Here is a 57,671-nt window from a genome sequence, read left to right as displayed (position 1 = left end):
GAGGAAAACGCGCATCGTTTTTTCAAGTTACAGGAAATTATAAAATTCGGGCTGTAGAAATCTATGGTGCTGATTTTCCACACTGACTAAGGCAATGGAGGAGGGACTTTTTAACCCTCTTTCCACACTATTTTCCGATTACTCAAAAAAAATAAAGCTGCTACAAAAGTAACGGCTTTATTTTTATCTCCAAATTTTATGCGCTAATTTACAAATGGAGGAGGTAGAGGGATTCGAACCCCCGCGCGGTTTGACCCGCCTGTCGGTTTTCAAGACCGATCCCTTCAGCCAGACTTGGGTATACCTCCGCAATCGACAAGATATAATATACCATGCTCCATAATAGCTTGTCAAACGGAAATATACATTATTTAGCATGAAGTTTTGGTTACGTTTTAATCGACTTTTAGCACGATTTTACCAATGTTTTTATTTTCCTCCATATGTCGATGTGCTTTTTGAATGTCCTCGAATGGGAAAGTATGATCGACAATAGCTTTTAATTTATTTTGTTTAAATAAAGGTATTGCTTTTCGACTAAATTCCTCTGTTAAGGCTTTTTTATAGGAATCACTTCTTGGTGTTAGTAACGTACCCTTTAGATGGATTCTCTTCGCCAGGAGTGACATTAGGTCTACCTTCTCTACCTCTGATCCTCCCAGCACACCAATTAGTACCCAGCGACCATCGATTGCAATGCTTTTCAGGTTTTGCTCCCAATAGGAGGCACCAACAAAATCAAGTATGACATGTGCCCCATGATTGTTGGTTGCTTTTAAGACTTCCTCAGCAAAGCGTTGTTCTTTATAGTTTATGCCAATATCCGCGCCAAGCGAACGACAAAAATCCAATTTTTCCTGTGAGCCTGCTGTCGTAATAATTTTTGCATTGGTTAATTGTTTTGTTAATTGGATAGCTGCGGTACCAACCCCACTGCCGCCCGCATGGATGAGAACGGTATCCTGATTCGTTATATTACCCAACCAAAATAACGTCTGATAGGCAGTTAGAAATACCTCTGGAATAGCAGCAGCTTCTGCATAAGACAAATTTTCAGGAATCTTTATCGCCCGATCTGCAGGCATCACCGCATACTCAGCGTACCCCCCGCCATTTACCAGACCCATCACTCGGGTACCAACCTCTATATCCGTTCCTTCTGCAGCTTTCTCAACTTCCCCGGCAACTTCTATGCCCAGAATCGGATTATTCATATATCCGGATTTGCCTTCTCGTGTCATAATATCGGTACGATTTATTGCAGAGGCTTTTACCTTTATTAACAATTCGCCGCTTTCTAATGCCGGTTTAGGAAATTCTTGAAATTGTAATTGTTCCGCGCCACCAGGTTGATTGACCACAACTGCTTTCATCACATTTGCTCCTTATCAGCTATTTAGAATGAAATTAATATTTTACATGCTACTGCAAAAAATAGATACAAGCAACTAATTGATATTAATTTCGATTAATAATGGACTATCCTTACCCAAGAGATTAAAATAGAAAGTAATTTGCATGCTCTGAGGTGACTTATATGAGTACTCTAAACGAACGTTTGGCGACACAATCTGCAACCAAAAGCTTTTTTCAATACTTTATCCCGACACTTCTCGGCATGATGCTGATGTCGATAAATGTTGTCGTTGATGGCATTTTTGTAGGGAATGGGGTAGGGTCTGTTGCACTCGCGAGTGTGAATGTGGCGGTACCCGTTTTTTCCATTATTATTTCCATTGCCCTGCTTATTGGAGTAGGAGGCGGAACATTATATTCCATGGCAATGGGAGAGGGAAACCAAAAACAAGCTCAAGGGCTATTTACTATTTCGTTTATCTTTCTAACACTTGTTACAGTAATTATCGCCCTGATCAGTTATGTAAATATGGATGCACTTGCCAATCTATTTGGAGCAAATGAAGAAACACTTCCATATACAGTTGATTACATGAGAATATTACTAATTTTTTCGGTGATTCTTGCCTGGGAAAACTTTTTCAGTATTTTTGTACGAAATGATGGTGATCCACAGCTTGCGATGATTGGCTTGGTTGTTTCGGCACTACTCAATATTGTGCTTGATTACTGGATGATCTTTATCCTCAATTGGGAAGTAACAGGAGCAGCGTTAGCAACAGTAATCGCAACTTTTGCGGGTCTTGTCGTCTATTTGTTTCATTTCTTTAAAAAAGATTCCGGTTTAAAATTTATCAGGACAAAATGGAACATGCAGCATATAAAACAAATTAGCGCCATTGGTATGCCTAGCTTTTTGTCTGAAGCAGGGACAGGTGTTTTTGTAATGGGCTATAATATTGCAATCGCCTATTACGCTGGTACAACAGGACTTGCTGCTTTTTCCGTTATTAACTATTTGCACACGTTTATGTTTTTGGCATTTATCGGTATCGGCCAATCGATTCAACCAATGATCAGCTTTTATTATGGAGCCAAACAATTTAACTCGATTAAGGAAACCGTGAAAGTTGCTGAAATAACCGGACTTGCACTTGGCGTATTATTTTTGGGCATTGGTTATATTGGTGCTGACTTCCTTGTATCGATTTTTGGTGTGGCGTCCTCGGAAATCGCTGAACTTGCCGCCAAAGGAATCAAATTATTTTTCCTTGGTTATTTGTTTATGGGGACAAATTTCATTTACATGACTTATTATCAATCAATCGGCTATGTCCGTCCTTCTGTAGGTATCACGTTATTCCGTGGCTTTATTCTGTTAATAGGAATGCTGTTTATCTTGCCGCTCTTATTTGGAACGACGGGAATTTGGCTTGCATTGCCAGTAGCGGAAGGAATGGTTGCAATAACATTAATGGTTTTTGCTCGGAATAGCGTCATGCGTAGAGGATTGAGCTCGCGGGGATTTTAAGATAAAATCCCAGGTCCTATTAAAACCTGGGATTTTAGTTTGGTTACCTAATAACTTTCTTTCCAGCCATATACGGCTGCAATACTTCTGGAAGAGCAACAGAGCCGTCTTCCTGCTGGTAATTTTCCAAAATAGCTGCGACAGTACGACCAATTGCCAGGCCAGATCCGTTTAGCGTATGAACAAATTCCGGCTTTCCTTTTTCTTCACGGCGGAAGCGAATTCCTGCACGTCTTGCCTGGAAATCTTCAAAATTGGAGCAAGAAGAAATCTCCCGGTACGTTTCCTGTGTTGGAATCCATACTTCGATATCATATTTTTTCGCAGCGGTAAAACCTAAATCTCCCGTACACATGCTCATAACTCGATATGGAAGTTTTAACAGCTGCAGTACTTTTTCCGCGTGGCCTGTTAACATTTCTAATGTATCATACGAATCTTCCGGTTTTACAAAGTGAACAAGCTCTACTTTATTAAATTGGTGCTGACGAATCAAGCCACGGGTGTCTCGTCCGGCAGATCCTGCTTCAGAACGGAAACTTGTACTAAATGCGACATATTTTTTCGGCAGATCTTTTACCTTTAAAATATCATCCCGGTGATAATTGGTTACTGCCACCTCAGCAGTTGGATTCAGGAAATAATCCCATTCTTCAAGCTTAAACGCATCTTCTTCAAATTTCGGTAATTGTCCTGTACCGGTCAAGCTTGTGCGGTTGACAATATATGGTGGCAGCATTTCCTCATAACCATGTTCATCGGCGTGCAGATCCATCATGAAATTGAGCAAGGCACGCTCCAATCGGGCACCCACACCTTTATAAAAAACAAATCTGCTGCCAGTAACTTTTGCTGCAGCTTCAAAATCAAGGATTTCCAAATCTGTAGCGATATCCCAATGTGCCTTTGCTGCAAAACCAAACTCGGGAATTACGCCCCATTTACGCACTTCTACATTATCATCCTCATCTTCCCCAACCGGAACGCTTTCATGCGGAATATTCGGAATGGAGAGCATAATCTGGGAAAGTTTCGCTTCAATTTCCTTTAGTTCCGTATCGAATGCTTTAATTTGTTCGCCAACTTCGCGCATTTCTTTAATAACAGCGTCAGCATCCTTTTTCTCCTTTTTCAGGGCAGCTATTTGCTGGGACGTTTCGTTCCGTTTCGCCTTTAATTTTTCTGTCTCAGAAATTAATTCCCGACGTCTCGTATCAAGCTCTCCGAATTTCGCAAGCTCCGATAAATCCTCACCGCGATGGGTTAATTTCCCCTTTACCTCATCAAAATTATTACGTAAATACTTCATATCAAGCATTGTTCAATTCCTCCTTATTTTCCTTACAAATCAAAAAACTCCCATCCCTGAATGTAGGGACGAGAGTCTATTCCCGCGTTGCCACCCTTGTTGAAGAAAAAATCTTCCGGCTCCAATACATTAACGGTTATTAACCGGGCTTACCTACACATTTCAGTAAACCAGCTCAAGGATGGATTCACAGTATTCCTGTATCGATTTACACCAGCCATCGACTCTCTTTAGCATTACACACTGTTACTATTTCCTGTCATTACTTTTACAACGATCCTATGTTACCTAAATCATAGCTAATATAGCTTTAAGAAGCAAGTGTTTTTATAGATTGTTCCACCATTTCAACAAAATATTCCATAAATCGGTTATCATCGGTTAATTCCGGATGAAAAGCAGTACAAATATAATGCCCTTGTTTAGCTGCAACTATTTTATCATCATATGTTGCCAAAATCTCCACATCGGACCCAGCCTCTAAAATATATGGTGCCCGGATAAATACGGCATTAAAATCGTTAGCAACGTGGACAATCGGAAGGTCTGTCTCAAAGCTTGCAACCTGACGTCCAAACGCATTTCTGGCTACTTTCATATTCATTAACCCCAGGTGTGCTTCCTGACCATCGATTTCTTTTGCCATCAAGATTAAGCCTGCACAGGTACCAAAAATCGGTTTTCCCGTTTCACCGAACTGCTGAATTGCCGAGAAAAAACCATAGCTATCAATAAGTCTGCGCATTGTCGTACTTTCCCCGCCGGGCAAAATGAGCCCATCGATTTCTGCAAGCTGCTCTTTCCGCTTTATTTCCATAGCTTTTGCACCTGCAGCTTCAATCGAGCGAATATGTTCACGTACGGCACCCTGCAATGCAAGTACACCAATCGTTATCATTGTCATTCCTTCTTTCTATTCACTGCGATCCTGCATGCGGTCCGCTGCTGAAAGAGTACTCATTTCAATTCCTTTCATTGCCGTACCGAGACCTTTGGAAAGCTCTGCGATCAATTGATAGTCTTTGTAATGGGTCGTTGCTTCCACAATCGCTTTTGCAAACTTTTCCGGATTGTCCGATTTGAAAATACCAGATCCGACAAATACGCCGTCTGCTCCGAGCTCCATCATCAACGCAGCGTCACTTGGAGTGGCAATTCCACCAGCCGCAAAGTTAACAACCGGCAGGCGACCTTCTTCCCGGATTTGTAATAAGAGTTCGTACGGTGCACCGATTTCTTTTGCATATGTCATTACCTCATCTGCTGACATTGCCGTAAGCTTACGGATTTCAGACTGAACCTGACGCATATGGCGAACAGCTTCAACGATATTTCCTGTTCCAGGTTCTCCTTTCGTCCGCAGCATGGACGCCCCTTCACCAATCCGGCGGGCAGCCTCACCCAAATTGCGGCAGCCGCAAACAAATGGCACCGTATAATCCGATTTTTTCAGGTGGAAAACCTCATCTGCTGGCGTCAGAACTTCACTTTCATCAATGTAATCAACACCCATTGCTTCTAAGACACGTGCTTCAACAATATGGCCAATTCGAGTTTTTGCCATAACCGGAATGGTTACTGCGTTTAAAACTTCTTCCGTAATGGTTGGATCTGCCATACGAGCGACACCGCCTGCAGCACGAATGTCCGATGGAACACGTTCTAATGCCATAACCGCAACTGCCCCTGCTTGTTCAGCTATTTTTGCTTGCTCGGCATTGACAACATCCATGATAACGCCGCCTTTTTGCATTTCTGCCATTCCACGTTTTACACGATCAGTACCAGTGTTTCCCATAAAAATTCCCCCTCTTGTAAACTTTCTATCTCATTTTAATACCTAAAACCAGCCTTTTACCGTATCAACAATCGTGGAGAACAGATTACTGAAAAACGCACCGATGGATCCGAGTAACAGCATGAACCAATTGTCTTTTTCCACAGCCTCGGTCGTAACAATATCAACTGTATCATTAGCATTGGCGTCAAAAATATAGCCATAGTCGTTTTTGCCTTTGAAAACTACTTCGGCCGTACCTATTTTTTCACCCTTTTTAACCGGAGCCTTCAATTCCCCATTTTTATTCAGTTTATCTTTATTGATATGATAGTTTATTGTGTATTTTTTCTCTTCCCCATTTTTAAGAGGGACTTTTACTGCTTTATTTGTTGCAATTTCAACTGTATCCGCTTTTCCTTTTGCGACTGGAAGAGTCTTGTTATCTTTTAATTGATACCCTTTGGCAAATAACTCTTTCGTTTGGAAATTTTGAAAACCATAATCAAATAATTTAGCAGTTTGCTTAAAACGTGCTTCGTCACTTTTTGTTTTCATAACTACGGAAATGAGACGCTGGCCATCCCGTTCTGCTGTTCCGGTAAAACAATAACCAGCAAGGTCGGTGTAGCCGGTTTTTAGTCCATCTACACCTTCGTAATAAAATTGTGTAAGTGAACTTGCATCCTTTTTATCATGTGACAGCATCCAGTTCCAATTTCGAATTGTCTGATCCTCAAACGTCGCTTCTGGAATACTGGAAATTTCCAAAGCTTTCGGATAATCATTAATTAAATTATACGCCAGTAATGCAGCTGATCTTGCGGACAATAAATTATTGGCATCCGGCTCCGTACCTTTCGGGTGATTTTTTCCTAAATCTTCGTTTGCTAATCCAGATGCATTAACAAACTTGTAATCAGGCAGACCCATTTCTTCCGCCTTTTTATTCATTAGTTTAACAAACTCACCTTCAGATCCTGCAATTAATTCAGCCAGTGCAATGGTTGTACCATTATCAGAATTGATCGCCATTGCTTCATAGAGCTGCTTTACCGTGTAATCCTTATTTTGTGTTAAACCTACACCTGAAAAAGTAGAATCCGCAGATATACTGTATGGATAGTCACTAATCTGTGTTGTTGTGTCCCAGCTGATTTGACCCTTTTCGATAGCTTCCCATACAAGGTATTCGGTCATCATTTTGGTCATACTAGCTGGAGGGAGTGCTACGTCAGGATTTTTCGAATAAATTATTTTTCCTGTTTCTGCATCAACCAAAATCGCTGATTCAGCGTCAATATCTACTGTTCCTGCTGCTTGTACAGAAAATGGCTGTACTAGTAACGATGTCATTACTACGAGCAATGCAAGTAATAGCGACATATTTCTCTGTAATTTGTATTTCACTTTCTCTACCTCCGCCTGAAAATAGTATGCATCTTTAGTATTTTACCATAAGAAAAGGTAAAAAAATAGACAGGGAATAGTCCCTATCTAGTAAAATTTTGTATAGGAAAACACTACTATTTTAAATTAAATTAGACAAACTCGGTGCCGGTTAACGAACAGGCCTATTTTATACAGAATAATTAGGTGCTTCCTTCGTTATTTGCACGTCATGCGGATGGCTTTCACGTAATCCTGCATTGGTAATACGAACAAATCTGGCATCCTCCCGTAAAGCCTTAATGGTTGGGGTCCCGCAATATCCCATACCTGCACGCAGCCCGCCAAGTAATTGATGAACCGTGTCAGCAAGTGGGCCTTTATACGCTACTCTTCCTTCAATACCCTCTGGAACAAGTTTTTTTGTATCTTCTGTTTCCTGGAAATATCGATCCTTTGATCCAGCCTTCATTGCACCAACAGAACCCATCCCACGGTATACTTTGTAGCGGCGCCCTTGGAAAATTTCCGTTTCGCCTGGGCTTTCGGAAACACCGGCAAACATACTGCCAAGCATGACGGCATGTGCACCAGCAGCAAGTGCCTTGACAACATCACCAGAATACTTAATACCACCGTCGGCAATTACCGCTACACCATATTGCGCTGCAGCCATTGCACAATCATTCACTGCCGTTATTTGCGGTACACCAACACCAGCAACGACCCTGGTTGTACAAATTGACCCTGGGCCGATTCCAACCTTCACAATTGTAGCACCAGCCTCAATCAAGGCTTTTGTTGCTTCAGCTGTCGCAACATTGCCAGCAATAATGTCCAAATCAGGGTAAGCTTTTCTTACGGCATGTAACTGATCCAATACACCTTTTGAATGACCATGAGCGGTATCAATAACAATTACATCAACACCGGCATCAACCAATTTTTCAATCCGTTTCATGCCATCCGCAGTTACACCCACAGCTGCACCTACCAGCAATCTTCCGTGTACATCTTTCGCAGCATTTGGGAACTCAATCGCTTTTTCAATATCTTTTATTGTAATAAGACCTTTAAGTATACCTTCATTATCAATTAAAGGAAGTTTTTCTATTTTATGGTGCTGGAGAATGTTTTCTGCCTCATTAATCGTTGTACCAACAGGGGCCGTAACAAGATTTTCACTTGTCATCACATCTTTAATCAATGTCGAATAATCCTGGATAAAGCGTAAGTCACGATTCGTTAAAATGCCGACCAGTTTTTGTTCATCAATACTATTCACAATCGGTACGCCGGAAATCCGGAATTTGCCCATCAGGTGTTCTGCATCGTAAACCTGATGCTCCGGTGTTAAAAAGAAAGGATTAGTAATTACACCACTTTCCGAACGTTTTACCCGATCAACTTCTTCCGCCTGATCTTCAATCGACATATTTTTATGAATAACGCCCAAACCGCCTTGGCGGGCCATCGCGATTGCCATCGTTGCTTCCGTTACCGTGTCCATTCCTGCACTAATAAGTGGTGCATTGAGCTTTAAATTAGCTGACAATTCCGTTTTTAATTCGACTTCCTTGGGCAAAACCTCTGACTTGTCAGGAACCAATAGCACATCATCAAATGTTAACCCTTCCTTGGAAAACTTATCCGTTCGCATGAATTTTCCTCCTTTAGATTTGGCTGTCTGTGTATATTTTTGATCACTAGGTTACACTATTATTGTTATATACAATACGTTATCCAAAACGCTTTTTCAATAAAAGATTTGCTGCCAAAGAGAAGAAAATAGATTCAAAATTTTTTAATACTTAAGAGGGAAGCCTTTATGTGGGAACAAGATACAGCATTATTTTACACATACTTACAATCACAGGAGACTGCGCGTCATTATTTGAAGCAATGCTATAAAAAATTGCCTGGTGTTGACGCGAAAGCAAAGAGCTATGAAAATTGCAATGCGTTCATGTATTATCTTGACCATGGAAGGCAGTTTTTTTCAGCGGGTCAACGTTCCCCCATATTTATGCAGCCGATTTTATTATTCTACGGATTGACCCATTTATTAAAAGCATGTCTCTTGACGAAACGGCCGGATTACCCGGAATCAACATCCATCCTTGCTCACGGTGTATCAACAAGGAAGAGAAAAAAGAAGCAATACACATTTATTAACGATGAGGTCAAAATACAGCACAATGGATTGTTTTCGTATGCAGCAAAGCATTTGTACAGGATGGATCATATCCCCTTTGAAAAAATAAATATGGATGAGCTGTTTACACTTATTCCGGAAATGAGTGATTTATTTTTGTTTTCCGGCCATAGAAAATTGCTTTCAGTCGGGAAAGCAGACACAAACAAACTCACCTTTCCTTTAAGCTTATTAGACACTTATTTCTTGACGGAAAAGGCATTTTTGAAACGAATATCGGCACATTTGCCACCGATTAAAGAGACAAATGTAAATGCCGATCAGCTGCAACTGGAATTAACAGAACCAATCAGCTTTTCCGTAGGGCCATTTTTCTATCATCGGGATGGTGAGATTTACTTCCCAATGAATCGAGATAGCTTCCTGACTATTCCGGAAGTACTGATCCATTATTTGTTGCTCTACAATTTAAGTATGATAAGCCGATATGAAACAGAATGGTGGGGAGAACTTCTGGCAACGAAAACTGAAATAGATTATCCTTTCATTCAGCAGTTTCTAACGATAACAAATAAAAAAATACCTTTCCTATTGGGGATGGAACTGATGCAAGGATGAATTCAAGATCAAATAATTTAATCCCGGCGCACCCCTTAAGTACCGGAACTCAAAAACAATGTTATGGAAGAATTTCATCAATAAACAATGCCGTATCGTCTTTTAGTGATATAACGTTACCAGTTTCATCCATCCTGACAATTGGCCTTGTTGGATAGTTGTCTTCCATAAAAACAATTTCTCCTGTTTGCTGGTTCGAAAGTCTGACCCTGGTTCCAGGTGAATAATTCGTGAGGCAACGAATAAAGGTTTGTACCACATGATGATCAAGCTGGGAAAAACGCTCATGCCGCAGCTCTTCAATTGCCCTGAACGGTGATTGCTTTTTCCTGTAAGATCGTTCACACGTGATCGCGTGATAAGTATCACAAATCGCGATGATTCTCGCATAGATATGAATTTTTTGTTTAGAAAGCTCAAGTGGATAGCCACTTCCATCAAATCGCTCATGATGCTGCAAAACAGCCAATTTCACTTCCTGCTTGATGAAAGGAATGTGCTCAATCATTCGATAGGAATAAATTGGGTGTTTCTTGATTTCAGCCTGTTCAGATTCGGTTAGTATGCTTTCCTTGCCAACAATTTTCGGATCAATTTTAGCCATCCCGCAATCACACAAAAACCCTGCCAGGCCAATTTGCAGCCATTTCCCTTCTGGATAACCCATTTTCTTGGCTAAATACGCTGCAAGCATACCAACTGCTACACCATGGTGATAAAAATAGTCAGGTTTTGGAACAAAGCGGTTTAACGTAAGCACCTCCGGGCCAATTTCTACAGTCCTTTCAAATAATGGAATCAGCAGTTTTCTTACGGATGGCATATCAATGGGGACATGATTTTGCCAGCTTGTAAATAATTTCTGATATTGTTCGACAACGGCTAAATAATGTGCTGTAAATCGTTCCGGAACTTTATTTGTTTTCTCGACTTCTGGTATTGCTTGCTCTACCTTTTCTTTTTGTATCTGTTTCGGTGTAAAAAGCTCTCCATCCTGAAGCTTAGCCGCTACATCAACGGACTCCACCAGGAATTTCTCCAGTACTGTAATATGGTACGCTGTTAAAACAGTGTTTTTCGGAATAATTGGTCGATTTGTTTTGCCAATGACATCGCTAATTAGCACACAGCCAGGCATAAGTTGTGATGGATTCACCTGCATCTGGTTCCCTCCTTAGCCATCCTTTAAAATAAAGGTGACTAAAGAAGCATTGATGCAGCTCTAGTCACCCTGTGAATGTTCTTTATCTAGTTGTTACTCGTTATCATTGTTTTCCACATTTTCATCAGGTGTATCGCCGTTCTCCTGTTCACTTTCTTCTTCTTCATCCGGTTCAATCTTAGCAACCGTTGCGACCTCTTCATTATCCTGCAGACGAATCAGCCGGACTCCTTGTGTATTTCTACCTGTTTCCGAGATACCTTCAACTGGAATACGAATTAACACACCGGCAACCGTGATCAGCATGATATCTTCCTCGCCAGTAACGGCCTTCACCGCTACGACATGTCCTGTTTTTTCAGTAATATTACACGTAAAAATACCTTTTCCACCACGATTTGTCACGCGATATTCGACTTCAGGTGTTTGCTTTCCATACCCTTTATTTGTCACGTTTAAAATGTTCATGCCTGCTTCAAGGATTTCCATCGAGATAACCTCATCATCACCTCGTAATGAAATACCTTTAACCCCCGCAGCGGTTCTTCCCATGGAACGAATCTGATCTTCCGGGAAGCGAATTAGATAGCCGTTTCGGGTACCAATCATAATGTGCTTCGTTCCGTCGGTTAATCTTACGGAAATTAATTCATCTTCGTCACGCAAATTTAAGGCAATTAAACCACCTTTACGGATATTGGCAAATTGGGAAAGCTTCGTGCGCTTGGATATGCCATATTTTGTCGTAAAGAAGAAATACCAGTCGTCAGCAAATTCATTTACCGTAATGACCGCATTAACCCATTCATCTTTTTCCACCTGCAGCAGGTTAATAAGCGGAATTCCCTTTGCGGTACGGCTGAATTCCGGAATTTCATAGCCCTTTGTTTTGTAGACCTTCCCTTTATTTGTAAAGAACATTACGGTATCATGGGTGGAAGTTGACACTAAATGCTCGACAAAATCATCCTCATTCGTTCCCATCCCCTGAATTCCTCGGCCACCACGTTTCTGTGTGCGATACGTAGAGGATGGCAGCCGTTTAATATAGCCTTTATGTGTCAATGTAATCACAATATTTTCTTCCGGAATTAAATCTTCATCCTCAATAAAATCGGTGCCGCCGAGCATAATTTCGGTACGGCGATCATCCCCGTAACGTTCTTTTATTTCGGTAAGCTCTTCCCGGATAATCTCCAAAACTTTTTCTTCGTCGGCTAAAATTGCCTTTAATTCGTCGATTAATTTTAAAAGCTCGTTATACTCATTTTCAATTTTTTCACGTTCCAGGCCTGTTAAACGCTGCAGACGCATATCCAAAATTGCCTGTGCTTGCTTTTCGGATAGCTTAAAGCGTTCCATCAACCCATCACGGGCAATATCAGCTGTTTTCGAATTACGAATTAGCGAAATCACTTCATCAAGATGATCCAGGGCGATACGCAGACCTTCCAAAATATGTGCACGTGCCTCTGCCTTACGTAATTCAAATGCAGTTCGGCGTTTAATAATTACTTTTTGATAGTCCAAATAGTGCTGCAAAGCTTGTTTAACCGATAAAACCTTTGGATGACCATCGACTAAAGCGAGCATATTAATTCCGAATGTAGTTTGCAGCGCGGTATACTTGTACAAATTATTCAATACGACATTTGCATTAACGTCACGGCGCAGTTCCATCACAACCCGCAAACCGTTTCGATCGGACTCATCGCGTAAATCAGTAATGCCGTCAATCCGTTTATCCCGGACAAGTTCAGCAATTTTTTCAACCAATTTCGCTTTATTTACCTGGTATGGTAATTCTGTTGCAATAATCGTTGATTTCCCATTTGCATGCTCTTCAATATGGACTTTGGCTCGAATGGTTATCGAACCTTTACCTGTTTCGTATGCTTTGCGGATCCCGCTGCGGCCAAGAATCTGACCGGCAGTTGGGAAGTCGGGGCCATGAATATAATTTTCCATTAACTCATCAATGGAGATTTCCGGATCCTTACTAACCGCCAGAACAGCATCAATTGTTTCACCCAAATTGTGCGGGGGAATATTCGTTGCCATTCCAACTGCAATTCCTGATGCCCCATTGACGAGCAAGTTCGGAAAGCGAGATGGTAAAACCGCAGGCTCGCGTTCAGAACCGTCATAGTTATCCTGGTAATCAATCGTGTCTTTGTTTATATCACGTAATAATTCCATGGATATTTTCGACATACGGGCTTCCGTATAACGCATTGCCGCCGCAGAATCGCCATCGACTGAACCAAAGTTTCCATGCCCGTCAACGAGCATATAACGATAACTGAAATCCTGCGCCATTCTTACCATTGATTCATATACAGGGGAATCCCCGTGTGGATGATACTTACCAATAACTTCCCCAACAATACGGGCGGATTTTTTATATGCTTTATCAGCATGCATACCTAAATCGTTCATCGCATATAATATTCTGCGATGAACGGGTTTCAAACCGTCACGTACATCTGGGAGAGCACGTGACACAATAACACTCATAGCATAGTCAAGAAACGATGTGCGCATTTCCTGGCTGATATTCACTTCTTGAACATTCGGACGTTGTTGATCCGCCATTAAAATACCTCCTTTTAGAAAAACACCTTCGCATTTTTCCAAAAATGCAGGGAGAAGAAGTCAGACTGAAATAAAACAGCTAAATAGCCAATTTATTTATCTATACTTCTCTCCAGCTATTATATAAATTCTGTAATCAAACATTCTGCTAAGAAGTTAGATTGGGAATTTAAAAATTTTCCAAATCTGACCTCCGGATTCCGACCTCTGACCTCCGCTATCATACATCAAGATTTTTAACATATTGGGCGTTTTCCTCGATAAAATTACGCCTTGGTTCGACATTATCACCCATCAAAATATCAAAAACCTGGTCAGCATCAATCGCATCTGCAAGCTCCACCTGCAATAATGTACGATTCTCCGGATCCATTGTCGTTTCCCAAAGCTGTGTCGCGTTCATTTCACCAAGACCTTTATAACGCTGTAATCCTGGTTTAGGTGTTTTCGGGATCTCTGCCAGAATACGATCCAATTCTTTATCATCGTACGCATAATGTGCCGTCTTGCCTTGCTGTATTTTATAAAGTGGCGGCTGGGCAATATAAATATAGCCATTTTCAATTAATGGAAGCATATACCGGTAGAAAAACGTTAATAATAATGTTCTAATATGGGCACCATCAACATCAGCATCAGTCATAATGACAACTTTATGGTAACGGGCTTTTGTAATATCAAAGTCCTCGGCAATACCAGTTCCCAGTGCTGTAATCATCGCCCGAACTTCATTATTTGATAAAATTCTATCGAGCCTTGCCTTTTCGACGTTTAAAATTTTCCCGCGTAATGGAAGAATTGCCTGAAAGTGCCGATCACGGCCTTGTTTAGCAGACCCGCCAGCTGAATCCCCCTCAACAATATATAACTCACTAATTTCTGCATTTCGCGATGAACAGTCGGCAAGCTTACCAGGCAAATTGGAAACCTCCAGAGCACTCTTTCTTCTTGTCAACTCCCGCGCCTTTTTCGCTGCCATTCGTGCACGGGACGCCATTAACCCTTTTTCTACGACAATCTTTGCAATAGTTGGGTTTTCAAATAAAAAGGCGGAGAAGGATTCACTAAATGCCGCATCTGTTACTGTGCGAACTTCACTATTTCCAAGCTTTGTTTTCGTTTGTCCTTCGAATTGCGGATCCGGATGCTTGATCGAGACAATTGCTGTCAATCCTTCCCGAACATCATCACCTGTTAAATTCGGGTCATTTTCCTTAAACAAATTATTTTTCCGGGCATAGTCATTAATCACTCTTGTCAGCCCTGTTTTAAAGCCTGATTCATGTGTCCCGCCTTCATACGTATGGATATTATTGGCAAAAGAATAAATACTACTGGCAAATCCATCGTTATATTGAATCGCTACTTCCACAGTAATTTGCTGTTCCTCTGTTTCCGCATAGAAGGGCTCATGTAAAACTTCTTTTGTCCGGTTAATATATTCCACATAAGACTGAATACCGCCCTCATAATGATAAGTAACGGGCTCTTCATCCGTACGCTTATCTTCAAGCGAGATCCTTATTCCTTTATTTAAAAAGGCTAATTCACGTACACGTTGCTGTAATACTTCAAATTCAAATGCCGTTGTTTCTGTAAAAATATCCGGATCAGGCTTGAAATGAGTAATCGTTCCAGTAATGTCAGTTTCACCGATCACTTTAATTTCATCTTGTGGTACACCTTTTTCAAATGCGAGGAAATGAATCTTTCCCTCACGGTGAACATATACTTCTAAATTGCTCGACAAAGCATTAACAACAGAGGCACCGACACCATGGAGGCCACCAGAAACTTTATATCCGCCGCCGCCGAATTTACCACCTGCGTGAAGTACCGTCATGATAACTTCAAGTGCCGGTTTGCCTGTTTTCTTCTGAATACCAACCGGGATTCCCCGTCCATTATCTTTAACTGTAATACTATTATCCTTTTCAATAATGACCTGGATATGATCGCAATAACCTGCTAATGCTTCATCAATACTATTATCGACAATTTCCCATACAAGATGATGCAAGCCCTTTCCACTTGTCGATCCAATATACATTCCAGGTCGCTTTCGAACTGCTTCCAAGCCTTCAAGGACTTGGATTTGATCAGCATTATAGGCTTGTTCATTTGTTACCTTGTCTTCTATTGACATTTTTTCACCCACATTTCTTCATTCAGGAGGTTTTTCCTCGCATAAATATTGTTAACATCGCGGCAGCCGAATTTTTCCCTTCAGCTAGTTCCGTTCCTTTCATCGTTACTCAAGCTCCTCTGCATAATCATCAAGTTTGCTTATCGTTGAAATCATGCTTGCGCGTTTCTTTAGTGTTGATACAGACAAGGAACTAAAATAAATATAGTCACTGGTCACCACAACTGATTTTGTATCAGCTATATCCCCTACAACCTTTTCTTCTTTTTTTGCATGATGCATCATCTCCTCCATTACAGAAGAAGAGGTAATTACATTTCGATCAATAATGGTAATAACATCCTTCGATTGAATTACCGTATCATTGCCAATATGAATAAAAATCCTTAACACCACCTCTATGTAACTACAACCCCATCTTTAACACGGAAAAACTCAGCCTTTTTCAATGTTTCATGGTTAATTCCTTCGACATTGGTGGTGGATACAAAGGTTTGGACTTTTCCTTGAATCGTGTTTAACAAATGAGATTGCCGATAATCATCTAATTCACTAAGCACATCATCAAGTAAGAGGATGGGATATTCATCGACTTCATTGCGGATTAATTCAATTTCTGCCAATTTTATGGATAATGCGGTTGTTCGCTGCTGTCCCTGTGATCCGAATGTTTGCACATCTTTGTTATTTACCAGAAAAATCAGGTCGTCACGATGCGGACCAATTAACGTTGTCCCACGTTCGATTTCTTTTTCCTGTAATTGCTGAAATTTATCCAAGTATACAGTCTCTATTTTCTCCTTATTTGTCGCTTCTGATACTTCAATTGTTGGAGAATACCTGATCTCAAGGCTTTCCAGTCCACGGCTTATGCCATGATGAATCGGATTAGCCCAATTTCGCAACATGTCGAGGAAAACAAATCGTCTTTCCAGTAATGTTGCAGCATGTTCAATTAATTGTTCTGTTAGTACTGCTAACATGGTACGATCTTGCGTATTGCCTGGCTGCATTTGTTTTAATAAATGATTTCGTTGTTTTAATATTTTTTGGTACTGTCCTAAATGATAAACATATCGAGGCTGGATTTGACCAAGCTCCATATCAATAAAGCGTCTGCGAATTTGTGGGGCACCCTTTACCAAAGTCAAATCCTCAGGGGCAAACATGACAACATTCAATGCTCCGATATAATCACTTAAACGCTGTTGTTCAATACGATTCAGCTTTGCTTTTTTCCCCTTGGCTGAAACAACTATTTCAAGTGGAAAGGTTTGATTTCGTTTTGTTATCCTGCCTTCTATTTTAGCATACTCTTGCTCCCACTGGATAAGTTCTTTCTCTCTTGGTGTTCGATGTGACCTCGTGAATGCTAAAACATAGATCGCTTCCATAAGATTTGTCTTTCCTTGTGCATTTTCACCAACAATTAAATTAATTTTATCATCAAACGCGATGTCCAGCTGATCATAATTCCGATAATTTTTTAATGTTAGTTGCTGAATATGCATAAAAAATTCCTCTTTTTTCCATAAAATATATTATTTCTTCAAATAGGCAAGAAAGTATAAAAATCCAGGTTCTATTCCGCTCATGTCAGGGTAGGCCACGTCCGGCTCCAGCGCCCAGTGGCTAGTATGCAACACCCGCCTCCATACGACAAGTCAACATCGGTTCGGGTAAGAAGGAAGGCCGACTAAGAACGGGCTTTGCGCCCAACTCACGTCTACCCCTATGAAGGGGCATGTTTCCTTTATCTCCTACGTAGGAATGTTCGGTTAAGACCGCTGCTTTGCGCAGCAACACCGAACCACCCTGCTTGGTAGGGCGCAGCATATACGCCACTAACCGGGCGCTTACGCCTTTGTTGTCACGATATAAGAGCCACTATTTTCAACTTCAACCACATCGTTTTCATAGAGCTTGCGGCCGCGGCGGTTTTCCTTTTCACCATTTACCAAAACCCCTTGTTCCTGTAAAAATCCTTTAATCATACCGCCTGATTCAAAGATATTTGCCAGTTTTAAAAATTGGCCTAATGTAATGTAGTCCGTATGGATCTCAATTTTTTTATGCATATTCTCACCACTTTTTATTCGAGATGCAAGTACATCATTAATTTTGCCTTCTCTCTATTTTACTAAAGTTTTGACGTTAAGGAAAGGTAAGACCCTGTAATTCATTTTTATAAGTGGGCTTGTACAGGACGTGGGGGCTTTAGCAAAAGAGCCCCCTATTACTAACTCTAGAGTTTGCGACTTATCATTTGCCAATATTTTCCTTTTTTAACAGTTTGCGGCTCCTATCCGGAAGAGGATAAGAGCCGCAAACTGGGAAGTTTTAATAAGTTCTGACTGGAACGATAAGCTGCAAAATCGATTGATCATCGGTTGGGCGAATAATAAACGGCCGCATTGCCCCGGTAAACTCTATTTTTACATCATCATAATCAATGGTCTTTAACGCATCCAGCATATATTTAGCACTGAATGATATTCTCAGTTCCTCTCCTTCCAGCGATTGTACCGTGACTTCCTCGGCAACCCGCCCTATTTCCGGAGAATTACTAGTAATTTCTAAAACCTGATTACTCTTCGTCGTTAATTTTACAACATTATTCCGTTCATCTTTTGCAAGAAGTGAAGCACGGTCAATTGTATGCAAAAGATCCTTTGTATTTACGTATAAGACTGTTTTGCTTTGTTCCGGGATTAAACGGGATGTTTCCGGGTAATTACCGTCCAACAGTCGTGACAGAAAGTATAAATGCTTCGTTCGGAACAGAATTTGATTATTGGTCACATTAATTTCTACCGGTTCTTCTGTATCGGCTAAAATTTTATTGAGTTCGGTTAGGCTTTTACCCGGAACAACCACATTGGAAAATTCAATTTCCGCGTTATTTACAGGGACTTCTCTAGATGCCAGACGATGGCTGTCAGTTGCGGTAAAGCTTAAGGTATTATTTTCAAGCTTTATGTTAACACCAGTTAAAATAGGACGTGTTTCCATTGTTGATACCGCAAATACAGTTTGTCTAATTAAACTTTTAAGTATATCTGTTGGTATACTCAGACTGTTTTCCGTTTGCAATTTTGGCAGGTGTGGAAATTCCTCTGCGTCCTGGCCATTAAGATTAAATTCTGCTTTACCAGAACGAATCGTTACTTTTAAATTGGGATCAGCTTCAATTTCTACCGTTTTTTCCGGCAGCTTGCGAACAATATCGGGAAAATAGCGTGCTTGTATGACAATACTTCCTTCTTCTATGTTTTCCACATGAACGATACCAGCTTCTTCAGCGGGAATATAGGATTCAATCGAAATATCGGAATCACTTCCTGTTAACGTTATTCCATGGTGTCGTACATCAATTTTCATTCCTGTTAATATAGGAATCGCTGTTCTGGACGAGATTGCTTTCATTACATCTTGCACACTCGCAATTAATTGCTCGCGTTGAATGATAAATTTCATGAATCAAATCCTCCTAATAGGATGTAATTTATGTAGGACATTCAAAAAAGTCGGGTAAAAATGATGTATCAATCTCACTTCGTTGCTTGTTTCATCTGCCGCGAATTCCAGCGTAATGATGAAGCAGCAGACCTATGCTATTTTTACCCTTCTTTAAGAACACCCTTATATAATTATTTTTTATAAAAAAAGTAATAGTAATAATAATAGTGTCTGTGATTATGTGGATAACCAAGGTTAACAGCCGTAATTGCTAGTTATACACATGTGGATAAACTGTTGGCAATTCTGTGCTGCTATACACACTATTCACATGTTTGTAAAAGGACCTGCAGCTTAACCATTAAAATTTTCATTGATGGGTAAGAAAGTATAAGAAACAGGTACTATTCCGCTCATGTCAGGGTAGGCCGCGTCCGGCTCCAGCGCTAAAGCTGTAGTGGACAACACCGCCTCCGTACGATAAGTCAACATCGGTTCGGGTAAGAAGGATGGCCGACTAAGTACGGGCTTTGCGCCCAACTCACGTCTACCCCTATGAAGGGGCATGTTTCCTTTATCTCCTACGTAGGAATGTTCGGTTAAAACCGCCGCTCCCGGCGGCAACACCGAACCACCCTGCTTGGCAGGGCGAGAGTCCTCTAGTCGCTAAACGGGCGCCTTGCGCTTTTGTTCATGGATAATTAAAATGACTTTAGCTGCTCTTTTATTTGTTCAATTTCCCGATCAAGCAATGTATCGTTTTCCAGCAGTTTTGCTATTTTTTCGTGGGCATGGATAACGGTTGTATGATCGCGTCCCCCAAATTCTTCGCCAATTTTCGGTAAGGAAAAATCGGTCAATTCCCTGGAAAGGTACATGGCAATTTGCCGTGGAAAGGCGATCTGCTTTGTTCGCTTTTTGGCAGCGAAATCCTCCAATTTGATATTATATTTTTCCCCCACAACCTGTTGAATTTTATCGATCGTGATAATTTTCGGTTTACTGCTTGGAATGATATCCTTTAAAGCATCGGCTGCAAGTGATGCGTCAATATCCTGGTTAACCAGTGATGAATAGGCGACAACACGAATTAATGCCCCTTCAAGCTCACGGATATTCGTATCAATTTGATTGGCAATGTAGTTCATGACTTCGTTTGGAATATCAAGGCCTTCCGCTTTTGCCTTTTTATTCAAAATTGCAATTCTCGTCTCTAAATCCGGCGGTGTAATGTCTGTGATCAGTCCCCACTCAAAGCGTGAACGTAAACGATCTTCGAGTGTTGGAATTTCTTTAGGTGGACGGTCACTTGAAATAATAATTTGTTTGCTCTCCTCGTGTAATGCATTAAAAGTATGGAAAAATTCCTCTTGTGTAGATTCCTTTCCAGCGATAAATTGAATATCATCAATCAGCAGCACATCTACGTTCCGGTATTTATTACGAAAATTATTTGATTTGTTATCCATAATGGCAGTAATAAATTCATTCGTAAATTTTTCAGAAGTTATATAAACGACATTGGCGTTTTGGTTATGTTCACGTACATAGTGACCGATTGCGTGCATTAAATGGGTTTTACCGAGTCCGACACCGCCATAGATAAATAGTGGATTATATGCATTTGCTGGTTGTTCTGCAACTGCCAGTGATGCTGCATGGGCAAACCGATTTCCAGAACCAATGACAAACGTATCAAACACATAATTTGGATTCAGCATTGTTTTTGCAACATCCTGCCCCTGGTTATCTTTTGTATTTGCGACCGTTTTAGGTGCGGTATTCATTTCAGCTGTATCGGGATTTGTTTCGGGAATTATAAATTTTACTTGCAGCCTTGACCCGGTAACGTCGTATAACGCGTTGGAAATCAAGTTTGTGTATTTACTTTCCAGCCAATCCTTTGAAAATTCATTGAGCGCAGAAATAGTTAATGTATCGTCCTTAAATGAGTAGGCTTTGGTATTTTTTAGCCATGTTTCATAACTTGGTTTACTGATTTGTTCTTCGATTACCTCGAGTGTAGCCATCCACAGTTCATCGATGTTTTCCAAGCCGGTTTCACTCCTTTCAGAAAAAGTAATGATAGAAAAAGCCTCTCTCAATCTCCCAGGTTATGAAAAATGAAGATGGAAAGGCATTTTTACGTAAAAAAATCAGCTTACTATTACAAGTTGAATGGTATATGGTAAGCGTAAAAATTATCTATTATATTATGTGGATAATAAAGTATTGTTATATTTAGTTGTAACAGAAATTATCTACAATATCCACTTGTTTGTTGATAAGTGGATTAACAGAGGTGTGAACAACTATCCACAGGTTATACACAGTTTGTGGATAGATGAAACGCCAATTTGGTTTTTCCACATGTTAAAACACAAATATAATACCAAAAAAAAAGCTTATGTGCAACGGTTTTTCGACAGTTATCCACAAAAACTACCTGTTGTAGATATTTTTTATCCACACTACTATATTTTGTGATTTACTTGTCGATATGTGTTGTGGATAGAAAAAATTCGCCGAAAAAATTTAAACATGGTGCTGTGGATAAAAAAATCTTTGACCAGTTGCTTTCTGGAAAAAAATCAGCAAGTGTTTTTCCGGTTGACAGATATCGCTTGTTTTACGTATAATTAGTGAGACTGTCTGTAGGATATGTTTAAAGTTGTATTTTTAATTCCCTTGGGAGGTGCATGATAGATGAAAAGAACGTTTCAACCAAATAACCGTAAACGTAAAAAAGTACACGGCTTCCGCGCGCGTATGAGCACTAAAAATGGACGTAATGTTTTAGCTCGCCGTCGTCGTAAAGGAAGAAAAGTGTTATCAGCATAGACCACTGAAAAGAGTCAGTGGTCTTTTTTCCACTTTGTCGTAATAAATTTTTTTCCAAATAGATGTAACAGCATAAAATCAGCTGTATTATAGTCATGAATTGTTTCGTTCGTAAAGGTGATAGATATGAAAAAGGCATTTCGAATTAAAGCTAATAAAGAATTTCAGCATGTATTTAAGAAGGGGAAATCGTTTGCCAACCGCCAGCTTGTTATCTATTATTTACAGAAACAGGATCAGCATCATTTCCGGATTGGCCTATCAGTAGGGAAAAAAATAGGAAATGCCGTAACGAGAAACCGGATTAAACGATATTTGCGTCAGGCTTTTCATGAATTAGAGGAAAAAGTAAACACTGATTATGATATTGTTATTATTGCCAGACAGCCAACAAAGGAAATGGACTTTCATCAAATAAAGAAAAGTTTGGTTCATCTATTAGCAAAAGAACGATTGTTGAAAAAATAATGACTTAATTACGTTTTATATAGAATCTTATATTAATTTAATGATAAACTAATGAATAAGCTATATACATAGGTTTTTCTTGTCCAGCTACAACACGGCTATACGTTGTAGCATGAAAGTTAGGAGGAAATATTGTGCGTAAAAAGATTTTGTTGCTTGCAACCTTCATAGGATTGCTGGCATTGCTTTCTGGATGTACAAGTGTAAACGAGCCAATTACACCAGAGAGTGAAGGATTTTGGAATAAATATTTCGTATACCCGATGTCACAGTTAATTACTTATTTTGCTAATTTGTTTGACGGTAACTATGGTTTAGCGATTGTAATCGTGACCATTATTATTCGACTAGTACTGTTACCTTTAAATGTAAAACAGTTAAAGAGTTCCAAAGCAATGCAGGATATTCAGCCACAGTTAAAGGAATTACAAAAGAAATACAGTTCAAAAGATGCAAATACACAGCAAAAACTACAGCAGGAAACGATGGCATTATTCCAGAAGCATGGCGTAAATCCACTCGCTGGTTGTTTACCGATTTTTGTCCAAATGCCGGTTTTAATTGCAATTTATCATGCCATTATGCGTACGGAGGCAATTAAGGATCATGGTTTCTTATGGGTTCAATTAGGTGCACCAGATCCATACTATATTTTACCATTAATTGCTGGTGGTGCTACATTCCTGCAGCAAAAGCTAATGATGGCAGGCAGTCCGGCTGCTCAAAACCCGCAAATGATGGTGATGCTTTATGTTATGCCGATCATGATCACCGTATTTGCTCTGTTCTTCCCATCCGCATTGGCACTCTACTGGGTAGTTGGTAACATCTTTATGGTGGCACAGACGGTATTTATCCGTAAACCAATGATGAATAATAGTAATGGAGGAGACAAAAAGTGAGAGAAATAACTGCTAGTGGACAAACAGTTGATGATGCGGTCCAATCAGCATTAGAGCAGTTAAACACGACAAGGGACCACGTTGAAACAGTCATTATTGATGAAGGAAAAAAAGGACTTCTTGGTGTCTTCGGATCGAAACGGGCGGTCGTAAAAGTAACCATGAAAAAGAATCAGGTTGAACAAGCAGAACGTTTCTTAAAAGAAGTTACGAAACATATGAACGTACCTGTTGAAGTAACGACAACAGTAGACGGGAACCATGTTACCTATAATTTAACAGGTGAAAAAATAGCAATGCTGATCGGAAAACGTGGACAAACGTTAAATGCATTGCAATATTTAGTACATCTGGCATTAAATAAAGAAGGGACCCAATTTTACACAGTTACAGTGGATGCGGAAGGCTATCGTGCACGTAGGAAAGAGACCTTACAGTCATTGGCGGAAAAAATGGCTGAAAAAGCAGTGCGTCTAAATAAAAATGTTGCCCTTGAGCCAATGCCTGCATTTGAACGGAAGATTATTCATAGCGCATTACAAAATAATGGAAGCATTTCCACATATTCTGATGGGGTCGAGCCGCACAGGCATATTGTTATTAAGCCATCTTAGAAAAGCATTTTGTCGAATCAACGCAATTATAATATAATAAAATAGCTTTTATAATTTGCCTCCCGCTTTGATTATAGTGAATCAAAGCGGTTTTTTTATGACTTTAGTCAGATGAAGAGAACTTTAAGGCAGTTTTCATTGATAGGGATTCTGGGGAAGAGTATATTTATGATACTACAGAATTAAAAGCATCTGTTTGGCCAGTAATTGGTGTAATTGTTGGATTTATTGCAAAACAAGGTTTGAAGCAAGCAATTAAAAAATGGTCTAAATCAATTGTAGGTTCAATGATTAGAGCTACACCAGCAGTTGCTAAAGCTGCAGCAAAAGATTTAGGGTATTCTGCTACAAAATATATTTCACATGGACAAAAAGTGTTTAAACGTGGTAAAAAAGGTAAAGGTCCAAAATATATAACAGTAGACAAGGATGGACATAACGGTGGAGTTTGGAAAGGTGCTAGTACAGTTAAAAAATTAGGGAGTAAAAAAACTAGATCAGGCACTTATGATGCCGAATTAAAAAGAATTGGAGATTGAGTGACTTGGTAAAGTTAGATAAATTAAATATCGAGTTCGATTGTTATAAGGAAACACCTTATTTTCAAGTAAACTCAAAACAAAGAATTAGATTCGGTATGGAAGACTTAAATATTACTTTAATAAAAAAGATTATTGAAGATGTATTTAACGAAAAAGAAAATATAAGTGTTATATTTGTATCAGAATATATCGTTAATAATAAACGTTTCTCTTCAAAATCTAAAATTGGGAAAATTATAGATATAAAAAAATGGCATGAAAACATTGTTATTGATGAGGTTAGTGGTGAAGGAGCTGTGTACGTTACTATAAAAAATTTAGAAAGGTACGATATAATAAAGTATTGTTCTAAAATTTTCAAAGGTCATAATGAAGCATATATTAGTTTTTTTACTGACGAGTCCTTGGTGTACGTTAGTAGTGACGTTATTGACATTATTTCTAACAATGTTAATAAAATTACTTCATTAAAAGAAAACTACTCTGAAAAATATAATAAATACTACGATAATAACATTTGATAAAACTCATACATGAATTAATCGTTGATTTTTTCTAAAGGTGTAATGTATTGTTTTTGTGAATTTAGTATTTTGTTAACTGTTGAATTACCAATTAACAGACTAGCGAAAACTTACGAATTAATATAGAAAAGAGGCGCTTAACATTTTATAAGTGCCTCTTTAGTTTATCCTGAAATTCTGATGCCCACCATTTTTACATAAGTTTTCCAATCTGTTGACGATCTGAAAACCAATAAAGTTATTCACATGTGGACAAGACAATAAAGGATATTATAAAATTTTCCGTTGTGGATAAGTTTATTTTTGGGCATAATTGTGATATTCTATTAAGTTAGTGATGCTAAAATAAAATTTTTAATTATAGATGAAAAATGAGGTAATGATGGAGGTGAAAAGAGATGGAGAGAGATACAATTGCAGCAATTTCAACACCGATTGGGGAAGGCGCGATTTCGATAGTGAGACTAAGCGGGCCAAAAGCAATTGCGATAACGAATGAGTTATTCAGTAAAAAAGACTTGGAACAGGTTGAATCACATACGATCCATTATGGAAAAATTATTGACCCGGAAACAGGTGATATCGCTGAAGAAGTTATGGTATCAGTAATGCGGGCACCAAAAACATTTACGCGGGAAGATGTTGTTGAAATTAACTGCCATGGTGGGATGGTATCAGTAAATCGTGTATTGGAAATCATTCTTAGTAAAAATGCTCGTCTGGCGGAGCCTGGAGAATTTACAAAACGGGCATTTCTGAATGGACGGATTGATTTATCACAGGCTGAAGCGGTAATGGATCTGATTCGAGCGAAGACAGACAAAGCGATGTCTGTTGCATTAAAACAGATGGATGGACGTTTGTCAGGTCTGATAAAGCGGTTAAGACAAGAATTGCTGGAAACAGTAGCGCATGTTGAAGTGAATATTGATTATCCGGAATATGATGATGTAGAAGAAATGTCCCATCAAATGATGCGTGAAAAGACCCAAAAAGTGCATGATGAAATTGAGCGGCTCTTACAAGTTGCTAAACAGGGTAAAATTTTACGTGAAGGCCTGGCAACAGCAATTATCGGCCGCCCGAATGTAGGAAAATCATCACTGATGAATGCACTGGTTCAGGAAAATAAAGCAATCGTTACCGAAGTAGCTGGTACGACCCGTGATATCATTGAGGAATATGTTAATGTACGTGGTGTTCCATTAAAATTGGTTGATACAGCAGGAATCCGCGAAACAGAGGATATTGTTGAAAAAATTGGTGTAGAACGGTCACGAAAGGTATTAAAAGAATCGGATCTTATTTTACTTGTATTAAATTATAATGAGGAACTAATGGAAGAGGATAAAAAACTGTTTGAAGCAATTCAAGGTTTGGAATATATTGTGATTGTTAATAAAACAGATTTACCGCAAAAGCTGGACATGGATGAGGTAAATCACCTTGCAGCCGGCAGTCCGGTTATAACAGCAGCGTTAATCAAAGAAGCTGGAATTGATGAATTAGAGGCGGCAATTGCGCAAACATTTTTTGCTGGGGAAATAGACACTGGCGATGTAACTTATGTTTCAAATGTACGGCATATCCAGCTGCTTAAACAGGCAAAACAAGCGTTGGAAGATGCGATGCAAGGTTTGGAAATAGCGATGCCTTTAGATATCGTGCAAATAGATGTAACAAGAACATGGGAGTTATTAGGAGAAATAATTGGGGATACTGCTAGTGACAGTTTAATTGATCAGTTATTTTCTCAATTTTGTTTAGGAAAGTAAATTTGAAATCTAATTCATCTGGCATTGGTTAGTGAAATAAAATTTGGATGTCAGATTTAATCATAAAGGAAAGGATGAACAATTATGGTATATGATGCAGGACATTACGATACAATCGTCATCGGTGCCGGTCATGCCGGGTGTGAAGCTGGTATCGCTGCTGCCAGAATGGGTGCGAAGACATTAATGCTGACCCTTAATTTGGATATGATTGCCTTTATGCCGTGTAACCCATCACTTGGTGGACCGGCAAAAGGAATTGTGGTGCGAGAAATTGACGCCCTAGGCGGTGTCATGGCAAAAGTAATCGATAAAACGTATATTCAAATGCGTATGTTAAATACAGGAAAAGGTCCGGCTGTAAGGGCATTACGTGCACAGGCCGATAAACCGTTATATATTCGGGAAATGAAAAAGACATTAGAAAATGAGGAAAATTTAACGATCCGTCAAGGAATGGTGGACCGCTTAATTATAGAAGATGGTGTATGTAAAGGAGTATTGACCGAAACGAAGGCTGCTTATCATGCAGAAACCGTTATTATAACCACTGGTACGTTTATGCGTGGAAAAGTACTGATGGGTGATCTGGAATATGAAAGCGGCCCAAACAACCAGCGCCCGTCCATCAAGCTTTCAGAGCATTTAGAGGAACTGGGATTTGAGATCACAAGATTTAAAACTGGAACACCACCGCGTGTGAATAGCCATACAATCGATTATTCGAAAACAGAAATTCAACCTGGTGATGAAAAGCTGCAAGGATTTTCCTATGAAACGACAGAATATATTACCGATCAAATCCCTTGCTGGTTAACATATACAAATGAATTCACCCATCAGGTTATTAATGATAATCTGAGTCTTTCCGCCATGTATTCCGGAGCAAAACGTGGTACAGGGCCACGTTACTGCCCATCGATTGAAGATAAGATTGTCCGTTTTAATGATAAGTCGCGTCATCAGGTTTTCCTGGAGCCTGAAGGACGGGAAACAGAGGAAGTATATGTGCAAGGTTTGTCGACCTCATTGCCGGAATCTGTTCAGCATGAAATGGTTCGATCTGTACCGGGGCTTGAAAATGCTGAAATTATGCGTGCCGGATATGCGATTGAATATGACGCTATCGTTCCAACACAGCTTTGGCCAACACTTGAAACGAAAAAAATTCCTGGCCTGTTCACGGCTGGACAAATCAATGGGACATCTGGTTATGAAGAAGCGGCCGCACAAGGTTTGATGGCAGGAATTAATGCAGCGGCCAAGGTACTGGGCAAGGATCCGTTAATTTTAGACCGTTCACAAGCGTATATTGGCGTGTTGATTGATGACCTTGTGACAAAAGGGACAAAAGAGCCCTATCGCTTGTTAACATCCCGCGCTGAATATCGTCTGTTATTACGCCACGATAATGCCGATTTAAGGTTAACGGAAACAGGCTATAAACTTGGATTAATTACCAAGGAACGATATGAGAAATATGTCGAGAAAAATCGGTTAGTGGAGCAGGAAAAAAATCGTTTAAGAAAAATAATCATTAAACCTGAAGAAAATGTGCAAGCTTTGTTGAAAGATGTAAATGCTACACCACTGAAAGAAGCTGTAAAAGCATCTGATTTACTAAAACGGCCGGAAATAACGTATGGGATGATAGAACGTGTCATAGAACCGGATAATACGCTGCCATCAGATGTGAAGGAACAGGTAGGAATTCAAATCATGTATGAGGGCTATATTAAAAAGGCAAATGAACAAGTAGAACGTATGCTTAAAATGGAAGATAAAAAAATTCCGGAAAATCTTGACTATGATGACGTGAATGGGATTGCTACGGAAGCAAGACAAAAACTAAAAAAGGTACGTCCACTTTCCGTTGGTCAAGCTTCCAGAATTTCCGGTGTCAACCCATCCGACGTGTCTATTTTACTCATTTATATTGAGCAGGGTAAAATAGCCCGGGTAGCTAATTAAATACAAGGAGACCCCATTATGAATCCAGAACAATTTGTTACAGAATTACAAAAAAAAGGTATTGAACTTAATAAAGCGCAAATCAATCAATTTTCCGTTTATTTCAAGATCTTAGTTGAATGGAATGAAAAAATTAACTTAACGGCGTTAACATCTGAACAGGATGTCTATTTAAAGCATTTTTTTGATTCCATTTCTGCTGCCTTTTACGAGGACTTTACAGAGGAACTGCATATTTGTGATGTGGGTGCTGGTGCTGGATTCCCAAGCATCCCACTCAAAATATGTTTTCCAGCATTAAAGGTGACAATTATCGATTCATTACAAAAGCGGATTGGGTTTCTTAACCATTTGGCAACAGAACTTGATCTAACAGACGTTGCATTCTACCATGATCGCGCTGAAAATGTTGGGAAAAACGCAAAATTCAGGGAGGCCTTTGATATTGTAATGGCACGAGCTGTGGCTAGAATGTCAGTTTTAAGTGAATTATGTTTACCGTTATGCAAAAAAAGCGGCGTATTTATCGCGATGAAGGGTTCACAAGCGAATGAGGAATTAAGTGATGCCGAGACAGCCATTGAGCTGTTGGGTGGACATACGAAAAAGGTACATACATTTTCGCTGCCGGAAGAAAACAGCGAGCGATCGATTGTGATAATTGATAAAAAACGAAAAACACCTTCCAAGTATCCCAGAAAAGCAGGGGTGCCAAATAAAAAACCGTTGTCCTAATTTGTATTGGAACTGATAATGCGAGTTCAAAAGTGGCTGCTTATCATTTGCTGACCTTTTGAACATCCCTGATAATAAATTTTTAGCTCCCCCATACTTTTCTAGTCCTATCTATGGTAGAATATGATCAGGAATAGTAATAGTTTACAAGTGCGGTGAATTTACAATATGTTAGCGCATTATTATTTTCTTTTTTATTATATTAAATTTCTCTACACTATTGCTAAAAATGTTTCACGTGAAACATTTCTATAGTTTTGCCGCTTTGTATTTAATTTGTGTTTAAGAAGACGATAAAAAGGAATGAGGTCGGTTAAATTTGAAATGTTCTGTTGTAATGCTGACTCTAGAACGTCCTGTACATCGAAGTTCGAGGCAAAGTGACAAGCCAGCTGGAATCATTGATGTCCTTTTTACCGGACTTTTTGAACATCTTCTATCAGTAAAGTTTTAGACTAAAGGTGGTGTCTGATAATGTTGCAGCCTTTTAACCGTATCTTTGGGTTGGGAGAAAAAACAGATCCGGAAACAGGGGAAGAGACGTATCAACCGGATGAAGTAATTCAAATCCCGGTTAAAAATATAGAACCAAACCGATTTCAACCCAGATCCATATTTAATGAAGAAAAAATAAAGGAATTAGCGCAAACGATACATACACATGGAATGATCCAGCCGATTGTTGTCAGAAAGATAGATGATGAATCCTATGAACTGATTGCTGGTGAACGACGATGGCGTGCTGTTCAATTATTGGAATGGGAAAAGGCACCTGTTATCATTCGGGAAATGACGGATGCAGAAACAGCTTCTGTTGCATTGATTGAGAACTTGCAGCGTGAAGAACTGACAGTAATTGAGGAAGCCTCCGCATATGCAAAACTATTGGAGCTTCACTCATTAACTCAAGAGGCTTTGGCACAACGGTTAGGGAAAAACCAATCGACAATTGCAAACAAATTACGATTGTTAAAATTGCCGGAAAGTGTACAGTACGCTTTGTTGGAGAAAACGATAACGGAACGGCATGCAAGAGCATTGATTAAGCTTAAGGAACCCGAAAAACAGGAGAAAATTTTACAGGAAATTTTAGAAAAAGATTTAAATGTGAAACAGACAGAAGAACGAATTACTAAACTTGAGGACACGAAAGAAGATAAGAAAAAGAAGCGTCCAAAATTAAAAGGTGTAAATAAGGATATCCGAATTGCCATGAACACCATTCGTCAGTCATTAAATATGGTCTCCGACACAGGTATCAATGTGGAAACAGATGAAAAGGATTTGGATGAATACTATCAGATCACAATTAAGATCCCGAAAAAGAAATAAAGGATGTATAAAAAAATACTTAATCTACCCATCTATTTTTGATGGGTATTTTAGGTTATTTTTTTGCAGCCTCCTAAATTACTTTTTGCTAACAAAGTAAAAAAATTAGTTCTTTCTATTAAAAAGATGATAAAATGAAAAGTATAGAGTTTTTTTAGGTGGGTGACAACATGGGTAAAATAATCGCCATAGCAAATCAAAAGGGTGGCGTTGGAAAAACAACATCATCGGTCAACTTAAGTGCTTGTCTGGCGTATTTGGATAAAAAAGTATTGCTTGTTGACATTGACCCACAAGGTAATGCTACAAGTGGAGTCGGAATTAATAAAGCTGACATGGATCAATGTGTTTACAATGTACTTGTTGAGGATTTACCTGCCGAGGAAGTTTGTGTTGCTACTAATGTTGAAAACATGGACATTATACCTGCTACCATTCAGCTGGCAGGGGCAGAAATTGAATTGGTACCAACGATATCACGTGAAATTCGTTTAAAGAAAGCATTAGATAGTCTTAAAGATAAGTATGATTATATTATTATCGACTGTCCGCCATCATTAGGACTATTAACGATCAATGCACTGACTTCTTCTGATACGGTATTGATTCCTGTGCAATGTGAATATTATGCACTTGAGGGACTTAGTCAACTGTTGAATACAATTCGTTTGGTACAAAAACACTTGAATAAACAGTTAATGATTGAAGGCGTACTGCTAACAATGCTGGATGCACGGACAAACCTGGGTATTCAAGTTATCGAAGAGGTGAAAAAGTATTTCCAGAATAAAGTTTATAAATCTGTCATTCCAAGGAATATCCGTCTAGGCGAAGCTCCTAGTCACGGTCAACCGATCATTACGTATGATCCAAAGTCAAGAGGTGCTGAAGTATATCTTGAATTAGCGAAGGAAGTGATGAATAGTGGCGAGAGGGTTAGGTAAAGGTATTAATGCATTTTTCCCTGAGATAGAGGAAAAGGATGAAGCCAACATTCAAAAAGTCTCGATTAATGAATGCAGACCAAATCCTTATCAACCTAGAAAGACATTTCATGCAGATGCGATTGAGGAATTAAAGGAATCTATTCTTCAATATGGTATTATTCAGCCGCTAATTGTTCGGGAAAGCATTAAAGGGTACGAAATTGTTGTTGGCGAACGACGGTTTAGAGCAGCAAAGGAAGCAGGATTAGAAACGATTCCTGTTATTGTTAAGGAATTAACCGATGAAAAAATGATGGAGCTTGCCTTGCTGGAAAATTTGCAGCGTGAAGATTTAACACCAATTGAGGAAGCGCATGCTTACGCTAATTTAATGAATGAATTACACATAACTCAGGAGGTTTTATCACAACGACTAGGGAAAAGCAGATCCCATATAGCCAATATTGTTCGATTGCTGTCATTACCAGATCAAGTTATTGCTTACATTAATAATGGCGAGCTTTCGATGGGGCATGGTCGAGCTTTATTGGGCTTGAAGGATAAAAGTAAACTTATTCCATTCGTAAATAAAATTCGCAAAGAAAAATTGAATGTCCGGCAAGTGGAACAACTAATTGTTCAATTAAATAAACAGCCGGGCAAGAAAAAGGAAAAGCCGAAAAAAGATATTTTTATACTGGAACGAGAATCTATGTTACGCGATAGATTTGGTACATCCGTTAAGATTCAACGAGGCAAACGAAAAGGGAAAATAGAAATTGAATTTTATTCGGATGAAGATTTAGAGAGAATTATCGAATCACTGGAAGATTAATTTAAATAACTGGAAGACTGACTAAGTACTAGAATGGCTAACGTCAGTCTTTTTTCTATCACTAATGTAAGGGGGAAACGGACATGATATATTTTGATCAGGCTGCATCATCCTTTCCAAAACCACCAGAAGTAATCGAGGCAATGGTAAAAGTTATGAATGAATTTGGGGCGAACCCTGGCAGGGGAGGACATGTACTAGCAAGAAGAGCTGCCAAAGTAATCAGTCAAACACGGATAAAAGCAGCCGAATTATTTGGCTGCAGCAATCCGAAAAAAACACTTTTCTATCCGAATGCTACAGTAGCACTAAATCAGGCAATAAAGGGATTGCCATGGCAAAAAGGCGATCATATTATTTCAACTTCATTCGAGCATAATTCTATCCGCCGACCGCTTGAGTACATAAAAAACAAATATGGTGTCAGCGTTACGTATATCGAATGGAAAGGGAATGAAACTGCTTTTATTCAAGATATTGCAAATGCAGTACAACCGGAGACGAAATTAGTCGCCATGACACATGCGTCCAATGTTACAGGAACATTAATGCCGCTTGATAAAATTATCGAATTGGCAAAACGACATCGTCTATTAACATTAGTTGATGCTTCACAAACAGCTGGGCATCTGACAATAAATATGAAACAGCAGGGAATAGATATGCTTGCTTTTCCAGGGCATAAAGGATTGTTAGGCCCACAGGGGACCGGCATGCTGCTTGTTGAAAGTGACATGGATTTAGAACCTATTCATCATGGCGGAACAGGCAGCTTTTCAGAAAACCCAAATCAGCCTGATCAGTGGCCGGAGCGATTGGAGAGTGGTACATTAAATACGCCGGGGATAGCCGGACTTTATGCAGCTTTTTGTGTCTATGAGCAAAGGAAAAATGAAAATGTTCCACGTGAAACATTGCTGACAAAACAGTTGTATCGAGGATTGCAAGAAATTCCCGAAGTTAAGTGCTATGGTCCGAATGAAGGTGAGCAACGAATGCCGATAGTAGCCTTTAATATTATGAACGTGGATTCACAAGAAATTGCGATGATTCTTGATTCACATTATGATATTGCTGTGCGGGCGGGCTTACATTGCAGTCCGCTAACCCATGAAATGTTAAAAACAACAGACCAGGGGTTAGTAAGAGCAAGTCTCGGTATTTACAATACAGAAGAAGAAGTAAAGGCGTTTCTTCAGGCAATAACGGAAATAACAGCGGCTTATAATGAAACTTAATTACAATTGGAGATGTAGCAATGGCTTTATTTGGAACAATAGTAAATGGTATATGTATCATTGCAGGAAGTTTAATTGGTCTGTTTTTCACAAAGATACCGGAACGTTATAAAGAAACAGTTATGCATGGAATAGGACTTGCTGTTATTTTAATTGGTTTGCAAATGGCCTTACAGGTGGATAATATTGTGATTGTCTTATTAAGTCTATTAAGTGGTGCAATAATTGGAGAATTTATTCATGTTGAAGAAGGTCTGAATCGTTTAGGTGGATGGATTGGCAGCAAGTTTACGACAAAAGATGACAATTTTAGTGTGGCACAGGGCTTTGTCACAGCATCGCTTATTTTTGTCATTGGGGCAATGTCGGTAATTGGCGCGCTAGACAGTGGAATAAGAGGGGACCATGAAATATTAATCACAAAGGGCATCATTGATGGATTTGTGGCACTTGTGTTAACAACAACATTAGGATTTGGAGTTATTTTTTCCGTGTTGCCTGTCGTTATTTATCAAGGTTCGATTGCACTCCTGGCAACCCAAATAGAAAATTGGCTGCCGAAGCCGTTTTTAGATGGCTTTATTACTGAGCTTACAGCAGTAGGCGGATTGATGATTGTTGCTATTGGCTTAAATTTATTAAAATTAACCAGTATTCGAATTGGAAATTTGTTGCCTTCCATCATAACGGTGGGTTTAGTTTATTATATTTATCAGCTTTTTTAAGTTTTCAAAAAGATGTTCAAAAAGACTGTCGCAAACTGTAAGATCGTATTGTTTGCGACAGTCTTTTTGTTTTAAGTAAAGAAGTATAAAAATTTAGGCTCTATTCTGCTTACGTCAGAGTTGGCCATGTCCAGCTCCAGCGCCCAGCAACTAGCAAACTTCACACTCCTTCACTACGATAAGTCAACATCGGTTCGCTTCCAGCTCACCGTGTTTCCTTTATCTCATTGCGGAGTGCTCCAGTTTGTACGTTGCTAAACGGGCGCTTACGCTTTTCTAATCCAAGAAAAAATGTATATTGATCCTATATATCAGCGGTTGATGGTGCAATATTTCTAGGGGAAATAACCGCTGGAAGTGTTTGGCCGTATGTTAACCGTTGATCGATCTGGTCTAATATGGCAGCAATTTTTTTGGCCATTTCTACGACAATTGATAATCTGGTATTTTGCAATATCGAATATTCCATGAATCCACTAATATTTACAACACCAGTGATATGAATATCCCCTATCGGCGGCAGCGGTTTATTTAATGCGGCACCGGGTTTTATTGACCCGATTCCGGTAATAAGGGAACCAACCGAATTGCTTTTCCCTAAACAGGCATCAACCGCAATGATAAATGGTTTATGGTGTTTTCGTTTAATAAGCTGTACATAGCTTGCCAAATTGGTAGCGTGAACTGGTTCATTTAATGTTCCATAGACACTCATATGTTTTGGTTTTAATTCTGTAAAAAAGGTACCGATTAACGGGCCAAGCGCATCACCAGTCGAACGATCTGTACCGATACAAACAACGACATATTCCTGCGGGATTGCCGGAAGCCATGAGATAAGTTTTTCACACATTATTTCGAGCAGGTCGGGATCTGTATAGGCCATCTTGAAAACTTCATTTTTTACTGTAAAACGCTTTTTTAGATTCATAGCTTATCCTCCACAAACATATTGGTATTAGTATACGGATTTAAAGAATGAAGTATACATATATACTACAATTATTGGAGGAAATGAAATGCTCAGAGCTGGTCTGAAGTGGATGTTTTTGATTATTGGAACAACGATTGGTGCCGGATATGCTTCGGGAAGGGAATTATGGCAGTTTTTTGGTCATGAAAGCGGACTGGCTATTCTTTTGTTTGCGGTATTTTTTACTATCTCAATATATGTGATCTTAAATTTAAGCTTTCAGCGAAAGTCTACCGATTATTTGCCAATACTCCGTGATATTGTTGGCAGGAAGCTAACGGGAGTTTACGATATCATGATTTTTCTTTATTTGTGTACGACAACAGTTGTCATGATCGCCGGCAGTGGTGCGACCGGACAAGCATTTAATTTCTCATATTGGTGGGGAGTCTTTTTCATTGTTATTGTCCTTATTCTGTTATTCTTAAAAGATATCAATGGAATTTTATCGATAAACCAGCTTATTTTACCGTTATTACTAGGTGGCTTGTTATATATTTTGCTTTTGTTTACATTTGATCAGGAGCTTTCCCTTTTTGCCCATTGGCATGAACAACGGAACTGGACGGCTGCTTTTCCATTTACGGCCTTGAATATTTTGCCATTGATCGCTGTGCTTGGAGCAATTGGAAATAAAATCCATTCAAAGGGAGAGATTTGGATCGCCTGTATAGGAAGTGGAGCGATTTTAGGAGTCATTTCTTATGTTTATAACAATAGTTTAATTCAGATTGCCGATGAGCTGCTTTTGTATGAAATTCCATTGTTTGCGATTCTGAAACACTATCCATTTGCAATGCTCGTTTTTATGTCGATTCTTCTCTGGTTTGCTATCTTTACAACGGCTGCTGCAGGGATAATGGGAATTGTAACCAGATTAAAGAAATACGTGAATATACCATTATGGTTACTGGTTATGGTGATCCTGCTTATTATGGTTCCTTTAACTACATTGGGCTTTTCCACACTGATCACGTATATTTATCCAATTTATGGCTTACTTAACTTGTATGTATTGACACGCCTGCTTTTATACCCTATTTGGAATAAAGTGGATAAAAGGGTGTGATGTAACTTGTTCATTTCTTTCCATATCCTTTATATTGTTGTAAACTTTATTCATAGATGGAATAACATCCATTATGAATTTGCAGGTTTTGGGGGTATCAACTTGAAGGAGCTTAATGATTTTTGGGATTACATAACTGGCGCAGATTTGTGGTTAGCAATTGCTGAGGCAGTGTATAATGTTGTGTTAATTGTTGTGGTATCGATGATTATTGTTCGAGTTGGCAAAAAGATCATTGATCGCCTATTCAAAAACAAACAACGTGGCCCATTTAAGATAACCGAACGTAGAGAAACAACACTTAAAAAGCTAGTTCAAAACATGCTAACCTATACAGTCTACTTTGCTGCACTTATTATGATATTGGACAATGTATTTAAACTAAATGTAGGAGCCCTATTAGCAGGCGCTGGTGTTGCAGGGCTGGCAATTGGGTTTGGTGCCCAAAATCTGGTACGGGATATTATTTCCGGTTTCTTCATTATTTTCGAAGACCAATTTTCAGTAGGTGATTATGTTATTACATCCAATGCGGAAGGGACCGTCGAAGAAATTGGGATTCGAACAACGAAAATCGTGAGCTGGACAGGTGAACAGCACGTAATTCCAAATGGCAATATTACACAGGTTACCAATTATTCCGTTCATAATGGTTTGGCGGTTGTTGATATAAATGTACCGTATGAAAGTGACATACCGGCTGCTGAACGAATAATTGAAGAGGTTATTGAGAATTTGCCTGGAAAATATGAAGAAATTGTTGCGACACCGACAATTCACGGTATTCAGGCTTTAGAGACGTCCCATTACGTTATTCGTGTTATTGCTGAAACGCTGCCAGTATACCAATGGGCAGGGGCGCGAATTATCCGTAAAGAAGTGAAAGAAAGACTATATAAAGAAGGTATTGAAATTCCAGCACCAAGGCTCGTCATGTATACCCGTCATGAAACTCCTACTGCATTAGAAGGTGAAGGAGAACAACGACGGCTGCGGGAAGGCGATCAAGAATAGGAGAAAGGAAGGTTTCACGTATGGTGGATAAGGAGTTTGGTTTATATGATATTGTGCAAATGAAAAAACAGCATCCGTGCGGGGAGAACCGCTGGAAGATTATTCGCATGGGGATGGATATTCGGATCAAATGTCTCGGTTGTGACCATAGTGTGATGATTCCGCGAAAAGAATTTACCAAGAAGCTGAAGAAGGTATTGGAAAAAGCAGCGGAATAAAAACATGTAAAATTAATTTTTTTCCTTAGAAATGGCATTTTACGTAGGTTAGCGAAGTAGAAAATTGAATTTTGTATTACATGCAGGCAAAAATGGGCATCTTGGAATGCCTATTTTTGCTTTTTGATAACTTGTCAATTTACAGGCTTGTACTTATAATTGGTATATCGAACGCGTTCATGGAATGGAATCCTTAAGGAGTGAAAGTTGAATGTCTTTAACAGCAGGAATTGTCGGACTTCCAAACGTAGGGAAATCTACGTTATTTAATGCAATTACGCAGGCGGGAGCAGAAGCAGCTAATTATCCGTTTGCAACGATCGACCCGAATGTTGGAATTGTCGAAGTTCCAGACGATCGCTTAAATAAATTAACAGAATTAGTGAATCCGAAAAAGACTGTACCGACTGCATTTGAATTTACTGATATTGCAGGTATTGTGAAAGGTGCAAGTAAAGGAGAAGGTTTGGGAAATCAATTTTTATCCCACATTCGCCAGGTTGATGCGATTTGTCAGGTTGTCCGTTGTTTTGAAGATGAAAATATTACCCATGTATCAGGTAAAGTCGATCCAATCGATGATATTGAAATTATTAATCTCGAGCTGATTTTAGCTGATTTGGAAACAGTTAATAAACGATATCAACGGGTGGAAAAACTGGCAAGGCAGAAGGACAAGAATGCTGTTCTTGAATATGAGGTGCTTAGCAAATTAAAGACGGCGTTTGAAGAGGAAATACCTGCACGTGCCTTGGAATTCAATGATGAACAGTGGAACATTGTCAAAGGTCTTCATCTATTAACAAGTAAACCAACGTTGTATGTTGCCAATGTAAAGGAAGATGAAGTTGCCGACCCCGGGATAAATGAAAATGTGCAAAAGGTTAAAGATTACGCGGCAAGTGAAAATGCCGAGGTGATTGTGGTTTGCGCCAAAATTGAAGAAGAAATTGCCGAGCTTGATCAGGATGAAAAGGAAATGTTTCTTGAGGAATTGGGTATTCGGGAATCAGGCCTTGATAAGCTCATTAAGGCCTCGTACAGCCTGTTAGGGCTTGCGACATACTTTACAGCGGGTGAACAGGAAGTAAAGGCATGGACATTCCGGAAAGGCATTAAAGCACCACAAGCAGCTGGAATCATTCATACTGATTTTGAACGAGGGTTTATTCGCGCAGAAACAGTTTCCTACGATGATCTGATTGCTGCAGGGTCAATGGCACAAGCTCGTGAAAATGGAAAAGTCCGATTGGAAGGAAAGGATTATGTTGTGCAGGACGGGGATGTTATTCATTTCCGGTTTAATGTATGATACCGGGGGTCGGAGATCAGAAGCCAGAGGTCAGATGCTGGAAGTAAGATATTAGATAACGTATAATTTGGATTCTCTCGAAAAGTTGTTTTTTACGGTTTTGTTTGCTATAATACACTATTGTGAGTAATTACTGAAGATTACTCCTTGCTCTTATTGAGAAAAGTGCAGGATAGACTTGTGCTGGACAATAGATAAGGGCCGCTAAGACCAAAAGGAGGTGTAACGGATGACAAAATACGAAATTATGTACATCATCCGCCCAGACATGGAAGAGGAAGCGCTAAACAACTTGATGGAGCGTTTCAATAAAGTGTTAACTGATAATGGGGCGGAGATTGAAAAAGTTGACGAAAAAGGCAAACGCCGTCTTGCATATGAAATTCAAGACTATCGTGATGGCTATTATGTCGTAATTAATTTCGCAAGCGATGAAAAAGCAATTAATGAATTTGATCGTCAAGCGAAATTCTCTGATGACATCATTCGTCATATGGCAATTCGAGAAGAAGATCAATAATAAGGGGTGGTTCTGATGTTGAATCGTGTCGTACTAGTTGGCAGATTAACGAAGGATCCGGATTTACGTTATACAGCAACTGGAGTGGCAGTAGCTAACTTTACAATTGCGGTTAATCGACCTTTTTCCAATCAGCAAGGTGAACGGGAAGCCGATTTTATCAATTGTGTTGTGTGGCGCAGGCCGGCAGAAAACCTTGCGAACTACATGAAAAAAGGTAGTATGATAGGTGTCGATGGTCGTGTCCAAACACGTAGATATGAAGGACAAGACGGCAAAACCGTTTATGTCACGGAAATTGTCGCGGATAGTGTACAATTTTTGGAATCAAAAGGATCGTCGCCAAATAGAAGCCAAGGAGCACCTGGTTTCCAGCCAAATCAGAATCAAAGTCAGAATCAGAACCAAAACCAGCAGAATCAAAATCAAGCGAACCCGTTTGCCAATAACGGGGAGCCAATTGATATATCAGACGATGATTTACCATTCTAGAAAATGCTGTCCAAGAGGTTACCAAGTAATAAGCTTGGGACTTTTGAACAACAAGTAAAAAGGAGGGGTACTAATGGCAGCTCGTCGCGGACGCGCAAAGCGTCGTAAAGTGTGTTACTTCACAGCGAACGGAATCACACACATTGACTATAAAGATGTTGATTTGCTAAGACGTTTTGTTTCAGAGCGCGGAAAAATTCTTCCACGCCGTGTAACAGGAACATCTGCAAAATATCAACGTAAACTGACAAAAGCAATCAAACGTGCTCGTACAATGGCATTATTGCCTTACGTATCGGAGTAAATAAAGGAAAGGCTTTTTCGTAATATTTCACGTTACGAAAAGGCCTTTTTCTTTTATTTTTGTAGGGGGCATTATCAGATGGTTTAGTCATTTTCGACCTGGCCGTTTTTTCCGTCTCGGATAAACAATAATTATTTTTATCATTAAAATAAAGGTATACAACAGGAATAACCATAACCAATTGTCATTTATCGGGATAATAAGGGCGACAACGGTATAAATTAGAAAGGGCATAGTTGTCGTATAAGCGCACATTTTCCACAATATCGCGAAACGGATTTTCCGGTATAGAGCGCGGCTGATGAGTACACCAACATAAGCAACTGCAGAAAGCACAACAAATACAAAGATTACTAATGGGAGATAATAGAAAATAAAAAAATACATCAGTAAAAAAAACAGCTGTACATCGGCGGCTGTACCGCTGGATACGGATAACCGGTCGATTAATGATGGAATAGAGACAAGTATTAGCAGAATAAACATATACACTACAGTAATATCCATACCAATCCGGTTTAATGTAAACATTGCCTTTTTAGCTGGCAATCTAATACTGGTTCGTAATGCTTCCAGAAAGATCATATAAATCCATCCTTATAATGAACAAAGCGTAAGCGCCAATTTCAGTGAATATCAGCTGTTAGCAGGTAAGTAGACATCCCGAGTTGATACTGTTCCGTCATCCACTTTGTTCAAAATTATCCTATTTAAAATTAACATCTCTCCTATTATAATAAAAAACGTTGGAAAATGCGCTTTATGAATGTTACATCATGATTAACTTTTCTTCCGTATTAACGTCAAGCAGCAAGCTCCCAAATACGTTTCTGCTCGACAGGTTCAGTAGAAACACAACAAAAATAAATTGACCTTTCCTGACTAATTACTGCAATTGCCCGGGAAATAATTATTTCTACAATTTTCAACACCAAATTGTCTATAAAAAATGTTATCATATTATAATAGGATTAATAAGGATGTAACACATAAGAGGTGCAATTAATGAATCGATCTAAAATGTTGACAGAGGGAGCACTATTTACGGCTATCTATATTGTTCTATTTCTGGTAGCGATGCTGGCGCCTTTAATTGGCGTTTTAGCTATGCTCCTTTTGCCAATTCCGTTTATTGTCTTTGCTTCCAGATATGATTGGAAGCCTTCATTATTAGTGCTGGTAGCGACCCTTATCCTATCGGCTTTATTTACTACAGTATTTTCCGCTCCAATAACTGTGTTAATGGGGCTTGGCGGAATTATGATTGGCAGTGCGATGTACAGAAATTTGTCCGCCTATGAAACGTGGGCACGTGGAACAGTGGGATTCGTAATTGGATTGGTATTGCTCTTTTTAATAACTCAACTTGTGCTTGATGTCAATATCGTAGAACAAATCAATGCAATGATTGACCAATCAATGGAGCAGAGTCAGAAATTGATGGAACAGTTTGGCCTTACCGATCAAGCTGCTGAACAATTAGCACTTGTAGAACAGCAAATGGATATGCTAAAGAATTTAATACCAGTCGGGATTGCAGTTATTAGTATTATACTTGCCTTGGTGAGTCAATGGCTCAGCTATAAGGTGATCAATCGATTGGAAAACAAGGATTACAAGTTTCCGCCATTTCGTAATTTGACGCTTCCGGTGTCACTTGTCTGGATTTACTTTTTCGCGTTAATTTTTTCGTTTTTTGAATTGGATCCGAACGGAACACTATTCCTGGCGGTTAGTAATGTTTTAATGCTGGCGGGATTATTAATGGTTATCCAAGGGTTTTCACTAATCTTCTTTTTTGCACACCAGAAAAACAAATCAAGAGTATTACCGATTTTGAGTGTAATTTTAGCTGTATTTGTACCATTTCTGCTTTATCTGGTTCGCATCTTAGGTATAATTGATATAGGTTTTCGGCTGCGGGATCGAATTTCAGAGGAAAAGAAATAGAGTTCGAAATAGAGGATGTTCAAAAAGTTACCAAATGAAAGCAGTGGACTCGGGCGCTCGCCTGTTTCTAATATGGCAACTTTTTGAACACACACTATTAAGGTTATGGAGTGAATTCTATGACAGATTTGCAAAAAAAACCGGCACTTAGCAGGCATTTATGGATTATTTATTTATTATCAATCATTTTGCTTGGTGTGATATGGTATTATCAATGGATATTAGGACTGTTAATGACACTGTTTTTGGCTGCGTCCTTTTATTATAGTATACAAACAGAAAAGACAATTATAAATGAAACAGAAGAATATATCGCAACGCTCTCCCATCGAATTAAAAAGGTAGGGGAAGAAGCGTTATTGGAAATGCCAATTGGAATTGTCCTGTATAACGAAGACTACTTTATTGAATGGGCAAATCCGTATATGAATCGTTTTGCTGATGAAGATACATTGGTCGGCAAACATCTGAATTTACTGTCCGAAGACCTGATGCCAATGATTAAAGAAGGAAAAGATGAAGTAGGCTTTGAGTTGGAAGGCTATGAGTTTCAAACAGTTATCAAAAAGGAAGAACGATTATTATATTTCTTTAACCGAACCGAACAGAATAAAATTCAAACACTTTACCAAAATGAGCAAACGGTTTTAGCAATTATCTTTTTAGACAACTATGAAGAAATCACCCAAAACATGGATGATACCTTGAAGAGTCAACTGAATTCCAAAGTTACCTCCGCTTTAAACAGCTGGTCGCATGCTTATGGAATCTATTTAAAGCGAACATCGCAGGAACGATTTTTAGCAGTTGCCACCAAGGAAATTTTAAGGAAATTGGAACAATCCAAGTTCGATATTTTGGATGAAGTCAGGGAACTTAATGCAGAACAAAATGTACCGGTTACGATAAGTATCGGGGTTGGGTATGGCGGCATGACACTTCCAGCGCTTGGAGAACTGGCTCAATCCAGTCTTGATCTAGCGCTGGGACGGGGTGGAGATCAGGTAGCAATCAAAGACGACTTAGGGAAGGTGCGCTTTTATGGTGGGAAAACCAATCCCATGGAAAAACGCACCAGAGTACGTGCTCGTGTTATTTCTCATGCGTTAAAAGAGCTTGTAAAAGAAAGTGACAATGTGATAATAATGGGACATAAATCGCCTGATATGGATTCGATCGGTGCTGCGATTGGGATTTTGAATATTGCAAAAGCCAATGAAGTAGAGGGCTATATTGTGTTTGATCCTGATGATGTCGATACAGGGGTTTATCGGTTAGTTGATGCAATTAAAGCGGAAGAAAGTTTATGGAAGCATTTTATTGAACCGGATGAAGCAGAAGCACTCCTATCAAGCAGGAGCTTGGTTGTTGTTGTTGACACACACAAACCTTCAATGGTGGCTGATGAGCGACTGCTAAATAAAACAGACTTTAAAGTAGTAATTGATCATCACCGGCGCGCTGAGGAATTTGTAGAAAATCCAACACTAGTTTACATGGAGCCATATGCATCATCCACAGCAGAACTTGTCACAGAACTTCTGGAATACCAGCCCAAAACGCTGAAGCTTAAAATGCTGGAGGCCTCTGCACTGCTCGCGGGTATTATTGTTGATACAAAAAGTTTTACATTGCGAACTGGCTCAAGAACCTTTGATGCAGCCTCCTATTTACGATCAAAGGGTGCGGATACTGTATTGGTGCAGCAATTTATGAAAGAGGATTTAAAATTATATATTAAGCGCAGCAAGTTAATCGAACGAGCGCAGGTTTATCGCCATTCAATTGCAATTGCAAAAGGAAAACCTGGCGAAGTTTATGGTTCCGTGCTTATTGCGCAAGCAGCCGACACCCTTTTGACAATGACTGGAATTAATGCTTCTTTCGTTATTTCTGAACGGGAAGATGGTAGAATTGGAATAAGCGCAAGATCCCTTGGTGATGTCAATGTTCAGATTATCATGGAAAAAATGAATGGTGGCGGCCATTTAACAAATGCAGCGACACAAATAAAAGATACAACAATTGATGATGCAGAAGCATTATTAAAAGATATCCTTGAGGAATATTTTGGAGGAGGAGAGACAGAATGAAGGTTATATTCTTAAAAGATGTAAAAGGGAAAGGCAAAAAAGGGGAAGTAAAAAATGTATCGGATGGCTATGCGCGTAACTATTTATTGAAAAATAAATTAGCCGAAGAAGCGACCCAGGGAAATATGAAAGCACTTGAGGCTAAAAAACGTAAAGCGATGCAAGAAGAACAAAAGGAAAAAGAAGAAGCAATGGAACTAAAGGATACACTTGCTGATCTTACAGTAGAACTAAAAGCAAAATCGGGTGACAGCGGACGTTTATTTGGTTCGATCACTAGTAAACAGATTGCTGAGGCCTTAGAAAAAGAACATGGATATAAGATTGATAAACGCAAAATTGAACTGGATGAACCGATCCGTGCATTGGGCTATACAACGATTCCTGTTAAGCTCCATCCTGATGTATCCGGGTCGATTAAAGTGCATGTTGCGGAAAAATAAGAAAGATTAAGCGAATTTTGAAGTCAGAAGCGATAAAAATGGAAAAAAGGTAATCTAAGGGGTTACCGATTTTTCATTATGAACGCTGACTTTGCTTGCAAGAAATCGGTGTAAAAACCGATTTCTTTACATTACTGGAAGACCTCGGTATGAGGGGGAGAAACAAATGGTTGAAAATTGGAATGGTGAGCGAACACCGCCACACAACATAGAAGCAGAACAAGCAGTTATTGGCGCTATCTTTCTTGAACCGGAAGCATTTTCACAAAGCTCGGAAATATTAATGCCGGAAGACTTTTATCGGGCTAGTCATCAGCGTATTTACGAAACAATGATGAAGCTTTCCGATCTTGGAGAACCAATTGATCTTGTAACGGTAACAACAGCCCTGTCGAATGCAAAGCTGCTGGATGAGGTTGGTGGTGTTTCCTATTTGACGGATTTAGCCGGAAGTGTTCCGACTGCAGCTAACATTGGTTATTACAGTAAAATTGTTGAAGAAAAATCCATCCTGCGGCGATTAATTCGTACGGCAACAGACATTGTAACAACTGGTTACGAAAGAGAAGATGAAGTTGATGACGTCCTAAACGAAGCGGAAAAAAATATTTTGGAAGTTTCTCACCGGCAAAATTCCGGTGCATTTAAATCGATTAAAGATGTTTTAATTGAAGTTTATGATGATATTGAAATGCTCCATAACCGTCAGGGCGATGTAACGGGCGTGCCAACCGGGTATCGTGACCTTGATCGGATAACTTCAGGGTTTCAGCGCAATGATCTTATCATTATTGCAGCCCGTCCATCTGTTGGTAAAACAGCATTTGCCCTAAACATTGCCCAAAATGTCGCCATCAATACGGATGAAAATGTAGCGATTTTCAGTCTGGAAATGGGTGCTGAGCAGCTTGTTCAGCGGATGCTCTGTGCTGAGGGAAACATTGATGCGCAACGACTGAGAACCGGCAGTCTTGAGGCCGACGATTGGAGCAAGCTGACGATGGCGATGGGAAGTTTGTCAAATGCCGGTATTTATATCGACGATTCACCAGGAATTCGTGTCAGTGAAATTCGCTCCAAATGCCGCCGCTTAAAACAGGAACATGGCTTGGGTATGATTTTAATTGATTATTTGCAGCTCATTCAAGGAAGTGGAAATTCACGGGAAAACAGGCAACAGGAAGTTTCCGAGATTTCCCGTTCGTTAAAAGGACTGGCCCGTGAATTGAATGTGCCTTTAATTGCCTTATCACAGCTTTCCCGTGGAGTTGAGCAGCGCCAGGATAAACGTCCAATGATGTCCGATCTGCGTGAATCTGGAAGTATTGAGCAGGATGCCGATATTGTTGGATTCTTATATCGCGATGATTACTATGATCAGGAGTCGGAAAAACAAAATATTATTGAGATAATTATTTCCAAACAACGTAACGGTCCGGTTGGTACCGTTGAACTTGCATTTGTGAAAGAATACAATAAATTCGTTGATTTGGATCATCGTTACCAGGAAAGTGAGATTCCGCCCGTTCCAGTATAAACTTGTAGCAAACAGCCTTCATCAAGACGAGGGCTGTTTTTTTATGGTTCCTGTAGTATTATAATGCAGAAACTAGTGAAACTAAAAACAAGGTTTAATAACCTAGGCGAACAATCAGTGGTATAAATCTAATATTGTTCGTGTTTAAATTGACTTATCATTCATTAATTGATAAACTTGCTATGTTACTTACTAAAAAGACAAATGATAATCATATGGAGGTGCACTATGTCCTCGGTAGTAGTAGTTGGCACACAATGGGGAGATGAAGGCAAAGGTAAAATTACCGATTTTCTTTCCCAAAATGCAGAGGTTGTAGCACGTTATCAGGGTGGTAATAATGCTGGTCATACGATAAAGTTTGACGATATTACGTATAAGCTGCATTTAATTCCATCTGGTATTTTCTTTTCGGATAAAACATGTGTATTAGGAAATGGCATGGTAATTGATCCAAAAGCGTTTGTAGAAGAAATTGCCTATTTGCACGAACGAAACATTAATACAGACAATTTATGTATTAGTAACAGGGCACACATTATATTGCCGTATCATATTAAATTGGATATTCTTCAGGAAGAAGATAAAGGGATTCATAAAATTGGTACAACAAAAAAGGGAATCGGACCTGCCTATATGGATAAGGCAGCAAGATGCGGTATACGTATCGCCGACTTGCTTGATAAAGAAGTATTCCGTACCAAGCTTGAACAAAATCTAAGAGAAAAAAATCGCCTTTTCGAAAAGGTTTATGAGGTAAAATCGATAAATGTAGAAGATATTTTGGAAGAATATTATGAGTACGGACAACAGCTTGCAAAATATGTATGTGATACATCAGTCGTATTAAATGAGGCATTGGACGAAGGCCGCCGTGTATTATTTGAAGGTGCTCAAGGCGTCATGCTCGACATTGACCAAGGAACATATCCATTTGTGACATCATCAAATCCGATTGCCGGCGGTGTAACAATTGGCTCTGGTGTTGGTCCTACAAAAATTGATCATGTTGTTGGCGTGTCAAAAGCATATACGACTCGTGTCGGTGATGGACCGTTCCCGACAGAGCTGCAGGACGAAATTGGCAATCAAATTCGTGAGGTTGGACGTGAATATGGAACAACGACAGGACGCCCGCGCCGAGTTGGCTGGTTTGATAGTGTTGTTGTCCGTCATGCCCGCCGTGTCAGTGGAATTACGGATTTATCTCTTAATTCTTTAGACGTATTAACAGGAATCGAAACAGTAAAGATTTGCGTGGCATATCGCTATAAAGGCGAAATAATCAATGAATTCCCGGCAAGTCTTGCTGTATTAGCGGAATGTGAGCCTGTTTATGAAGAAATGCCAGGCTGGACGGAGGATATTACTGGGGTAAAAAGCCTTCACGAATTGCCGGCTAATGCTCGCCATTATTTGGAGCGAATTGCCCAGCTTTCCGAGATCCCACTGTCGATTTTTTCTGTTGGGCCTGATCGCTCGCAAACAAATCTTGTAAGAAGCGTTTATAGTTAACGTGAAAATCAGCCTCTTCGCCATATTGCATGTTTTTTCTTTAACCGACGTATTAGATAGCGAGAGCCAAAAAACTCTACAGGCTTTAAACAAGCCAGGTAGAGTTTTTAAATTTTATTATGGAGAGATATTTCCTGCCTCCGTAAAACAAACCGGAATTGGGTACACTAAAGGTCATCATCCCATAATTCAGGAGGAGTGACTAATGTCAGAATTTTGCCCGGTTCTATGGCCGGAGGAACCAACACCTGAAAATGTGAAAGCTTGCAAGGAATGTGGTCTTTATAAGCATGGTTCACGAATGGTGTGGGGAGAAGGAAATCCCGATGCCCCTATCCTGATTCTCCTTGATAATCCAGGGTCAAGGGAAAACCGCGAAGGAAATCCATTTGTATGTGGGACAAGGCAAACGTTGCAAAAAGCTGCAAACCATGCCGGATTAGCTATGCATGACTTGTATGTGACATTTATCCTGAAAAGAAAACCTGTACGAGCTTATGATAAAAAGATAGCCAGAACGATTTGTATGAACCATTTGGAACAGCAGCTTCAGGTTAAACAGCCCACTTTCATTTTCTGTTTAGGGAATGTTGCGGTACAGTCCTTTTTTCGTGATCGTGATGCAGATGTGAAATCATTAAGGGGTGCGCTCCATCATGTGCGCGGGTATCAAACCGCAACAGCCTATCATCCGTTAGCTGTCCGGCGCCGTCCCAATCTTTGGAAGCTGTTTCTTGAGGACTGGCAATACCTTGCAAATTGTTACTATAACAGGAAAAATATTGAAACAGAATAATACTTGGTTTACCAAAAAATGCTGGTTTTTGCGATTGCCATAGATAAAGAGAAACTTTATTCAGTGGGGATTTTCTTTCCTTCCCCACCTTTCCATTAACGCGTGTACGATAAGTCGGGCCTACAGGATGTAGGTCAGTTCGACGAAGACATGCGGACGTGGCGTTCTTAGTCGAACATCCCCTCGTTCGGATAAGTAAGGTCGACTAAAAACGGGCTTGCGCTCAGGCGTCGGCATACCCTCTACTGTATCCTTCATCTGTTTCTCCAATTAAAGAATTGCAACTAAAGACATTTCTTGCAAAGTACGGTAAAATAGACAAAAGCATGTGTGATAAAAAGTATGTTAAAAAAAGAGGATAAAAAAGACCGGGAAGTTTCGAGGCGGCGTAGTGAAAGTACCGTGGAAAGCTTCCTCGAATTCACATCGTGCTACTATTCGCCAAACAGCGAAGAAACAAGCCAACTGGCTTTCACAGGATGTGGTGACTTCGACGTTCGACACACGACGTGTCGGTACTTAGTTGAGGATCCCCTATCCCGATGTGTCATTTTTACCGGACTTTTTCGAACAATCGCCAAAAGGATGTGACTGATAATGAGTCAGAAGATATTAGTTGTGGATGATGAACAGCCAATTGCAGATATATTGAAATTCAACTTGGAAAAAGAAGGCTATCAGGTGGTTTGTGCCTATGATGGGGATGAGGCAATTGAGCTTGCCGAGACAGAAAAACCTGATTTGGTTTTATTGGACATTATGCTTCCGAATAAGGATGGCAATGAAGTATGCCGCGAAATTCGCAAAACACAAACCATGCCGATTATCATGTTAACGGCAAAGGATGCAGAGATTGATAAAGTTTTGGGGCTCGAGCTTGGTGCGGACGACTATGTAACAAAGCCATTCAGTAATCGTGAACTGATTGCCCGGGTCAAGGCGAATCTGAGAAGGCAGCAGCATGTGCCAGATGATACGGTGAAAGCGACAAAAGATATCGTTATGGGAAATTTGGTCATTCACCCGGATGCATATGCGGTTACACGTGATGGGGAACAAGTGGAACTTACCCATCGTGAATTTGAATTGCTGCATTATTTGGCCCGCCATATTGGCCAGGTTATGACACGTGAGCATTTGCTTGAGACAGTATGGGGCTATGATTACTTCGGTGACGTACGGACGGTTGACGTAACGGTAAGACGACTACGTGAAAAAATTGAGGAGAGTCCAAGTAATCCAGTGTGGATCGTAACACGCCGTGGAGTTGGTTATTATTTGCGTAATCCTGGCGAGGAGTAGGTTTTATGAATAAAGTCGGTTTTTTCCGATCAATACAATTAAAATTTATTATTATTTATATCCTGCTTTTATTAATTGCAGTACAAGTGATTGGGTCATATTTTGCCAGAGAGCTCGAAAACCAGTTGACGACTAATTTTAAAGACTCCGTTAATAAGCGGGTTGAATATTTGTCCTATAACCTGAACGAAGCTTTTTCGGGAGGCGATAAGGAAGATGGGACAGAACCTACACTCCAGGAAAAAGTACAGGATATTGTTAACAATGTTGATCCAGAGGCAATTACCAATTTACAGGTTGTAAATAATGTCGGACGGGTTATGGGAGCCAATAATTACGCGGATAAGGATAAAATCGGCAAAAAAACAACGGATGACCTTATTACGAAAGCCATTTCCTATGGTGCATTGTACCAAAACACAATGCTTAGTTCTACCGGTAATCGTATATTTGTAAAAGTGGAACCAATTAAAGTAGGAGAAGATGTCGTCGGTGCTATTTATTTAGAAGCTTCACTTGAAGAGGTTTATGATCAGCTGGAAGAAATCAACCAGATATTTTTGCGGGCCTCGATCCTTGCCATCATCGTTTCCGCTTTTTTAGGTATTCTCGTTGCCAGAACGATTACGAAACCAATTACCGAAATGCGCAGGCAGGCACAAACGATGGCAAAAGGGGACTTTACTCAGAAAGTAAATGTCTATGCTGCTGATGAAATTGGTAATCTCGCCGAAACGTTCAACGATATGAACGATCAGCTTAGACACTCGTATGCGACAATCGAAGAAGAAAGGCGTAAGCTCAGCTCTGTCCTATCCAATATGTCAGACGGCGTTATTGCAACGGATGGAACGGGAGCGATTACGTTAATGAATGAAGCGGCTGCAAAGCTTATTGGTGAAAACCCTGATGATGTAAAAGGCGAATTTTTACTTGATGTATTACAACTGGGAGAAAAAGATGTAGATCTATCTGAACTGCCTGATAGTGGATCAATCGTTATTGATTTGAGTGAGGATCAGGACATATTCCTGATTCGGGCCAATTTTTCCACGATATCGGATAATGAAGATGATGTTATCGGCTTTATTACTGTAATTAGTGACGTAACGGAACAAGAGAAGGTAGAGCAGGAACGCCGGGAATTTGTCTCCAATGTTTCCCATGAACTGCGAACACCATTAACGACAATGCGCAGTTATATTGAGGCGTTGACGGATGGCGCATGGAAGGATAAAACCATAGCACCGAAATTTTTACGTGTCACGCAAAATGAAACAGAACGAATGATACGGATGGTAAATGATCTATTGCAGCTTTCGAAAATGGATAATAAGGATTATGGCTTGCATAAGGAAAAAACGGATTTTATGGCCTACATACATCACATTATTGATCGGTTTGAGATGAACGCATATGAGGGAATTGAACTAAGACGCGAATTACCAGAGGGTCAGTATTATGTTTGGATGGACAAGGATAAAATGACACAAGTATTAGATAATATTATTTCCAATGCCATTAAATATTCCCCGGAGGGTGGTATCATTCGTATTGGAATTGAAAAACAGCGGCATCAGCTGGTAGTAAGTATTCAAGATGAAGGTATCGGTATTTCCTATGATAAGGTTGATAAAATATTTGACCGCTTTTACCGGGCAGATAAAGCAAGAACGAGAAAACTTGGCGGAACAGGCTTAGGGTTGGCGATTGCCAAAGAATTGGTGGAAGCTCACCACGGTAAAATTTGGGCAAAAAGCAAAAAAGGTAAAGGAACAACTGTTTTCTTTACACTTCCGCTAATGAACCAGAAGCGGAGGGGAAGCTGATGAAATTTGAAACGGTTAAGACGTTTGTTCTGGTCATATTGGTTGGCGTTAGCTTGCTACTAACATTGGCACTTTGGAGTTTCAAGCCTAATTTAAAGTTTTTGGGAGATATGGATTATGCCGAGGCCGATATCGGTGGACAAGGCAATTTGACCAAGAAGGATGTTGTCGCGCCAAAAAACATTATTTTTCAAATCAATAGCCGTTATTATGGTTTTTCCAATCCAGTGGAAGGGCAATCCTTGTATCAGGATATGCAGTCCTGGGTACTGTACAACTTTAAAACAAGTGAGGCAAACGGTCCACCAGATGACGATTATCAGATTGAATTATTATTTCCAGATGAATTGCCAATGGAAATAGCAGATGACCTTTTTACATTTGATGAGGAACCTGATTTACCAGAGTGGTCGTTTCAACGGGTGTTTATTACGTTTCACCCAAACGATTCATCATTGGAAATACAATTTCTTTCAACGAGTGGAGATAGACGGGCAAGTGCGATCGTTAACAACTCTAAAAAATATAATCAATTATGGGCTTATCTAACAAAACAGGAGGGGTTAAGCGAATATATTCAATATAAAGAATCTGGTATTCCAATTTATGTACCGAAAAATTTACAGGAAATGACCGAGCGGAAATTGACGATTAAAAATATTGATCCGGATAATCTAGTGGATGCCTTGTTCCGTAATCCGGAAATCGTCAGACGTGATGTCACCAATGTCGGAGAGACTTATTATACGGATAGTGCCAGGGGAATGCGCGTCAAAGAAGATGGCCGGAGCATTGAATTCGTAAATCCACTCAATACGAACTACGAACGGATGAGAGCATTTGATTTATTGGAAACAAGCATGGCTAGTATTAATGAACAAAAAGGCTGGACGGGAGATTTTAATCTTGAGGAACTAAGGCCATCTACTAATTTTGTCCGTTTCCGGATGTATTATGATGGTTATCCGGTATTTAACAGCAGTTTAGCCGTGATCGAACAGGAATGGCGTAACCAGCAACTGTATAAATACCAGCGGCCGTTATTTAGTTATAATAGCCCCCCAATAGGTGGAAGTTCAGTAAAGTTGCGGTCCGGAAACGATGTCATCTATTTTATTGAAAACGCAAGCTATAAAGCGGAAAACATTGATGATATCCAAATCGGTTACCATTTGGTATATGAAGAGGATGATTTATCCTTTTATTTAACACTAAAACCTGCTTGGTATATTAACTATAATGGAAGCTGGCAGGAAATAAATTTTGATGAATTATCACCGAATAAAAAGGGGGGCTGAGGATGCAATGGAGTCAAATAAAAACACTGTTTATCCTCTGTTTCCTTGTTCTTGACGTTTACTTGCTGATGCAATTTCTTGATAAACAGAAAGAGAATGACCTTGCTGTAATGGAAAAGCAGGAATCTTCTATTGAACAGCAATTAAAATTGGAGGATATCAAAATACCGGACTTGCCTGAAGGAGAACTGGAAGAATCTTATATCTCAGTGAAACAAAAGAACTTTACGGATACAGATCTAAGCAAACTTGCGGCATCTGATAATCAAAAGATAGCACTGGTTGAAGATAAAACGATTGTATCAAAATTTGACAAGCCTATCCCGGTTAAAGATAGCGATGAAGTGAAAGAAATTGTCAAAAATAATGTTCTGTCACCGGATAGCTATGATTATTGGGGCTGGAATAAAGATCTGAATGTGATTATGTTCTTTCAAGAGAAAAATAATCAGCCAATCTACTACAATCAAAAAGGACTGCTGCTGGTTTTTTTGAATGACAAGAATGAAATTACGTTTTATACACAAACAATGCTGGGCGAGGAAAACAAGGATTTTGATAATAGTAAAAAGCCGTTGATTAAACCAATTAGGGCAATTGATGCTTTATATAACCAGTATGAGCTGCATACCGGTGAAGAAATTACCGATGCAAAAATAGGCTATTATTCAGCCCAGCCAATGGCAAGTGATGAGTTAATATTCGCACCAACATGGAAAATTACCGTAAATGGGGAGCGAAATTATTTTATTCATGCGATCGAAGGGTTTGCCTTTTCCAATGATGATAGTACATTTCTTGAAGATACGATGACATCTATCAAAAATTCGCTTGCAAAAATAAAGGATGATAAGGATTTTCAAGAAATCATTGATCAGCTCGATTTAAAATTAGAAACAATTAACCGGAGTGAAGTGGAATGACATTACGTTTTAGTGTGCTGGCATCAGGGAGTACGGGGAACGCCTTTTATATAGCCTCAGAAAAGGAGGGGTTACTCGTTGATGCAGGGGTAAGCGGGAAGAAAATGGATGATTTGCTAAGCGGGGTTCAGGTAGATCCGAAAACGTTAACCGGAATTCTCGTAACACATGAACATAGTGACCATATAAAAGGGTTAGGGATTATTGCCCGAAAGTATAACCTGCCAATATATGCCAATGAAAAGACGTGGCAAGCAATGGAAGGTGCAATAGGCAAGCTGGCACTTGATCAGAAGTTCTACTTTGACATGGAAGAGGTGAAAACATTCGGTGATATCGATGTAGAATCGTTCGGGGTTTCCCATGATGCCGCGGAACCAATGTTTTACACATTCCATCACGATGGCCAAAAGGTGGCACTTGTAACTGATTTGGGATATGTTTCCGAACGGATCAAGAAAACAGTAGAAGATGCTGATGCATATATATTTGAAGCCAACCATGATGTAGAGATGCTGCGGATGGGACGGTATCCATGGAATGTGAAACGGCGGATTCTTGGTGATTCCGGGCATGTTTCCAATGAAGATAGCGGACTTGCCTTATGTGATATTATTTCCAATCGGACGAAGCGTATTTATTTAGCCCATTTAAGTCAAGATAATAATATGAAGGATCTTGCTCGCATGTCAGTTGGCAACGTATTAAAAGAACGCGGACTCGATGTAAATAAAATGATCGAACTATGTGATACAGATCCATATAAGCCGACACCATTGTATGAAGTTGGTTAAAACACAAGTGGAATTCAAACCAATTTATCGTACACAGGTGAGGGAGTCACTGACCGCTGCGTACAAGAGGCCGGACGTGAGATAAATCCCTCCTGTTTAATTAGTTTACTAATATCCGTATCAAATGGAGTTGTTATTGTTCAATTCCTATGTGCATCATATTTATCAATCATACATATGATATGGGTAGAATGAAGGGGATGAAAAAATGGGCTATTACGATAATCAAAATTCGCCGCCAGGTTCCAATAAGAAGAAACGGAGCTGGGTTCCAGTCCTGTTAGGCGTTATTATTGGGATTGCCGTTGTGATCGTGGCATTGCCATCATTATTAAAATCCGATATACTCCCAAATGCATGGACAGAAGAGGCAGAACAGAGTGGTAATCTGCCTGATAATAATGGTGCTCAGGATAATGGCACCGCGGAAAACAATTATGTAAATATTGATGTGTCCAGCCAAATTACTGATATTGTGGAAAAAGTCAGCCCAGCCGTTGTTGGAGTCTCCAATATTCAAAGGCAGGGAAATTTCTGGGAGCAGCAGGCACAGGAAAGTGAAGCAGGCACAGGATCCGGGGTTATTTACAAAAAGGAGAATGGCTATGCGTATGTAATTACGAACCACCATGTCGTGGAAGGTGCTGACGCTTTAGAAGTGGTTTTAGCCGATGACACCCATCTAAAAGCAGAGCTGTTAGGTAGTGATTTGTTTTCTGACCTGGCCGTATTACGGATGAAGGAAGACAAGGTAGATGGCGTAATCGAAATGGGATCTTCTGAAAATGTAAAAGTTGGCGAACCAGCCATAGCAATCGGTAATCCGCTGGGAATGAGGTTCTCCGGTTCTGTTACCCAAGGTGTCATAAGTGGGAAACAACGGACTATACCGCAGGATTTCAACCAGGATGGCCGGGCAGACTGGCAGGCGGAGGTACTGCAAACGGACGCTGCAATTAACCCTGGAAATAGTGGAGGTGCACTGATTAACATCGAAGGACAGCTGATCGGTATTAACTCGATGAAAATTAATCAAACAGCTGTCGAAGGAATTGGCTTTGCTATTCCAATCGATACTGCAAGCCCGATTATTAATGAATTAGCGGAAAAGGGAAAAGTAACCAGACCATACTTAGGTGTTGAAATCTATTCACTTGACGAAGTACCACAAACAGAGTGGGAAAGTACGCTTAATTTACCAAAAGAGGTAGAAGGCGGAGTTTATATCTGGAGTATCGAACCGATGTCCCCAGCTGACCAGGCAGGATTAAAACGGTTGGATGTGATCACCCATCTTGATGGAGAAGAAGTCCTCAATATGATCGACCTGAGGAAAATCCTGTACCATGAAAAGAAAATTGGTGATACTGTAGACATTACGTATTACCGGGATGGTAAAAAACAATCAACATCAATAAAATTAGGTGAACAGCGCTAGTTAGAGAAACTGCTCCGATAGTTGGAGCAGTTTTGTTTATGAATATAGGTTGGCATAAAAGCGAACTTTTGTGCATATGTGGATAAGTTTGTGGATAACTTGTTATTTACATGTTAATTTTTTAATTAAAGAATGGAATTCCCGCTTCCGGTATGGTCAGGAAGCGGTTATACAGTGATTTAATACCTATAAACACTCTTATTGGTGGGCAACGTTTCAAAGTTGAAACCTAATTCAATTTCTTTCCTGGCACATGCTGCCAAAGCAAAATTAATAAAATAAGCATGACAATGTCAAGTCTTGCCTCATACAGGAAGGAAAGAAACCCATGATTTGTTGTAAGAATTGGGATTTTGGTAAGAAAGAGTGCTGCCAGCATGATAAAAATAAGTGGTGCGGTAGCCTGCTTCATATAGAGACGGCTGACAATCAGAGTGCCGCATACAATCTCGGTAATAGCCACGATAAATAAGAATGAATTCGGATACGGTATAGCCAGGTTACTAAAGACTACCTTGAAATCGTCAACCAGCAGTTTCATTATCCCAGTGGCTATAAAAACATAACCAACAGCATAGCAAATCCAATTAATCATTGGTAGTTTTCTCATTTTGGTACACCTCCAGGTTACTTTTTACATATATATGCAAGGGATAAGACAACCTTGACAAGCATTTGGTGTATTTTTTACCTGATTTTTGCCAAAAAGTGCATTCCTGTTGCCAAGTAGACAAGCAACACGTATAATTCCGGTATATGTAAAGAACAAACGTGTAAGGCAAAAAGGAAGTGCAGCGTGTGATTAGAAATTTTTTCTCTTATTATAAACCATTAGCATTGCATTAATTATATCTAATAATAAAAAATGTTGGTAATGTTCGATTTTTGACTGTCTAGGCAACAAAAAATCCTTTATAATGAATAGG

51 protein-coding genes, 1 tRNA gene, 1 pseudogene and 1 other annotated feature are annotated in these 57,671 nt (G+C 39.6%); of the genes and pseudogenes, 35 read left to right on the top strand and 18 right to left on the bottom strand.

All coding sequences use genetic code 11. The features are described from left to right. Positions 1–215 precede the first annotated feature (215 nt). Positions 216–308, bottom strand: a tRNA-Ser gene (locus tag IEX12_RS10535). 87 nt (positions 309–395) lie between these two features. Beyond that, the gene (locus tag IEX12_RS10530) at positions 396–1,373 is read right to left on the bottom strand and encodes an NAD(P)H-quinone oxidoreductase (RefSeq protein WP_188725112.1); all 978 of its coding nucleotides are present in this window, start codon (positions 1,371–1,373) and stop codon (positions 396–398) included. 164 nt (positions 1,374–1,537) lie between these two features. Here IEX12_RS10530 and IEX12_RS10525 point away from each other — a divergent pair, with 164 nt between their 5' ends. Further along, entirely contained in the window at positions 1,538–2,887 is a 1,350-nt protein-coding gene (locus IEX12_RS10525) for an MATE family efflux transporter (RefSeq protein ID WP_102416252.1), read from the top strand. Between the two features lie 43 nt (positions 2,888–2,930). On the opposite strand, the gene serS is transcribed toward IEX12_RS10525, so the two are convergent. The 5 genes from serS to guaB all read right to left on the bottom strand — a co-directional run bounded on the left by serS (position 2,931) and on the right by guaB (position 9,022). Further along, a complete protein-coding gene (gene serS / locus IEX12_RS10520) occupies positions 2,931–4,205 on the bottom strand; it encodes a serine--tRNA ligase (protein WP_188725111.1) in 1,275 nt (424 codons plus the stop codon). A gap of 52 nt (positions 4,206–4,257) precedes the next feature. Next, positions 4,258–4,468: a binding site (T-box leader), on the bottom strand. A gap of 38 nt (positions 4,469–4,506) precedes the next feature. Then, complete coding sequence (gene pdxT / locus IEX12_RS10515; protein ID WP_155554646.1) at positions 4,507–5,094, bottom strand: pyridoxal 5'-phosphate synthase glutaminase subunit PdxT; 588 nt, start codon at positions 5,092–5,094, stop codon at positions 4,507–4,509. Between the two features lie 15 nt (positions 5,095–5,109). Next, positions 5,110–5,994 carry a pyridoxal 5'-phosphate synthase lyase subunit PdxS gene (gene pdxS, locus IEX12_RS10510; RefSeq protein WP_188725110.1) on the bottom strand — a complete coding sequence of 295 codons (885 nt, stop codon included), beginning with the start codon at positions 5,992–5,994 and terminating at the stop codon, positions 5,110–5,112. Between the two features lie 42 nt (positions 5,995–6,036). After that, positions 6,037–7,383: a serine hydrolase gene (locus tag IEX12_RS10505; protein ID WP_188725109.1), complete on the bottom strand. Its 1,347-nt coding sequence runs from the start codon at positions 7,381–7,383 to the stop codon at positions 6,037–6,039. Positions 7,384–7,552: 169 nt separating this feature from the next. Then, positions 7,553–9,022 (bottom strand): IMP dehydrogenase, encoded by a 1,470-nt coding sequence (gene guaB, locus IEX12_RS10500; RefSeq protein WP_188725108.1) that lies wholly within the window; start codon positions 9,020–9,022, stop codon positions 7,553–7,555. A 168-nt stretch (positions 9,023–9,190) separates the two neighbouring features. Here guaB and IEX12_RS10495 point away from each other — a divergent pair, with 168 nt between their 5' ends. Next, entirely contained in the window at positions 9,191–10,135 is a 945-nt protein-coding gene (locus tag IEX12_RS10495) for a YaaC family protein (protein WP_088051710.1), read from the top strand. A gap of 61 nt (positions 10,136–10,196) precedes the next feature. Here IEX12_RS10495 and IEX12_RS10490 read toward each other — a convergent pair whose 3' ends face one another. The 8 genes from IEX12_RS10490 to dnaA form a co-directional block, all read right to left on the bottom strand. Further along, positions 10,197–11,297 (bottom strand): HD-GYP domain-containing protein, encoded by a 1,101-nt coding sequence (locus IEX12_RS10490; protein WP_088051709.1) that lies wholly within the window; start codon positions 11,295–11,297, stop codon positions 10,197–10,199. Positions 11,298–11,390: 93 nt separating this feature from the next. Next, positions 11,391–13,892: a DNA gyrase subunit A gene (gene gyrA, locus IEX12_RS10485; RefSeq protein WP_088051708.1), complete on the bottom strand. Its 2,502-nt coding sequence runs from the start codon at positions 13,890–13,892 to the stop codon at positions 11,391–11,393. Positions 13,893–14,112: 220 nt separating this feature from the next. Next, the gene (gene gyrB / locus IEX12_RS10480; RefSeq protein ID WP_188725107.1) at positions 14,113–16,038 is read right to left on the bottom strand and encodes a DNA topoisomerase (ATP-hydrolyzing) subunit B; all 1,926 of its coding nucleotides are present in this window, start codon (positions 16,036–16,038) and stop codon (positions 14,113–14,115) included. Positions 16,039–16,143: 105 nt separating this feature from the next. After that, positions 16,144–16,422, bottom strand: a complete 279-nt coding sequence (gene remB / locus IEX12_RS10475) for an extracellular matrix regulator RemB (protein WP_155554656.1) — start codon at positions 16,420–16,422, stop codon at positions 16,144–16,146. A gap of 14 nt (positions 16,423–16,436) precedes the next feature. Then, complete coding sequence (gene recF, locus IEX12_RS10470; protein ID WP_155554642.1) at positions 16,437–17,549, bottom strand: DNA replication/repair protein RecF; 1,113 nt, start codon at positions 17,547–17,549, stop codon at positions 16,437–16,439. 345 nt (positions 17,550–17,894) lie between these two features. Next, positions 17,895–18,116: a S4 domain-containing protein YaaA gene (gene yaaA, locus IEX12_RS10465; protein ID WP_088051705.1), complete on the bottom strand. Its 222-nt coding sequence runs from the start codon at positions 18,114–18,116 to the stop codon at positions 17,895–17,897. 262 nt (positions 18,117–18,378) lie between these two features. Continuing rightward, positions 18,379–19,515, bottom strand: coding sequence for a DNA polymerase III subunit beta (dnaN, locus tag IEX12_RS10460; RefSeq protein WP_088051704.1), 1,137 nt, complete (start codon positions 19,513–19,515; stop codon positions 18,379–18,381). A 683-nt stretch (positions 19,516–20,198) separates the two neighbouring features. Next, complete coding sequence (gene dnaA / locus IEX12_RS10455) at positions 20,199–21,551, bottom strand: chromosomal replication initiator protein DnaA (protein ID WP_088051702.1); 1,353 nt, start codon at positions 21,549–21,551, stop codon at positions 20,199–20,201. A 652-nt stretch (positions 21,552–22,203) separates the two neighbouring features. Here dnaA and rpmH point away from each other — a divergent pair. From rpmH to IEX12_RS10385, 14 genes and pseudogenes are all read left to right on the top strand, one after another. After that, positions 22,204–22,338 (top strand): 50S ribosomal protein L34, encoded by a 135-nt coding sequence (gene rpmH, locus IEX12_RS10450; RefSeq protein ID WP_011067894.1) that lies wholly within the window; start codon positions 22,204–22,206, stop codon positions 22,336–22,338. 126 nt (positions 22,339–22,464) lie between these two features. Then, on the top strand, positions 22,465–22,806 hold the full coding sequence (rnpA, locus tag IEX12_RS10445; protein ID WP_088051700.1) for a ribonuclease P protein component: 342 nt from the start codon (positions 22,465–22,467) through the stop codon (positions 22,804–22,806). Between the two features lie 134 nt (positions 22,807–22,940). Next, complete coding sequence (spoIIIJ, locus tag IEX12_RS10440; protein ID WP_088051699.1) at positions 22,941–23,708, top strand: YidC family membrane integrase SpoIIIJ; 768 nt, start codon at positions 22,941–22,943, stop codon at positions 23,706–23,708. Continuing rightward, positions 23,705–24,322, top strand: coding sequence for an RNA-binding cell elongation regulator Jag/EloR (gene jag, locus IEX12_RS10435; RefSeq protein WP_088051698.1), 618 nt, complete (start codon positions 23,705–23,707; stop codon positions 24,320–24,322). Before spoIIIJ ends, jag begins: the two co-directional genes overlap by 4 nt. A 107-nt stretch (positions 24,323–24,429) precedes the next feature. Further along, positions 24,430–24,861 (top strand): annotated as a pseudogene (locus IEX12_RS10430) (SAR2788 family putative toxin); the annotation flags it as partial. A gap of 5 nt (positions 24,862–24,866) precedes the next feature. Continuing rightward, positions 24,867–25,385 carry a hypothetical protein gene (locus IEX12_RS10425; protein WP_088051696.1) on the top strand — a complete coding sequence of 173 codons (519 nt, stop codon included), beginning with the start codon at positions 24,867–24,869 and terminating at the stop codon, positions 25,383–25,385. Between the two features lie 401 nt (positions 25,386–25,786). Beyond that, a complete protein-coding gene (gene mnmE / locus IEX12_RS10420; RefSeq protein ID WP_088051695.1) occupies positions 25,787–27,163 on the top strand; it encodes a tRNA uridine-5-carboxymethylaminomethyl(34) synthesis GTPase MnmE in 1,377 nt (458 codons plus the stop codon). A gap of 84 nt (positions 27,164–27,247) precedes the next feature. Beyond that, positions 27,248–29,134, top strand: a complete 1,887-nt coding sequence (mnmG, locus tag IEX12_RS10415) for a tRNA uridine-5-carboxymethylaminomethyl(34) synthesis enzyme MnmG (protein WP_088051694.1) — start codon at positions 27,248–27,250, stop codon at positions 29,132–29,134. 18 nt (positions 29,135–29,152) lie between these two features. After that, positions 29,153–29,869, top strand: a complete 717-nt coding sequence (rsmG, locus tag IEX12_RS10410) for a 16S rRNA (guanine(527)-N(7))-methyltransferase RsmG (protein ID WP_088051693.1) — start codon at positions 29,153–29,155, stop codon at positions 29,867–29,869. 474 nt (positions 29,870–30,343) lie between these two features. Continuing rightward, positions 30,344–31,201, top strand: a complete 858-nt coding sequence (gene noc, locus IEX12_RS10405) for a nucleoid occlusion protein (protein WP_088051692.1) — start codon at positions 30,344–30,346, stop codon at positions 31,199–31,201. 170 nt (positions 31,202–31,371) lie between these two features. After that, on the top strand, positions 31,372–32,145 hold the full coding sequence (locus tag IEX12_RS10400) for a ParA family protein (RefSeq protein WP_188725106.1): 774 nt from the start codon (positions 31,372–31,374) through the stop codon (positions 32,143–32,145). Beyond that, positions 32,126–32,962, top strand: coding sequence for a ParB/RepB/Spo0J family partition protein (locus IEX12_RS10395; protein ID WP_102416243.1), 837 nt, complete (start codon positions 32,126–32,128; stop codon positions 32,960–32,962). The genes IEX12_RS10400 and IEX12_RS10395 overlap by 20 nt, the downstream gene beginning before the upstream one ends. An 83-nt stretch (positions 32,963–33,045) precedes the next feature. Next, complete coding sequence (locus tag IEX12_RS10390) at positions 33,046–34,200, top strand: aminotransferase class V-fold PLP-dependent enzyme (protein ID WP_188725105.1); 1,155 nt, start codon at positions 33,046–33,048, stop codon at positions 34,198–34,200. 20 nt (positions 34,201–34,220) lie between these two features. Further along, positions 34,221–34,925: a DUF554 domain-containing protein gene (locus tag IEX12_RS10385; protein ID WP_088051688.1), complete on the top strand. Its 705-nt coding sequence runs from the start codon at positions 34,221–34,223 to the stop codon at positions 34,923–34,925. A 304-nt stretch (positions 34,926–35,229) separates the two neighbouring features. Here IEX12_RS10385 and yyaC read toward each other — a convergent pair whose 3' ends face one another. Further along, on the bottom strand, positions 35,230–35,856 hold the full coding sequence (gene yyaC / locus IEX12_RS10380) for a spore protease YyaC (RefSeq protein WP_088051687.1): 627 nt from the start codon (positions 35,854–35,856) through the stop codon (positions 35,230–35,232). Between the two features lie 88 nt (positions 35,857–35,944). On the opposite strand from yyaC, the gene IEX12_RS10375 reads away from it, so the two are divergent. From IEX12_RS10375 to rpsR, 7 genes are all read left to right on the top strand, one after another. Next, positions 35,945–36,967, top strand: a complete 1,023-nt coding sequence (locus IEX12_RS10375; protein WP_188725104.1) for a YkvI family membrane protein — start codon at positions 35,945–35,947, stop codon at positions 36,965–36,967. A gap of 102 nt (positions 36,968–37,069) precedes the next feature. Next, positions 37,070–37,981 (top strand): mechanosensitive ion channel family protein, encoded by a 912-nt coding sequence (locus IEX12_RS10370; RefSeq protein ID WP_235000431.1) that lies wholly within the window; start codon positions 37,070–37,072, stop codon positions 37,979–37,981. A 20-nt stretch (positions 37,982–38,001) separates the two neighbouring features. Then, complete coding sequence (locus tag IEX12_RS10365; RefSeq protein WP_088051685.1) at positions 38,002–38,199, top strand: DUF951 domain-containing protein; 198 nt, start codon at positions 38,002–38,004, stop codon at positions 38,197–38,199. 211 nt (positions 38,200–38,410) lie between these two features. Continuing rightward, on the top strand, positions 38,411–39,511 hold the full coding sequence (gene ychF, locus IEX12_RS10360; RefSeq protein ID WP_088051684.1) for a redox-regulated ATPase YchF: 1,101 nt from the start codon (positions 38,411–38,413) through the stop codon (positions 39,509–39,511). 229 nt (positions 39,512–39,740) lie between these two features. Then, positions 39,741–40,031, top strand: coding sequence for a 30S ribosomal protein S6 (rpsF, locus tag IEX12_RS10355; RefSeq protein ID WP_088051683.1), 291 nt, complete (start codon positions 39,741–39,743; stop codon positions 40,029–40,031). Between the two features lie 15 nt (positions 40,032–40,046). Next, positions 40,047–40,523, top strand: coding sequence for a single-stranded DNA-binding protein (ssb, locus tag IEX12_RS10350; protein ID WP_088051682.1), 477 nt, complete (start codon positions 40,047–40,049; stop codon positions 40,521–40,523). A 73-nt stretch (positions 40,524–40,596) separates the two neighbouring features. After that, on the top strand, positions 40,597–40,827 hold the full coding sequence (gene rpsR / locus IEX12_RS10345) for a 30S ribosomal protein S18 (protein ID WP_088051681.1): 231 nt from the start codon (positions 40,597–40,599) through the stop codon (positions 40,825–40,827). Between the two features lie 87 nt (positions 40,828–40,914). Here rpsR and IEX12_RS10340 read toward each other — a convergent pair whose 3' ends face one another. After that, positions 40,915–41,412 (bottom strand): DUF1189 family protein, encoded by a 498-nt coding sequence (locus IEX12_RS10340; protein WP_102416240.1) that lies wholly within the window; start codon positions 41,410–41,412, stop codon positions 40,915–40,917. A 420-nt stretch (positions 41,413–41,832) separates the two neighbouring features. Here IEX12_RS10340 and IEX12_RS10335 point away from each other — a divergent pair, with 420 nt between their 5' ends. The 12 genes from IEX12_RS10335 (at position 41,833) to IEX12_RS10280 (ending at position 56,745) form a co-directional block, all read left to right on the top strand. Further along, the gene (locus IEX12_RS10335) at positions 41,833–42,777 is read left to right on the top strand and encodes a YybS family protein (RefSeq protein WP_188725103.1); all 945 of its coding nucleotides are present in this window, start codon (positions 41,833–41,835) and stop codon (positions 42,775–42,777) included. A gap of 119 nt (positions 42,778–42,896) precedes the next feature. Continuing rightward, positions 42,897–44,870, top strand: coding sequence for a DHH family phosphoesterase (locus tag IEX12_RS10330; RefSeq protein WP_155554632.1), 1,974 nt, complete (start codon positions 42,897–42,899; stop codon positions 44,868–44,870). Next, the gene (gene rplI / locus IEX12_RS10325; RefSeq protein ID WP_088051677.1) at positions 44,867–45,313 is read left to right on the top strand and encodes a 50S ribosomal protein L9; all 447 of its coding nucleotides are present in this window, start codon (positions 44,867–44,869) and stop codon (positions 45,311–45,313) included. Before IEX12_RS10330 ends, rplI begins: the two co-directional genes overlap by 4 nt. 166 nt (positions 45,314–45,479) lie before the next feature. Continuing rightward, the gene (gene dnaB / locus IEX12_RS10320) at positions 45,480–46,850 is read left to right on the top strand and encodes a replicative DNA helicase (protein ID WP_188725102.1); all 1,371 of its coding nucleotides are present in this window, start codon (positions 45,480–45,482) and stop codon (positions 46,848–46,850) included. 228 nt (positions 46,851–47,078) lie between these two features. Then, positions 47,079–48,365: an adenylosuccinate synthase gene (locus IEX12_RS10315; protein ID WP_088051675.1), complete on the top strand. Its 1,287-nt coding sequence runs from the start codon at positions 47,079–47,081 to the stop codon at positions 48,363–48,365. 205 nt (positions 48,366–48,570) lie between these two features. Continuing rightward, entirely contained in the window at positions 48,571–49,161 is a 591-nt protein-coding gene (locus IEX12_RS10310; protein WP_102416235.1) for a uracil-DNA glycosylase, read from the top strand. 597 nt (positions 49,162–49,758) lie between these two features. Then, entirely contained in the window at positions 49,759–50,463 is a 705-nt protein-coding gene (gene yycF / locus IEX12_RS10305; protein ID WP_088051672.1) for a response regulator YycF, read from the top strand. Positions 50,464–50,468: 5 nt separating this feature from the next. Beyond that, positions 50,469–52,292: a cell wall metabolism sensor histidine kinase WalK gene (gene walK, locus IEX12_RS10300; RefSeq protein ID WP_188725101.1), complete on the top strand. Its 1,824-nt coding sequence runs from the start codon at positions 50,469–50,471 to the stop codon at positions 52,290–52,292. Continuing rightward, complete coding sequence (locus IEX12_RS10295; RefSeq protein ID WP_102416233.1) at positions 52,292–53,590, top strand: YycH family regulatory protein; 1,299 nt, start codon at positions 52,292–52,294, stop codon at positions 53,588–53,590. Before walK ends, IEX12_RS10295 begins: the two co-directional genes overlap by 1 nt. Before the next feature lie 2 nt (positions 53,591–53,592). After that, complete coding sequence (locus IEX12_RS10290) at positions 53,593–54,513, top strand: two-component system regulatory protein YycI (RefSeq protein WP_088051669.1); 921 nt, start codon at positions 53,593–53,595, stop codon at positions 54,511–54,513. Then, positions 54,510–55,307, top strand: a complete 798-nt coding sequence (locus IEX12_RS10285; protein ID WP_088051668.1) for an MBL fold metallo-hydrolase — start codon at positions 54,510–54,512, stop codon at positions 55,305–55,307. The genes IEX12_RS10290 and IEX12_RS10285 overlap by 4 nt, the downstream gene beginning before the upstream one ends. 208 nt (positions 55,308–55,515) lie before the next feature. Beyond that, entirely contained in the window at positions 55,516–56,745 is a 1,230-nt protein-coding gene (locus IEX12_RS10280; protein WP_088051667.1) for a S1C family serine protease, read from the top strand. Positions 56,746–56,974: 229 nt separating this feature from the next. Here IEX12_RS10280 and IEX12_RS10275 read toward each other — a convergent pair whose 3' ends face one another. Next, entirely contained in the window at positions 56,975–57,355 is a 381-nt protein-coding gene (locus IEX12_RS10275; protein ID WP_088051666.1) for a DoxX family protein, read from the bottom strand. Positions 57,356–57,671: the final 316 nt, after the last annotated feature.

The organism is Lentibacillus populi (assembly GCA_014642895.1).
GTDB classification, from domain to species: Bacteria; Bacillota; Bacilli; order Bacillales; family Amphibacillaceae; genus Lentibacillus_C; species Lentibacillus_C populi.
The sequence above is the reverse complement of the archived record's forward strand: the minus strand, read 5'-3'. Positions and strand labels throughout refer to the sequence as shown.

Bases quoted from the DNA above. Each gene is read 5' to 3' on its own strand.
- walK (WP_188725101.1), top strand. From the start codon at position 50,469: ATGAATAAAGTCGGTTTTTTCCGATCAATACAATTAAAATTTATTATT.
- noc (WP_088051692.1), top strand. From the start codon at position 30,344: ATGTTGCAGCCTTTTAACCGTATCTTTGGGTTGGGAGAAAAAACAGAT.
- ssb (WP_088051682.1), top strand. From the start codon at position 40,047: ATGTTGAATCGTGTCGTACTAGTTGGCAGATTAACGAAGGATCCGGAT.
- mnmE (WP_088051695.1), top strand. From the start codon at position 25,787: ATGGAGAGAGATACAATTGCAGCAATTTCAACACCGATTGGGGAAGGC.
- serS (WP_188725111.1), bottom strand. From the start codon at position 4,205: ATGCTTGATATGAAGTATTTACGTAATAATTTTGATGAGGTAAAGGGG.
- IEX12_RS10400 (WP_188725106.1), top strand. From the start codon at position 31,372: ATGGGTAAAATAATCGCCATAGCAAATCAAAAGGGTGGCGTTGGAAAA.
- dnaB (WP_188725102.1), top strand. From the start codon at position 45,480: ATGGTTGAAAATTGGAATGGTGAGCGAACACCGCCACACAACATAGAA.
- IEX12_RS10525 (WP_102416252.1), top strand. From the start codon at position 1,538: ATGAGTACTCTAAACGAACGTTTGGCGACACAATCTGCAACCAAAAGC.
- IEX12_RS10295 (WP_102416233.1), top strand. From the start codon at position 52,292: ATGAAATTTGAAACGGTTAAGACGTTTGTTCTGGTCATATTGGTTGGC.
- IEX12_RS10335 (WP_188725103.1), top strand. From the start codon at position 41,833: ATGAATCGATCTAAAATGTTGACAGAGGGAGCACTATTTACGGCTATC.
- IEX12_RS10365 (WP_088051685.1), top strand. From the start codon at position 38,002: ATGGTGGATAAGGAGTTTGGTTTATATGATATTGTGCAAATGAAAAAA.
- IEX12_RS10490 (WP_088051709.1), bottom strand. From the start codon at position 11,297: ATGCAGGTGAATCCATCACAACTTATGCCTGGCTGTGTGCTAATTAGC.
- gyrA (WP_088051708.1), bottom strand. From the start codon at position 13,892: ATGGCGGATCAACAACGTCCGAATGTTCAAGAAGTGAATATCAGCCAG.
- IEX12_RS10495 (WP_088051710.1), top strand. From the start codon at position 9,191: ATGTGGGAACAAGATACAGCATTATTTTACACATACTTACAATCACAG.
- yycF (WP_088051672.1), top strand. From the start codon at position 49,759: ATGAGTCAGAAGATATTAGTTGTGGATGATGAACAGCCAATTGCAGAT.
- rsmG (WP_088051693.1), top strand. From the start codon at position 29,153: ATGAATCCAGAACAATTTGTTACAGAATTACAAAAAAAAGGTATTGAA.
- rnpA (WP_088051700.1), top strand. From the start codon at position 22,465: ATGAAAAAGGCATTTCGAATTAAAGCTAATAAAGAATTTCAGCATGTA.
- IEX12_RS10285 (WP_088051668.1), top strand. From the start codon at position 54,510: ATGACATTACGTTTTAGTGTGCTGGCATCAGGGAGTACGGGGAACGCC.
- IEX12_RS10530 (WP_188725112.1), bottom strand. From the start codon at position 1,373: ATGAAAGCAGTTGTGGTCAATCAACCTGGTGGCGCGGAACAATTACAA.
- rpsR (WP_088051681.1), top strand. From the start codon at position 40,597: ATGGCAGCTCGTCGCGGACGCGCAAAGCGTCGTAAAGTGTGTTACTTC.
- rpmH (WP_011067894.1), top strand. From the start codon at position 22,204: ATGAAAAGAACGTTTCAACCAAATAACCGTAAACGTAAAAAAGTACAC.
- IEX12_RS10385 (WP_088051688.1), top strand. From the start codon at position 34,221: ATGGCTTTATTTGGAACAATAGTAAATGGTATATGTATCATTGCAGGA.
- pdxS (WP_188725110.1), bottom strand. From the start codon at position 5,994: ATGGGAAACACTGGTACTGATCGTGTAAAACGTGGAATGGCAGAAATG.
- IEX12_RS10315 (WP_088051675.1), top strand. From the start codon at position 47,079: ATGTCCTCGGTAGTAGTAGTTGGCACACAATGGGGAGATGAAGGCAAA.
- IEX12_RS10275 (WP_088051666.1), bottom strand. From the start codon at position 57,355: ATGAGAAAACTACCAATGATTAATTGGATTTGCTATGCTGTTGGTTAT.
- IEX12_RS10340 (WP_102416240.1), bottom strand. From the start codon at position 41,412: ATGATCTTTCTGGAAGCATTACGAACCAGTATTAGATTGCCAGCTAAA.
- IEX12_RS10290 (WP_088051669.1), top strand. From the start codon at position 53,593: ATGCAATGGAGTCAAATAAAAACACTGTTTATCCTCTGTTTCCTTGTT.
- guaB (WP_188725108.1), bottom strand. From the start codon at position 9,022: ATGCGAACGGATAAGTTTTCCAAGGAAGGGTTAACATTTGATGATGTG.
- gyrB (WP_188725107.1), bottom strand. From the start codon at position 16,038: ATGTCAATAGAAGACAAGGTAACAAATGAACAAGCCTATAATGCTGAT.
- ychF (WP_088051684.1), top strand. From the start codon at position 38,411: ATGTCTTTAACAGCAGGAATTGTCGGACTTCCAAACGTAGGGAAATCT.
- rpsF (WP_088051683.1), top strand. From the start codon at position 39,741: ATGACAAAATACGAAATTATGTACATCATCCGCCCAGACATGGAAGAG.
- dnaN (WP_088051704.1), bottom strand. From the start codon at position 19,515: ATGAAATTTATCATTCAACGCGAGCAATTAATTGCGAGTGTGCAAGAT.
- pdxT (WP_155554646.1), bottom strand. From the start codon at position 5,094: ATGATAACGATTGGTGTACTTGCATTGCAGGGTGCCGTACGTGAACAT.
- IEX12_RS10390 (WP_188725105.1), top strand. From the start codon at position 33,046: ATGATATATTTTGATCAGGCTGCATCATCCTTTCCAAAACCACCAGAA.
- IEX12_RS10310 (WP_102416235.1), top strand. From the start codon at position 48,571: ATGTCAGAATTTTGCCCGGTTCTATGGCCGGAGGAACCAACACCTGAA.
- IEX12_RS10330 (WP_155554632.1), top strand. From the start codon at position 42,897: ATGACAGATTTGCAAAAAAAACCGGCACTTAGCAGGCATTTATGGATT.
- yaaA (WP_088051705.1), bottom strand. From the start codon at position 18,116: ATGCATAAAAAAATTGAGATCCATACGGACTACATTACATTAGGCCAA.
- rplI (WP_088051677.1), top strand. From the start codon at position 44,867: ATGAAGGTTATATTCTTAAAAGATGTAAAAGGGAAAGGCAAAAAAGGG.
- mnmG (WP_088051694.1), top strand. From the start codon at position 27,248: ATGGTATATGATGCAGGACATTACGATACAATCGTCATCGGTGCCGGT.
- yyaC (WP_088051687.1), bottom strand. From the start codon at position 35,856: ATGAATCTAAAAAAGCGTTTTACAGTAAAAAATGAAGTTTTCAAGATG.
- IEX12_RS10280 (WP_088051667.1), top strand. From the start codon at position 55,516: ATGGGCTATTACGATAATCAAAATTCGCCGCCAGGTTCCAATAAGAAG.
- IEX12_RS10375 (WP_188725104.1), top strand. From the start codon at position 35,945: ATGCTCAGAGCTGGTCTGAAGTGGATGTTTTTGATTATTGGAACAACG.
- recF (WP_155554642.1), bottom strand. From the start codon at position 17,549: ATGCATATTCAGCAACTAACATTAAAAAATTATCGGAATTATGATCAG.